This is a genomic window from Micromonospora sp. URMC 103 (assembly GCF_051386435.1).
Lineage (GTDB): Bacteria > Actinomycetota > Actinomycetes > Mycobacteriales > Micromonosporaceae > Micromonospora.
Window position 1 is genome coordinate 963,017 of sequence record NZ_JBPQTR010000006.1, and the last position, 56,446, is coordinate 1,019,462.

Below are 56,446 nucleotides of genomic sequence, written 5' to 3' on the forward strand. Positions count from 1 at the left end.
GGCGCTCCCGCTGCACGACGGGGTCGACCAGCTCGGAGTACGCGGTGGCCAGTTCGAAACCGAGCACGTAGAGGTCCCACTTCTCGGCCAGCCCCGGCTCGGTGCGGTGGGCGCGGGTCAGCGGGCTGGTCTCCTCCGGGTAGTCCCGGACGAAGGTGGGCTCGTCGAGACCCGGGACGACCAGTTCCTCGAACAGTTCCTCGGCCAGCTTGCCCGGACCCCACTTCGGGTCGACGGCCAATCCGACCTTGTCGGCGTACTCCACGAGGCGGGTGCGTTCGGTGCGGACCGTGACCTCCTCGCCGAGCGCCTCGGAAAGCACCCCGAACAGGGTCACCGATCGCCACTCGCCACCCAGGTCGAACTCCCGCCCATCGGCGTGGGTGACGACCGTCGAGCCGCTCACGGCCATCGCCGCCCGTTGCACGAGATTACGGGTCAGCTCGGCCATCGTGTCGTAGTCGCCGTACGCCTGGTAGGCCTCCAGCATCGCGAACTCGGGCGAGTGCGAAGAGTCGACACCCTCATTACGGAAGTTGCGGTTGATCTCGAAGACGCGGTCGACACCGCCGACCACGGCGCGCTTGAGAAACAGTTCCGGCGCGATTCGCAGATACAGATCCGTGCTCAACGCATTGCTGTGCGTCACGAATGGGCGGGCCGCCGCCCCGCCGTGCAGCAACTGGAGCATCGGGGTCTCGACCTCGATGAAACCCTGCTCGTGCAGCGAGTCACGGAGGCTGCGCACGGTCGTGGCCCGGGTGCGGACCATCTGCCGCGCCTGGGGGCGGACGATCAGGTCGACGTAGCGCTGCCGGACCCGCGCCTCCTCCGAGAGCGGCTTGTGCGCCACCGGGAGCGGACGCAGCGCCTTGGCGGTGACCGCCCACTCGTCGGCCAGCACCGACAGCTCACCCCGCCGGCTGGTGATGACCTCACCCGTGACACCGACGTGGTCACCGAGGTCCACGAGGCGCTTCCAGTCCTCCAGCCGCTGCGGGCCGACCCGGTCCAGCGAGAGCATCGCCTGGAGCTCGGTGCCGTCGCCGTCGCGCAGGGTCGCGAAGCAGAGCTTGCCCGTGTTCCGTACGAAGATCACCCGGCCGGTGACCGACACGCGGTCGCCGGTGGCGGTGTCGGTCGGCAGGTCGGCGTACCGCGCGCGCACCTCGGCGAGGGTGGCCGTCCGGGGGAAGCCGACCGGATAGGGCTCGATGCCGTCGGCGAGCATCCGGTCCCGCTTCTCCCGGCGGACCTTCATCTGCTCCGGAAGGTCGTCGGCGGGGTCCACTGGCAGGGTGTTCTGCTCGCTCACGGCATGCTTCCTCGTCACGGAGATACGGGGGTCAGGCCCGAGCGTACTCAAGCCCCCGCGTGACTGTTACGGGATAACCTGCCCGCCATGGTTGATCACACTCATGCGCTGTCCTTCGGTGCCGCGGCAGCCGATTACGACCGGTTTCGCCCCCGTTATCCGGAAGCTGCGCTCCGCTGGGCGCTCGACGGCCTGACCGCTCCCGCCCGGGTCGTCGACCTCGGCGCCGGCACCGGCAAGCTGACGCGCGGCGTGCTCGCCCTCGGGCACGACGTGGTGCCGGTGGAGCCGGACCCGGGCATGCGCGCCCAACTGGACGCCGCCACGCCGGGGACCACCGCCCTCGCCGGCAGCGCCGAGGGCCTGCCGCTGCCGGACGGCGACGCGGACGCGGTGCTGGTCGGTCAGGCGTACCACTGGTTCGACCGGGAGCGGGCGCACGCCGAGATCGCGCGGGTGCTGCGGCCCGGCGGCACCTTCGCCCCCGTCTGGAACACACGGGACGAGCGGGTCGACTGGGTGGCGGAGATGAGCCGGATCGCCCACCTCGGCGACAACGCCGGGAGCGTGGTCGACCGGTACGCCGACTTCGGCCCGGCCTTCGAACCGGTCGAGGTGGGCGAGTTCACGCACACCACCACGCTCACGCCGGACGACCTGCTGGGGCTCGTGCGCACCCGCTCGTACTGGCTCACGGCGTCGGCCGAGGACCGGGAGCGCGTCGACCGGGCCCTGCGGGACCTGCTCGCCACCCATCCGCAGCTTGCCGGCCGGGAGACGGTCGCGCTGCCGTACCAGACGGTCGTGCTGCGGTCCCGGCGGCGCTGAGCCGGCCGCGACCGGCCGGGGTCACACGTTGCGCTCGTAGACCATCCGCAGGCCGATCAGCGTGATCATGGGCTCGTGGGCGGTGATCGTCCGGCACTCGTTGATCACCAGCGAGGCGAGGCCCCCGGTGGCGATCACGGCCTTCACCTCGCCCAGCTCCTCGGTCATCCGCTCGACGATCCGGTCCACCTGCCCGGCGAAGCCGAAGTACAGGCCGGCCTGGAGGCACTCGACCGTGTTCTTGCCGATCACCGAGCGCGGCCGGGTCGCCTCGACCTTCCGCAGCTGGGCCGCGCGGGCGGCGAGCGCGTCGAAGGAGATCTCGATGCCCGGGGCGAACGCGCCGCCGAGGAACTCGCCCCGACCGCTGATCACGTCGAAGTTGGTGGTGGTGCCGAAGTCGACCACGATCGACGGCCCGCCGTAGAGCGTGTACGCGGCCAGCGTGTTGACCACCCGGTCGGCGCCGACCTCCTTCGGGTTGTCGATCGCCAGCTGCACACCCGTCCGCACCCCCGGCTCGACGATCACGCTGGGCAGCTCGCCGTAGTAGCGGGCCAGCATGGTGCGCAGTGAGCGCAGCGCCGCCGGAACGGTGGAACAGGCGGCCACTCCGGTGATCTCGACGGCGTCCCCGGCGAGCAGGCCACGGAACATCAGGCCCAGCTCGTCGGCGGTCGACCGGGCGTCGGTCTTGATCCGCCAGGAATGCACCAGCTTGTCGCCGTCGAAGGTCGCCAGCACGGTGTTGGTGTTTCCGATGTCGATGCAGAGCAGCACGCACGCAGCCTAGACAACGGCCGTGCGGGCGGGCGCGGACCGGCCGGACGCCCGTATCCTGGTTGCCATCGCGGCATGAACAGGGGTCGATCCAGCGGGCGGCCGGGCGGGGAGCGACATGTCGGGGATGTGGTGGGCGCGCGGGCGCAACACGCTGCGCCGGCGCCGGCGGCACGTGCTCGTGCTGGCCGTGCTGGCGGGCGGCGCGATCTGGATGACGGTGCAGGCGTGGCGGGAGTCCCGCCGGGCCACCGACAGCTTCTCCGGCGAGCTCTACCTGAACATCGGCGCCGCGCTGATCATGACGCTGCTGACGTACGTGGTGCTCAACCCGCTGTTCCGGGAACTCCAGACGGCGAGCATCATCGAGCACCCCCGCCTCGACCGTGACGCGCTCATCGACCGGGTGGCCCGGTCCCGCGAGCTGGTGGCCATCCTCGAGACCTGGACGAGCATGTTGGAGGGGCCGTACGCCCGCCGCTTCGTGGCCGCGCTGCGCTCCGCGCTGCTCAACGGCGCGACGGTCCGGGTGCTGCTGCTCGACCCGGATTCCCCCGCCGTGCGGCTGCGCGGCGAGGAGCTGCGCCGCCGGGACGCCTCGGTGGCGATCCTCGGCAACCTCTGGCACCTGGCCCGGCTCCGCGAGGAGCTGCCCGAGTCGTCCCGGGCCCGCCTCCAGGTACGGGTCTACAACGCCGCGCCCTCCGTGCAGATGTACCGCTGGGACAGCAAGGCGTTCATCTCGTTCTTCCCGGTGCGCGGCAGCACGTTCGACACCCAGCAGATCGAGGCGTACGTCTCGACGCCGCTCGGCGAGTTCGTCGACGACCGGTTCGACGAGCTGTGGGACACGGCGCCCACGCAGGACCTGGAGGCGTGCCTCAGCCTGCGGCTCTGCCTGCGCCAGGGCGGGCGCGAGCTGGAGAGCTGCGAGGCGCTCTACGTCCGCTCCGACGGCGACTGGTACATCGCGGGCGCCGACCTGGTCCGCAACGTGGCGCGGCACGGGCTCGCCGGCCTCACCGTGGTGCTCGACCGGCCGGAGGCGGCCGGCGAGGTCTTCGCCATCGGCGAGGCCGACGAGCTGGCCCCCGAGGTCTACAACCGGGTGCTCGAACTCTTCCGGGCCAAGTACGGCCTGGACAGCCGACAGGACACCGAGAACCGGGTGATCTTCAACCTGGCGAGCACCTCGCTCACCACGGTCTGACCGACGCCCGGCACATCCGCCGCCGGCCACGCCCCGCCGGCCCGGACCGGTCAGTCGGTCCGCAGGTCCAGCGCGATGTCGAGGATGGGCGAGGAGTGGGTCAACGCGCCCACCGAGAGGAAGTCGACGCCGGTCGCCGCGTACCGGGCCGCCACCGCGAGGGTCAACCCGCCCGTCGCCTCCAGCTCGGCGCGGTCGCCCACGGCGGCCACCACCTCGACCAGCTCCTCGGGGCTCATGTTGTCGCAGAGCAGGAAGTCGGCGCCCGCCTCCACGGCCTCCACCGCCTCGGCGACCGTCGTCACCTCCACCTGCACCGGCACGTCGGCGAACGCCTCCCGCACCCGGCGATACGCCGCCGTGATGCCGCCCGCCGCGAGCTTGTGGTTGTCCTTGATCATCGCGACGTCGTAGAGGCCCAGGCGCTTGTTGGTGCCGCCGCCGGCGCGCACCGCGTACTTCTCCAGGGCGCGCAGGCCGGGCGTGGTCTTCCGGGTGTCCAGCACCATGGCCTTCGTGCCGGTCAGCGCGTCGGCCCAGGCCCTCGTGTGGGTGGCCACCCCGGACATCCGGCAGAGCAGGTTGAGCGCCGTGCGCTCGGCGGTCAGCAGCAGCCGGGTGGGGCCGGTCACGGTGGCCAGCACGTCGCCGCGGGCCACCCGCTCGCCGTCGCGGGCCACCAGCGACACCGCGACCGTACGGTCCACACCGGTCAACGCCCCCACCGTCTCGAAGACGGCGGCGGCCACGGCCAGCCCGGCCACCACACCGTCGGCGCGCGCCACCAGGTCGGCGGTGTCGGTCTGCTCGGCCGGGATGGTGGCGACGCTCGTGATGTCCACGAAGTCCGGCCCCAGATCCTCGGCGAGGGCGTTGGTGACCACCCGCCCCACCTCCACGGGGTCCAGGCCACCGGCCCGCAGCTCCTGCTCCGTCGACTCCCTCATCGCGTCCCCTCCCAGTGCTGCGTCAACCGCCCCTGTCCGCCGACGGCCCCGACCAGGTGGCCGAGCCACCGCTCGTCGGCCGCCGGGTGGTCCTCCCGCCAGTGGCACCCACGGGTCTCCTGCCGGGCGTACGCGGCGGCGACCAGGGCCGACGCCACGGTGATCAGGTTCGTGGCCTCCCAGTCGGCCGTCCGGGGGCGGCCCCGCCCCGCGCCGAGGTCGGTGAGCACGCCGGCCGTCGCGGCGAGCGTCTCCGCCGAGCGGAGCACCCCGGCTCCCCGGGTCATCGCCCGCTGCAGAACGGGCGTGCCGTCCGCCGGCACCACCCAGCCCTCGCCGCCGACCCAGGCGCCGGTCTCCGCCGGTCGGGCCTGCTTCGGAAGGCCGGCCGCGATGTCCTCGGCGATCCGGCGGGAGAACACGAGCCCCTCCAGGAGCGAGTTGCTGGCCAGCCGGTTCGCGCCGTGCACGCCCGTGCAGGCGACCTCGCCGCAGGCGTACAGGCCGGGGATGGAGGTGCGGCCGCGCAGGTCGGTGCGGGCGCCGCCGGAGGCGTAGTGCGCGGCCGGCGCCACCGGGATCAGGTCGACGGCCGGGTCGACTCCGATGGCCAGGCAGGACGCCACGATGGTCGGGAAGCGCCGCGCCAGGAAGTCCCCGCCCAGGTGCCGGGCGTCGAGGAAGACGTGGTCGGCGCCGGTGGCGAGGAGCACCCGGTGGATGCCCTTGGCCACCACGTCGCGGGGGGCGAGTTCGGCCAGCTCGTGCTGGCCGACCATGAACCGCTTGCCGTCAGCGTCGACGAGGTGGGCGCCCTCGCCGCGCAGCGCCTCGGAGACGAGTGGCTGCTGGGCCCGGCTGGCGCCGGGCATCCGGGCGTGCTCCGGCACGATGAGCGCGGTCGGGTGGAACTGGACGAACTCGACGTCGGTCACGGCGGCTCCGGCGCGCATCGCGAGCGCCACCCCGTCGCCCGTCGAGACGGCCGGGTTGGTGGTTGCCGCGAAGATCTGGCCCATGCCGCCGGTGGCGAGCACCACCGCCCGGCCCAGGATGGCGCCCACACCCTCCTCGCTGCCCTCGCCGAGCACGTGCAGGGTGATCCCGCACGCCGGGCCGAGCCCGCCCGGGCCGTCACCGGGCGCCCGCAGGAGGTCCAGCACGAGAGCGTGCTCGACCAGGCGGATCCACGGGTCGCGGCGGACCGCCGCGTGCAGCGCGCGCTGCACCTCGGCGCCGGTGGCGTCCCCGCCCGCGTGCACGATCCGGTCCGCCCGGTGCCCGCCCTCCCGGGTGAGCATCAACGACCCGTCCGGGTTGCGGTCGAACTCGGCGCCGATCCGCATCAGCTCGCGCAGCCGGGTCGGCCCCTCCTCGACGAGGACCCGTACGGCCGCCGGGTCGCACAGCCCGACCCCCGCGATCTCGGTGTCCCTGGCGTGCGCGGCCGACGTGTCGGCGGGGTCGAGCACCGCGGCGATGCCGCCCTGCGCCCAGCGGGTCGAGCCCTCGTCCATGTCCACCTTCGTGACGACGGTGACGTGCAGGCCCGCCTCGCGCAGGTGCAGCGCCGCGGTGAGGCCGGCCACGCCCGACCCGACGACGATCACGTCGGTCGTCTCCACCCATCCGGGCGCGGGCGCGGCCAGCAGCCCGGGCAGGGCCGGCAGGTCGACGGTCGGAAGGTCCATGACCACAGTCAACCGCGAACGGCGCTCGCACGAGGCGGCGGGGGCGCGACGAGTGGTTTGGGCTACCTCGTCCGCGCGCCCGGGTCAGCTCGTGCGGACGGGCAGGCCGGCCGCGCCGGCGCCCTTCAACGAGCCGGTCACCGTGCGGTGGCTGAGCCAGAGGTAGCAGCGCACGCCGCGGTCGCCGGCCCCCCACCGGCCGGCGCCGGGTGGCCGCACCACCACCCCGCTGCGCAGGGGCAGGTCGGCCTCGTCCGGTACGCCGACGTACCGGCCGAGGATCGTGCGGCAGCCCGTGTAGAGGGCCCCGCCCCTTCCCCGCGATCTTGCACTTGCTGCCCCGGCAAGCGGGACAAATCACCTCAGAACGAAGGCCGAAAGCGCAAGATCGCGGAGGACGGCCGGGGCGGGCGGGCGGCGCAGCGCCGCGCGCCCGCGGCGGGTCAGACTGCCGCGTACGGGTTCGGGATCGGGTCGCCGGCCGTGCCGGAGGCCGGCTTCGCCGGGTCGGCGGTCAGGTCCACCACCCGGTTGTCGGCGTCGACGTGGACCACGCGGGGCTGGTACGCGCGCGCCTCGGCGTCGTCCATCTGACCGTACGAGATCAGGATGACCAGGTCACCGGGGTGCACGAGGTGGGCGGCCGCGCCGTTGATCCCGATCACGCCGCTGCCCCGCCGGCCCGGGATGACGTACGTCTCCAGCCGGGCACCGTTCGTGATGTCCACGATCGCCACCTGCTCGCCGGGGAGCAGGTCGGCGGCGTCGAGCAGGTCCTCGTCCACGGTGACCGAGCCGACGTAGTGCAGGTCGGCCTGGGTCACCGTGGCGCGGTGGATCTTCGACTTCAGCATGGTTCGCAGCATCGGGGTGGACCTTTCGCGCGCAGCGGGGGTGGTTCAGGAGCGGGGGGCGAGCAGGACCGGCACGTTGTCGATCAGGCGGGTGCTGCCGACCCAGGCCGCCACGAGCAGCCGGGCGGGCCCGCTGACCGGCCCCGGTTCGAGGTCCGCGTCGGTCAGCACCAGGTAGTCGAGCTGGGCGCCGGGCGTGCCGGCGCCGAACGCCCGGTGCGCGGCCGTCAGCACGGCGCCGGCGTCAAGCCCCTGCTCGGCGGCCTCGGCGCCGGCCCGCAGCGCGGCCGACAGGCTGAGCGCCGCGGCCCGCTCCGGCTCCGAGAGGTACCGGTTGCGGCTGGACAGGGCCAGCCCGTCCGGCTCGCGCACGGTGGGGACGCCGACCACCCGGACCGGCACGTCCAGGTCGCGCGCCATCCGCCGGACCAGGGTGAGCTGCTGGTAGTCCTTCTCGCCGAAGAAGGCCAGGTCGGCCCGGGTGAGCTGGAACAGCTTCAGCACCACGGTGAGCACACCGTGGAAGAAGCCCGGCCGGCTCTGCCCCTCCAGCTCCTCGCCGAGGCGGCCGGGGTTGACGCGTACGCGCGGCTCCCCGTCCGGGTACATCTCGGCCCGGTCCGGCGCGAACACCACGTCGGCTCCGGCCCGCCGGCAGACCTCCAGGTCGGCGGCGAGCGTACGGGGGTAGCGGTCGAAGTCCTCGTTCGGGCCGAACTGGAGCGGGTTCACGAAGATCGTCACGAGCACGTGGTCGGCCTGTTCCCGGGCCGCCCGCAGCAGCGTCTCGTGACCCTCGTGCAGCGCGCCCATGGTCATCACCACGCCGACGGTGCCAGTCAGCGCTGCCCGCGCCTTCGCCAGCTCCTCGCGCGTCGTCACCAGTTCCATCTCGGCGGCCCCCTCCCCGTCGCTCGTCAGCGCGTACCGGCCCGTGCCCATTCCCGGACCGGTCACGCCGCCACTTCCCGCTGGCTGTCGGCCAGGACGCCGAGCAGCGACGCCGCGTCGGCCGGGCGGAGCCGACCCGCCGCGATGGCCCGGTCCGCCGTACGCCGGGCCAACGCCAGGTACGGCGCCACGGACTCGGGCGCCGTGGCGGCGAGCCGGTCGAGGTGCCGTTCGACGGTGCCGGCGTCGCCGCGGGAAACCGGACCGGTCAGCGCGTCGTCGCCGAGACGCAGCGCGTTCTCCAGCGCGGCCCGCAGCAGCGGGGCGAGCACCTTCTCGGGCTGGGTCACCCCGGCGTCGCGGAGCCGGTCGGCCGCCTCGTTGACGAGGGTCACCAGGTGGTTGGCGCCGTGCGCCAGCGCCGCGTGGTAGAGCGGGCGGTCCGCCTCCCCGATCCACTCCGGCACGCCACCCAGGTCGGCCACCAGCCGGGCGGCCAGCGGCCGCAGGTCGGCGGGGGCGGTCACCCCGTACGAGATGCCGGCGAGCCGGCCGAGGTCGTCGGGCGTACCGGTGAAGGTCATGGCCGGGTGCAGGGCGAGCGGCCGGGCGCCGACCGCGACGGCCGGGTCGAGCACGGCCAGGCCGTGCGCCCCGGAGGTGTGCGCCACGAGCTGGCCGGGGCGCAGCGCGCCCGATTCGGCCAGGGCGGTGACGACGCCGGCGAGCGCGTCGTCCGGCACGGCGATCAGCAGCAGGTCGGTGGCGGCCCGGGCCACCGCCGTGGCGGAGCGGCGGGGCACGGCCGGCAGCAGCAGGGCCAAGCGGGCCCGGCTGGCGCCGGAGGCGCCGGCCGCGGCGACCACCCGGTGGCCCGCGGCGGCGAGCGCGGCGCCCAGCACGGCGCCGACGCGGCCCGCGCCGAGTACGCCGACGGTCAGGGTGCGCGGGGTGGTGGCAGCCGGAACGCCCGGACGGGCGGGACCCGCGGTGGCGGCGGCCCGTCGAGGGGCGGCCGGACGCGGGCGCGACGGTGCGCTCATGACAACGATCCAGTCCTCGAGAAGGGGTACCGGTCGATGGCAAGTATGCGCCCGGGCAACGGGATCGAAACCCGGATGTGAAAACCTTCACCGCCGTGGCCGCCCGGGGAAGAGGAAGGGGCCCGTCCGGTGCGGAAGGGCCCCTTACCGGGACGTCGAGCGCTCAGCGCTGGGGCGTCAGGAAGCCCGCGTCGAGGAACTTGAAGTTGGTGTCCGGCCGGGACTCGCCGTCGCCAGCGGGCGTCTCCGGGGTGTTCCGGCCGTCGTGGAGCACGAGCAGGCCGCCCGGGAAGCCGGGCAGCGCGGTGGAGACCACCGCCGCGCCGTCGCACTCCTGCGACCCGTCGACCCGACCGTCGACGACCGCGAACCGGCCGGTCGGCCGGTCCGTGCGCCGGTCGTACGTGTAGAAGGTGTCGTCGCCCTGGCTCGAGACGACCAGGGTGCCGGCGCCGCGGCCGGTCCGGTAGATGGTCAACCCCTCCACGTCCTGGGCGATCCGGCCGCCGAAGCCCGGGTCGGCCGCGTAGTCGGTCACGCAGTCCTCCTCCTCGGCGTCGTACGTCGCCGGAACGCCGAACTCGCGGACCCGCTCCACCGACCGGGGCGCGCCGTGGAAACGGCCACCCGCCAAGCGGACGCGCCACAGACCCACCTTCTCCTGGGCGAGGTGCACCACCCCGGTGTCCGGGTCGACCACCGTTCCCTCGACCTGCGGCCCGTCACCCGGATCGGTGCACGGCGACCAGCGCTCGCCGTTGGGCAGGGTGAACGTCGACGGCAGGACGAGCCGGTCCACCGGCCGGTAGGTGACCCGGCCAGCCCGCTCGACCAGCCGGAACAGCCCCACCTCGGGCGTGCTGCGCCGGCTGACCACCGCGTACACGGCGCCGTCGGGGGCCGTCCAGGTGCCCAGGCCGTACGCCGTGCGCTGCCCGTTCACCTCGGCCTGGTCCCGGCTGAACGCGAACGGCACGTCCGGGGCCGTCACGTCGGTGAGCCGCCGGGTGGCCGGGTCGATCCGGTAGAAGCGCAACTGGTCCCGGCCCCGGTCGGTCACCACGGCCAGGTCGGCCCGGTGACCGGCCAGCCGGAACCCGGAAACCAGGTCGACGTTGTTGAACCGGCCCGCCTCGTCGTCGGGACCGGGCGCGGGCGGGGTGGCGATGGCCTGTCGCTCGCGGGCCGCCAGGTCGTACACCCGGAGGCCGCCGTTCTTGGCGGTGGCGATCACCAGGCTGCCGGCCCGGTCGGTGGGGTGGATCCAGATGGCCGGGTCGTCGGCGTCGGCGTCGCCGCCCGCCGCGTCGTCGAAGAGCGAGGGCGTCTCGACCGCCGCGCGGACCGGCCGGGGCTCGTCGCCGGCCGGCGCGGCGCCCGCGGGGGCGGCGGCCAGCAGCAGCGGTACGACCGCCACGGCGGGGATGAGGAGTCGTCTCATACCGGCTGACCGTAGGGTCGGCACGGTGACGGGCCTTGAACGAAAGGTGAACTGATGTCGATCCGCTGGCGGGAGGCCATGGACCGGGCGCTCTACGGCCCGGGCGGCTTCTTCGTGGCGGGATCCGGGCCGGCCGGCCACTTCCGCACGAGTGTGCACGCCGCCCCGGCGTTCGCCACCGCGCTGCTCCGTCTCGTCGGCCAGGTCGACGCGGCTCTCGGTCACCCGGCCCGGCTCGACGTGGTCGACGTGGGCGCCGGCCGCGGGGAGCTGCTGCGGGCCCTCGCGTCCGTCGCCACCGGGGAACTCGCCGGTCGGCTGCGGCTCACCGCCGTCGAGCGGGCGCCCCGGCCACGTGACCTGCCTGCGGGCGTCGACTGGGTCGACGGGATCCCGACCGGGATCACCGGCCTGCTCGTCGCCACGGAATGGCTCGACAACGTGCCGCTCGACCTCGCCGTGCACGGCTCCGACGGGTGGCGCTACCTGCTGGTCGACCCGGCCACGGGCGCGGAGAGCGTGGGCGGTCCCGTCGACGACGAGGACGCCCGGTGGCTGGCCGCCTGGTGGCCGGCGCCCGGCGGCGCGGCCGGCGCGCGGGCCGAGATCGGCCGCAGCCGGGACGAGGCGTGGGCCGACGCCGTGGGCCACGTCGACCGGGGACTGGCGCTGGCCGTCGACTACGGGCACCGCGCGCCGGAACGGCCGGTCGACGGGACGCTGACCGGGTACCGGAGCGGGCGGCAGGTGCCCCCGGTGCCCGACGGGTCGTGCGACGTCACGGCCCACGTAGCCATGGACTCGGTCGCCTCCGCCGGGCAGCGGGTGGCCCGGTGCGCGTACGCCCTCGGGTCGCAGCGGGAGGCGCTGCGGGCGCTCGGTGCCGATGGTGGTCGACCGCCGCTGGCCCTGGCCGCCTCCGACCCGGCCGGGTACGTCCGCGCGCTCGCCGCGGCGTCCACGGTGGCCGAGCTGACCGACCCGGCCGGCCTGGGCGGGCACTGGTGGCTGCGGCAACCGGTCGGCGTCACGCTCGATGCGGTCGTGGCACGATGACGGGCATGACCACCGACGCCGGGGACCTCCGCGAGCTGACCGTCGGCACCGGCGCCGGCGGGGAGCAGCTCGGCGCCGACATGGTGCTCAACATCGGCCCCCAGCACCCCTCCACCCACGGCGTGCTGCGGCTGCGGCTGGTGCTCGACGGCGAGCGGGTGATCTCGGCGGAGCCGATCGTCGGCTACATGCACCGGGGCGCCGAGAAGCTCTTCGAGGTACGCGACTACCGGCAGATCATCGTGCTCGCCAACCGGCACGACTGGCTGTCGGCGTTCTCGAACGAGCTGGGCGTGGTGCTGGCCGTCGAACGGCTCATGGGTCTCGAGGTGCCGGAACGGGCGGTCTGGCTGCGGATGGCGCTCGCGGAGCTGAACCGGGTGCTCAACCACCTGATGTTCCTCGGCTCGTACCCGTTGGAGATTGGCGCGATCACGCCGATGTTCTACGCGTTCCGGGAACGGGAGACCCTCCAGGCCGTGATGGAGGAGGTCTCCGGCGGCCGGATCCACTACATGTTCAACCGGGTCGGCGGGCTCAAGGAGGAGGTGCCGTACGGCTGGACGGGCCGGGCCCGGACGGCCATCGGCGAGGTGCGCCGGCGCCTGCCCGACCTGGACAACCTGATCCGGCGCAACGAGATCTTCCTGGCCCGCACGGTCGGCGTGGGTGTGCTCTCCGCGGCCGACGCCGCCGCGTTCGGCGCGTCCGGCCCGGTCGCCCGGGCGTCCGGCCTCGACATGGACCTGCGCCGCGACGAGCCCTACCTGGCGTACGACGAGCTGGACGTGCCCGTGGTGACCCGCACGACCGGGGACTGCCACGCCCGGTTCGAGCTGCTGCTGGACCAGGTGTACGTGTCACTCGACCTCGCCGAGCAGTGCCTGGAGCGGGTCGACCGGCTCACCGGGCCGGTCAACACCCGGTTGCCGAAGGTGGTCAAGGCGCCCGAGGGGCACACCTACGCGTGGACCGAGAACCCGCTCGGGATCAACGGCTACTACCTCGTGTCCCGCGGTGAGAAGACGCCGTGGCGGCTCAAGCTGCGCACAGCGTCGTACGCCAACGTCCAGGCACTGGCCACCCTGCTCCCGGGCTGCCTGGTGCCGGACCTGATCGCGATCCTCGGCTCGATGTTCTTCGTGGTCGGCGACATCGACAAGTAGCGGGCGCCCGGCCTTGGGAGCAGGGGCTCGCGCTGGCCGGGTGTGCACTTCCGCTCCTGTCGAGCTGCCCCAGATATGGGGCAGCTCGTGGCGGCGGCACTTCCCCGTCGTCGGCGCTCGCGCGTTCGGCGTGCGAGTCGGCGCTCGCGCGTTCGGCGTACGTTTCGGCGCTCGCGCGTTCGGCGTGCGATTCGGCGTTTGCGCGTCCGCGTCCGCGTTTGCGCGTCGGCTTTCCGGGCGGTCTCAGATCTGGGGCAGCTCGACAGCGTCCGTCGGTCCCTCACTCCGGGGCGTCAGCGCCAGCGTCCGTCGACCCTCGCTCCCGGGCGTCAGCGCCAGCGGGTGCCGCCGGCGCGGGGGGCGTCGTCCTGCGGCGGGTAGCCGTAGCGCTCCTCCTCGACCCGCGCGCGCCGGCCCACGCGCTCCGGCTCGTCGGGCGCCGACTGGTAGCCCCGCTGCCGCGGCGGCCGCCACTCGTCCGGCACGGGTACCCCGCCGACCGGCAGCGCCGCACGCTCCTCCGGCTCGTCCCAGCCTCCCCGGCGTCCGGCGTCGCCGCCCCGGCCGTACGTCCGCGGGTCGTCCCTGGGCGGATCGTCCCGCCGGGGGTCGTCGCGGCGGACCGACGCCCAGCGGTCGGCGACCCGGTACTCGGTGCCGGTGGCGTCGGCGTGCACCTCGGCGCGGCGCTCGCCCATCCGCAGCTCCTGGCCCCGGTCGTCGTCCCGGACGGCCGCCCAGCGGTCACCCGCCCGCAGCTGGGCCCAGTACTGGCCGGTGTCGTCCGGCTGCGCGGGCCGATCGTCCGGCGGGTCGCCCCACCGCGACTCGCCCGCTCCCCCGCGCTGCTCCGGCCAGCCCCGCTCGTCCGGCGAGGCGGACCAGCCCCGCTCGTCCGACGGCGCGGACCAGCCCCGGTCATCGGCGGCGGACCAGTCCCGCTCGTCACGCCGGGCCCGGTCGTCGCGCGGGTCGTCCCAGCCGGGCTCGTCGCGGGGCTCGCCGTGCGCGCCCCACCGCCGGTCGTCGCCGGGCCGCGAGCGCTCCTCCGCGCCGCCGTACCCCGACCAGGGCCGCTCCTCCGGTTCCTTGCCGGCGCCCGCCCACCGGTCCTCGGCGGCGGCGCCCCACGGCCGCTCCTCGGCGGGCGGTGACCAGCCGCCCGCGTAGCCGCCGCCGTAACGCCCGCCGGCCGGCTCGGGCGAGCCGCCGTCCACGATCGTGTGCCGGGTGGTGACGTGCACCGTCTCGGTGTGCCGGACCATCCCCACGGGCCGGGACGCCGGCTCGGGCCGGCTGGTGTGCTCCGGCGGGCGCGGCGCGGCGCCGTAGACGCCGGCCTGCGGCGCCGAGGCCCGCCCCCCGCCGTGCCTCCCCCCGGAACCGGCACGCTCCCCGCCGTACACCCCGGCGTCCGGGCGTTCGCCCCCGTACACGCCGGCCGCTGCCGGACGGTCCCCGCCGTACTGCCCGGACGCCGGGCGGTCCGTGTCGTACCCGCCGGGTGGTGACCGGCGGGCCGGCTCGTCGTCGTGCGGCTCGGCCACGGGCACCCGGGCGCGACCCGCCGGCTCCTCGGCCCCGGACAGGGCGGCGCCGGTGGCCTCGAGGCGGCGGCGCACGGCCGCGACCGCCTCCTGGGCCCGCTGCGCCTGGTCGAGTGCCTGGTTGCCGCGCTGGGCGGCCGCCACGATCTCACCGCGCAGTTCCCGGCGGAGCTGGTCCATCTCGTCCAGCAGCTCTTCGACGCGGGCCTCCCCGCCGTCACCGTCGCGCCGCAGGGCGATCGACAGCCCGATGAGGACCACGGCGAGGATCGCGAGCACGGCGGCGAACCGCAGCGGGCCGTTGCCGTCCGCCACCAGCAGGATCAGTGCCGCCACCGGCGCCAGCCCCACGCCGCTCCAGAAGAGCACGGTCAACAAGGTGGGACTGCGCCTGATGTCCGGGGCGGGCATGGCTGTGCAGCCTACCGAGAGTTGCTGCCCGTGTGAACGGGCGAACGCGGCCTCCCGCACCGGTTTCCGGCCGTTCCCACGGAAGGCCGACGGCCGGCCGCCGGTGGCCACGTGCCACCGACGACCGGCCGTCGTGAGCGCGGGACGACCCGCCGGGGATGCCTCAGCTCGTGGCCAGGGCCCCGTCCGAGGAGAGGACCAGGCCCACGCTGGCACTGCCGGTCTTCAGCGCGTTCTTGGTCTGCGGGCCACCGGCGTCCAGCGAGCTGAACGAGCCGGCGTTGAAGTTGTAGACCTGCACGAGGCCCGCCTGGCACGTCACGCGCTGCGGGCACTCGGGCGGCCCGGCGAGCACCGTGGCCTTGCCGGAGCACTTGCTCGCCAGCTCCGAGAGCGTGCGGACGCCGTACTTGGCGGAGAACTCCTTGGTGACCGCGAAGGCGTTCTGGTCCTGTGCGGCGGAGGGGGCGCCGAAGGTGATCCCCACCTTGTCGCCCTCGGCCTTCAGCGCGGTGACCGTCTTGTTGATGTCCGGGGACGCCGCCGGCGGTGCGCCCTGCCCCTTGGCCTTGGTGTTGAGGAACTCGGTCATGCTGGCCGCGTACTCGGGGACGACCTGGATCTCGCCCTTCTCCAGGGCCGGCTCGTAGAGCTCCCGGTTGCCGATCTGCTGCACCCGCACCTGGTAACCGGCGGCGGTCAGCGCGATCCGGTAGAGCTCGGCGAGGGTCTCGCTCTCGCTGAAGTTGCCGGCGCCCACCACGATCTGGCCACCGGGGCCCTTCGCGATCCCGGCGGTCAGGTTGTTGGCCGAGGCGAACTCCTCGGCTGCCGCCTTCGGCGTCTTGTGGTCGAGGTCGACCACCTTGTTGAGCTGGATCAGCTTCGGCGTGTCCAGCGCGTGGGAGACCTTGTCGAGCGCGGCGATCAGCTGTGGGTTCGCCACGTCGGCGTTGATCGCCGGGATGATGTTGTCGCTGTTCTGGAGCTTCTTGTCGTCGTCGAGGACCATGAGCTGGTTACCGGCGACCGGCGCGCATCCGGCGCCACTCGCCGCCGCCGACGGCGCCTCGGTGCCGGAGGAGCCGGCGCCGCCGCAGCCGGTCAGCAGCCCGGCGGCGGTGAGGGCCGCCGCCATGCCGACGGCCAGCCGTGTACGTGCGTGCATATTGCCCGCCTTCCGTGTCCCGGCGCGACCCGTCCCGGGCCGGCCGCGTGTCCGACGGGCGATCCCTCTCAACGGCCGCCCGCGATCTACCAGCCAACATCTTCCACGCGGGTACGACAACCGGGGGCGAGGTTCGTCACCCGATCGTCACGTCCACGTCGGCGTCGTCCGTTTTCCGGACGGCATCCCGCCCGGGCTGTGACGAAGGTCGCTCAGCTTCCCGTCACCGCGTCCGCGGCCCGGCGGTTCGCGCCCCGGCGGGCGGCGCGCAGCGGGCGCGGTGTGACGACCCGCTCGACGAGCGCGAGCACCGCCTCGACCAGCACGGCGAGCCCGGCCACCAGCAGGCCGCCGGCCAGGATCTGCCCGCCACCGGCCGCGATGTCCAGCCCGAAGCCGGCACGGATGATCTGGCCGAGCCCCCCGCCGTTGACGAACGAGGCCAGCGCCGCGGTCGCCACCACCTGCACGGCGGCCGTCCGGAACCCGGCCGCCAGGTACGGCACGGCGAGCGGCAGCTCCACCCGGCGCAGCACCTGCCAGCCGGACAGGCCCATGCCGCGGGCCGCGTCCCGCGCCTCCGGGTCGGCCTGGCGCACCCCCGTGTACGCGTTGGCCAGCAACGGCGGCAGCGCGAAGACGGCAAGCGCCACGATCACCGACGGCTTGCCGAACCCGAGGAAGGTCAGCGGCAGGATGGTGAGGAGGGCGAGCGTGGGAACGGCGAGGGTGATGTTGGCCACCAGCACCACGAGGCCGCCGCCCCGGCCGGTGTGCCCGAGCCAGAGCCCCACGGGCCAGGCCACGAGACAGCCCAGCACCACGGCGGCCACGGACAGGAACATGTGCTCGCCGAGCCGGTCCAGCACACCGCCCGGGTTGGTCCAGTTCAACGGGTCGTTGAGCCAGCGGTACGCCTGCTCGATGATGCTCACGACGCCCTCCTCGCGAGCCAGGGCGTGAGCAGGCGGCCGATCCCGGCGAGGATCAGGTCGAGCACCAGGGCGAGCAGCACGCAGAGCAGTGTGCCCGTCATGATCTGCGCGCGGAAGAAGTTGTTCTGGAAGCCCGCGAAGATCAACTGACCGAGCCCGCCGCGGCCCACGACCACGCCGACGGTGACCAGCGCAACGGTCGACACGGTGGCCAGCCGCAGCCCGGTGAGGATGCCGGGCAGGGCGAGCGGGAGGTCGATCCGGAACAGCCGGCCCCAGCGCCCGTACCCCATGCCCTCGGCTGCCTCGCGCACCTCGGGTGGCACCTGGGTGAGCCCGGCCACCGTGTTGCGGACGATCACCAGCAGCGCGTAGAGCACCACCACGCTGAGCACGGTGACCGCGCCGATGCCCAGATAGGGCGCGAGGAACGCGAAGAGCGCCAGCGACGGGATGGTGTAGAACACCCCGGTGACAGCGAGGATCGGGCCGGCGAGGGGACGGAACCAGTACGCCGCCACGGCCAGCGGCACGGCGATCAGGGCGGCGATCACCACCGCCCGGGCGGTGAGTGAGGCGTGGTCACGCAGCGCCGCGAGGATCGTGTCAGAGTTGTCCCGCACGTACTGCCAGGAGAACCAGGGATTGCCCGGGTCGGCCCGGTAGCTCAGGCGGAAGGACATACGTGGACGTTACCCCGGACACCTCCGGCGTCGACGGGCGCGCGACGGCCGGTGGCCCGCACGCGGCGTCGATCACCCTCGAGGCGGTGCGCAAGCGCTACCCCGACGGCACCGAGGCCGTACGCGGGCTGAGCCTCGAGGTCAAGGCGGGCGAGCTGGTCGTGCTGATCGGCCCGTCGGGCTGCGGCAAGTCGACAGTGCTCCGGATGATCAACAGGTTGATCGAGCCCACCGACGGGCGCATCCTGCTCGGCGACGAGGACGTGACCCGGGCCGACCCGGTGCGGCTGCGGCGCCGGATCGGCTACGTCATCCAGAACGTCGGGCTGTTCCCGCACCAGACGGTCCGGGCCAACGTGGCGACCGTCCCCCGCCTGCTCGGCTGGCCGCGCCAGCGCACCCGGGAGCGGGTCGACGAGCTGCTGGAGCTCGTGGGCCTAGACCCGGGCACGTTCGGCGGCCGTTACCCGCACGAACTCTCCGGCGGCCAGCGACAGCGCGTCGGGGTGGCCCGGGCGCTCGCCGCCGACCCCGTGGTGCTGCTCATGGACGAGCCGTTCTCCGCTGTCGACCCCATCGTGCGGACCCGGCTGCAGGAGGAGTTCCTGCGGTTGCAGGCGGAGGTGCGCAAGACGATCGTGCTGGTCACCCACGACCTCGACGAGGCGGTACGGCTCGGCGACCGGATCGCGGTGCTCTCCCAGGGCGGTCACCTCGAGCAGTACGACACGCCGGGTGCCCTGCTCGGCGCGCCCGCGACCCCCTTCGTCCGCGAGTTCGTGGGCGCCGACCGGGGCATCCGCCGGCTCGTGGTCACACCGGTGGGTCGCGAGGTGCTGGAGCCGCTGCCGGCGGGCGGGACGCCGGAGGCGCCGACCGTGCCGTTGGGCGGCTCGGCGTACGACGCGCTCGCCGCGATGCTCACCTCGGCCGCCGACCGGGTGGTGGTCACCGACGAGGGGCAGCCGGTCGGCGTGCTCGACCGCCGCCGGCTGCTCGACCTCGGCGCGACGGAGTGAGCCGGGCGGGCCGGGCGAAGCGGGCCGCAGGGACGGAGTGGGCCGGGCGCGTCAGGCCCGGCCGCCGAGACTCGCCGTCCCGATGATCCAGCCGGTCAGGAAGCCGTAGCCCGCCCCCACGGTCGCGGCCTGCAACGCGGCGAGCATCGACGGCCCCGGCCCGAGGAAGACCGCGAGCAGGCCCGCTAGCCCGCTGGCCAGCACGTACGCCGCCCAGCCGGAGAAGAACTGGCTGAGCCCACCGGGGACCCGGGCCACCTGCGTGGCGGGCAGCAGGTAGAGCAGCGCCACCGCGAAGACGAGCAGCAGCACGGCCCGCGCGTCGGCGGCGAGCACCCCGCCGGCCTGGTCGCCCGCGTCGAACCGCCAGGCCGGCCAGGCCAGCAGCCGCAGGTACCAGCCGCCCGCCGCGTTCGGGTCGGTGTGCCGCCCCGCCCACCCGACGAACGCCGGGCTGCCGCAGACGGCGACGAGCACGAGCGCGGCGAGGGCCCCCGTGCCGGCCGCCGTGCCGTACCGGCTGATCGTCCGGGTCCGGTTGCTGAGCGCCATGATGTGGTCCGTTCCGGCCCGCCGCGGGCGGGCCGTCCTGCGTCCGCGCGAGCCGGTCAGTGCTTCATGAGGTAGTCGATGAAGGCGGCCCGCAGCAGCGGCCCCGACTCCTCGTAACCGTGGCCGGTCAGCTCCCGCAGGAGGGCGGCGGCCTCGTCGACGGTCGGGCCCACCGAGTTGGGGGCGCCGTCGAGCACGGTCGCCTCGTCGGCGTTCGGCAGGTGGCGCAGCACCGACCAGAAGAAGCCCACGTCGCGCCGCTCCCGGGCCAGGGCGAACGCCTGCTCCCTCAACTCCTCGGTGGACAACGCGTCCAGCTCCGCAAACGAGCGGCCGGTGGGAGTGGCAGGTTTCTCGGTCATGCCGCCGAGCCTAACCGCCGAGATCACGCCCGGCTCGCCGGACGTGGCCCCGCTCACCGGTCGTCGTCCCACCGCCTCGGCTCGGTCTCCCAGCGCGGCGTCCGCCAGGGATCCACCGGCGTCTCCGCCGAGGGCGTCGGCAGGGTCGGGGGCCAGTTGTCCACGGGTCGCGGCCGGGGCACCTCCCAGCCGGAGCCGGCCGTGACGTCCACGGCCGGTTCGGTCGGGTCGGCGCTCCGCGAGCCCGGGCGGCCGTACCGCTCGACCAGTCGGGTGACCACCAGCCCCACGCCGAGCGTCACCCCGCCGACCGCCCACCGGCTCACCGTCCAGCCGCGCGCCCGCGCGTACGCGAGGAACGCCGCCACGAGGCAGACCGCGAGCAGCGTGCCGAAGATGCCGCCGCGCCGGCCGTACGCGCTGGTGCCCGCGAGCAGCGCCACGCCGACGCCGACCAGCGTCCAGTCCAGCCCGGCGGTGGGCGCCAACGGGCCGGTGGCGTTCGCCGCGACGAGGACGCCGGCCAGCATGGCCAGCACCGTCGAGCAGACGAGCGCGCCGGCGGTCACGATCGCGGCGACCGTCCCGCGCCGCCGGGCCGGGTCGGCCACCGGACGGAACCGGCCGACGAGCCGGCGGATGGCCCGGATCGCCCCGAACAGGCCACCGAGGACGGCCACGGCGGCGAAGCCGGCGAAGAGGTAGAACGCGTGCCGGTGCGGGTCGTACTCGCCCTGCGCGAGCACCGGCGCCGCGCGCCGCTCGATGTAGACGACCACCCCCGCCGCGCCGGCCAGGCTCGCCGCCCAGCTCGGGACGTGCAGCACCACCACGGCCAGGGCCAGGAGCAGCCCGCCCACCGCGGCGACCGCGGCGGCCGGCGCCACGGCGGCCACCACGCCACGGTCGCCCTGCTCGGCGAAGTGCAGCCCGGCGGCGACGGCGACCGGCCCGATGGCCAGGTTCACGGCGGCGGTACGCAGGCTGAGCCCGGCGGCGAGGGCGAGCAGGCCCAGCGCCACGACGCCGACCAGGAAAGACCGCAGCCCGTCCCCGCGCAGGACGGCCGGATCCTCCCGCCAGAGCAGCCAGGCGACGGCGGCGAGCCCCAGCAGGAGCACGATCTCCCAGACCACGTGCACGCCGACCCGGTCGCGGCCGGGCTCACCGTGGTGCGGGTCGTCGAACGCGTTCTCGAGGACGGCGGCGGGCACCCCGGACGAGGGCTCGATCGGTCCGTTCGGGCCGGGTTCGTCGTACCCCATGTCGCCGCCTCCCCTGGCCGGTCGTCCGGGTCCGACGTGGGGGCGGACCGGCGCGGCCGTTGCTCTCCGGTCGGAGGCACCGTACCCGCGCCGAACGTCCGACGTAACCCCCCGGCCAGCGGCGGCCAACGGCGTGGCCACTCAGCGTTGGCCGGGGCGACTCTCCCGCTCGTCGGGCTCGCGCTCGTCCTCCGGGCGCTCCGGCACCCGGCACGACCGCTCCAGCCACAGCGCCGCCGCCACCAGGGCGAGCGAGGCGAGCAGGCCGCCGCCCGCGGGCGACCGGTCCTCCATGGCGGCGCGCGTGGACTCGACGAAGAGCCAGGCAGTCAGCCCCGCGTAGAAGCCGGCGAAGAGCGAACCGGCCAGCGAGGACGCCTTGGCCAGCACCACGAACCGGGCGACCATCAGCGCGTTCACGGGCGCCCGGCCGGGGCGCCGGTCGATCCGGCCGCGGGTGTTGATCGCCGCGTACCCCTCGAGGATGGCGAGGGCGCCCAGCGTGGCCACCGGCAGCCAGGGCAGCCGGGGGATGCCCCGGTAGTAGAGGGTGCTGATCAGCAACCAGGCCACCGCGGCGGCGGCCAGAGCGGCCACCACGAGGGTGGAGATCCGGGTGGGGCCCATCCGCGAGCGGTCCGGGCCCGCACCGCCGGGCCGTGGGGACTGCGCCTGCGTCATGCCGGCCGGCTCCGCTGGGTCATGCCGTCGACTCTATCGCCAGATCGGGGCGGGGGCGCAGTTCCCGCGCGTCGCTCGCCACCGGGTCGGCGGTGAGCAGGTCGGTGAGCCGGCCGTGTCCGGGCAGCCGGCCGTACGGCTGGATGTCGATCCACGGCCGCAGCACGAACGCCCGCAGGTGGGCGCGGGGGTGCGGCAGGGTCAGCTCGGGGTCGTCGCTGAGCACCGGCTCGTCGTCGTCGCCCCACACCGCGATGACGTCCACGTCGAGGGTGCGCGGCCCGAACCGCCGCCGCGGGTCACGGGTCCGGCCGGCGCCGCGCTCCGCGGCCCGGGCCCGCTCCAGCCAGTCGCGCGGGGTCGCGGTCGGATCCTGGGCGAGCAGCGCCGCGTTGAGGTACGCCGGCTGGTCCGGGTCCCCCCACGGTGGAGTCTCGTACACGCCGGAGACGACGAGCACGGCGTCGCCCAGCGAGGCTACCGCGGAGCGCAGGTGCGCGAGGCGGTCACCGAGGTTGCTGCCCAGGGAGAGAACGGCCCGGGTCACCGGGCACGCGTCCGGGTCATGGTGACGGCCACGTCGGTGAACGTGTGCGGCACCGGCGCCTCCGGCTTGTGCACGGTGACCGTCGCCGCCCCCACCCGGGGGTCGGCCAGGCAGACCGCGAGCAGCCGGTCGGCGAGCGTCTCGATGAGGTTGACGGGCTCGCCGGTCACCACCGCCACGAGGCGCTCGGCCAGCTCGCCGTAGTGGACGGTGTCCGTCACGTCGTCCGAGCGCGCCGCCGGGCCGAGGTCGAGTTCCAGCACCACGTCGACCACGAAGTCCTGCCCCTGGGCGCGTTCGAAGTCGTACACCCCGTGGCGGCCGTGGGCCCGCAGGCCGGTCAGCGTGATCCGGTCGCTCACCGTTCCCCCTTCCGCCCGGCGGCCACCGCCCGCGGCTCCGGCCCGTCACCGGCGGGCCCGACGACCAGGCGCGGACCGCCGGTGGCGCGCCAGACGGCGAGCGCGTCGACGGTGGCGCGGACGTCGTGGACCCGTACGCCCCAGGCGCCCGCCGCCACGGCGAGCACGCTGGTGGCCACCGTGGCCGCCTCCCGTTCGCCGGTCGGCCGCGGGGTGCCGTCCGACGCGGCCAGCAGCCGGCCGAGGTACGACTTGCGGCTGGCGCCGAAGAGCAGCGGGTAGCCGAGGTCGAGCAGCTCGGGCAGGCGGGCGCTGAGCTGCCAGTTGTGCGCGGCGGTCTTCGCGAACCCCAGCCCCGGGTCGACGACGATGCGGTCCGCGGGGACACCCGCGCGCAGCGCCGCGTCGACGCGCTGGCCCAACTCGGCGCGGACATCGGTGACCACATCCGTGTAGACGGCGAGGTCGCGCATGTCGCGGGAGTGCCCGCGCCAGTGCATGAGCACCCACGGGCAGCTCGCGTCCCGGACCACCCGGGCCATGTCCGGGTCGGCCAGGCCGCCGGAGACGTCGTTCACCACGGCCGCGCCGGCGGCCAGCGCCGCCTCGGCGACCCGGGCCCGGCTGGTGTCGATGCTGACCGCCACGCCGGCCGCGGCCAGCTCGCGGATGACCGGGAGGACCCGGGCGGCCTCGGTGTCGGCGTCCACCCGCTCGGCGCCCGGCCGGGTGGACTCGCCACCCACGTCGACCAGGTGCGCACCGTCGTCGCGCAGTCGGACGCCGTGTCCGACGGCGGCGTCGAGGTCGGCGTACCGTCCGCCGTCGGAGAAGGAGTCCGGCGTGACGTTGAGGACGCCCATCACCACCGGGGCCGGAGCCCGTACCAGATCGGTCACGACTAGACCGTACCGGTCGTCGGCGGGGCCCCGGCCGGCCCGGGTGGCGGCCCGTCACGGCACCCCTGACATGCATATTGGAACAGGTGTACGATCGGTCGCCGAGGTCGTAACGGGCAGTCTCTTCGCGGCTTGTCGCTTTCCGGGGCGGCCCGTACGCTGTGGAATTGCCCAGCATCGAGATGGCGAAGCTTGGAGGGAGGGCCGAAGCGGGATCAAATCGCCCAAACCTCGCCACTCTCCGTGGTGAGTAACGAGCGCAGGGTCAATTGCGCTGCGCCCGATCAGCACATTTCCCGCCAGGCTTGCCTACTGCACCGCCGCGGCGCCGCCGGCCGCGATTTGGGGAGGTTTCAGTGATCGCCATCGAGCTCATGGAGACGGCGTCCTCGGGCGTCGCCCACGCGCTCTCCACCCTGGCGTCGACTCCACTCGCCGAGCCGGCGCCGAAAGGCATCGACACCAACGGCGTCGTCACCTTCTTCGCCAGCAAGGTCGCACCGATTCTCCTCGCCGTCCTCGGCGTCATCTTCATCGGCCGGGCCAGTCGAGGAGAGATCTCCAAGGTGCTGACGAGTTCTGTCATCGCGATCGTCGGCCTCGCCTTCATCGCCGGGGCGGCCACGCTGTTCTTCGTCGGCGACTACCTGATCGACCTGATCTTCGAATAGGCGCGGGCACGACATGCGGCTGCGCACCGACGACGACATCTACCGGGCACGCCTGGTCTATCTCGGGCCGCCCGGCTACACCCTTCCCGTCCACCTGCCGTACGCCCAGTACGGGCTCTTCATGCTGCTCGTCCCCCTCTACATGTTCATCCACTGGCTGTTCACGCTGAAGGTCGAGCTCTTCCCCGCCTGGGAGATCGCGCTCGCCATCGTGACCACGTCATTCGTCTTCCGGTACGTCGACCCCGACCGGCCCGCGCGCATGGTGATCCGCACCGCGCTGACCGACTGGCGACGCACTCGGGAGCCGGCCGCCGAGCAGCGCGATCCGCGCCTGGTCGGCACCGGGATCAGGATCCGGGAGGAACTGGCATGACCGGGCGTACCCCGTTCGGACGGTCGCACGACGCGGGTGAGGCGATCGCATGAGCCGCTCTTCCACGCCGGGTTCCCCGGCCGGCCGCCCGGGCGCGCCGGGTGGTCACCGTGCGCGTTCATTTGACTACGGTGATGTCGAGGAGCTGGACGAGACCGCTCTCGACCCGGCACTGGCCGCCTCTCCCGGGCACGGCGGCGTGGGGGTCTTCCAGGCGCCTCGCCCGGTGCCGCGGCGGCCCGATCCGGCGCCGCGCCCGGCCCCGGCCGCCGGGGAGAGCCCGGACATCGACTCGCCCTTCCTCGACCTCTTCGGCGCCCCGCGCCCGGGGTCGGCCCGCCCGCTCTCGCCACCGGCACGCGACGCCGCACGCGAGCACCCGCCGATCCCGCAGCAGCCGGCCGCCATCGAGCCGGCGCCGGCCGGCACGGTCGCACCCGCCCCGCCGCGGCTTCCCGCCGCCGAGCCGGTCACCTCCGAGCCGGCGAGGGCCGCCGCCCAGCCGGCCGTCGAGGCGCCGGAACCGGCGCCACCGGCGCCCCGGTCCCGGGTTCCGCACCAGGCCGGCGACCGGCTGCCCGTGCCACGGCCGGCGGCCGACCCCCGACCGGTCGCCGACCCCACCGCCACGCCGCTGCCGTCCGGGTCGCCCGTGGCGCAGCCCGAGCCCGCGCTCCCGGCTCCGCCCGAGAGCCGGCCGGAGCGGTCGGTCCGACCGTCGACGGGCCGTGAGGTCGCGCCGCCGCGGCAGCGCTCGCCCGAGCGGCGGGACCGGCCGGTCAAGCCGGCCCGGGTGAAGGCGCCCAAGATCAAGTTCGGCGACCGGGACCCCTCCGTGGAACTGGCGATCACCGAGATCGCGGGCCACCTCACCTTCACGCCGAACACCGTGACCGCCTGGTATTGGCTGCCCGAGGTGCGCTGGGCGTTCCGACCGGACGCCGAACGCGAGACGCTGCTCTCCGCGATCGCCGAGCAGTACGCCGGGCTCGCCGGGTTCCGCCTGCACCTGCGCCGCACCACCCGGCCGTTCCCCGCCGACGAGTGGGCCCGCACCGTCGACGCGCACACCGTCGCCCCGCTGCCCGACGTGCCCGGCACGCCGAGCTGGGCCGACCATTTGGTCGCGGCGCAGCGGCACCTCATGTCGGTCAACCACGCCGAGGGGCAGACGTACCTCGGCGTCACCTTCGCCCGCCGCTCGCTCGGCGACTCGCTCAGCGAGCGGCTGCTGCGCGCCTTCGGGCGCGGCACGGCCGAGGGCGAGCGCCGCCGGCTGGGCCGCACGGTCGAACAGTTCGACGAGGTGCTCGGCGCGTTCGGCATGCGCGGCCGGCGGGTCACGGCACAGGAGCTGGAGTGGTTGCTCTACCGCTCGGTGGCGCTGTGCATGTCGCCGCCCGGCGCGCTCTCGCCGGTCACCAACGGCCGGTGGGAACGCGGTGACCTGCTCGCGCTCACCGAGCAGATCGAGCGCTACCGCACCCCGTACGGCTCCACGGTGAAGCTGGTCAACCGGATGACCGGCGAGGAGCGGCACGTCGCCGTGCTGGCGGTGGGCCGGATGGAGCCGCTGGAGATCCCCGAGCGGCACGAGCCCTGGCTGCACTTCCACGAGCGGCTGCCCTGGCCCATGGAGATCTCCACGCGGGTCGACATCCTCGGCTCGGGCGACTCGTTCCGCAATCTCGAGCACCGGCTGCGGATGATCCGGTCGCAGCAGCTCGACTACGCCGAGCACGGCATCGACGCCCCACCGGAGTTGGAGCGGTTGGCCAAGCGGGCCCTCGTCATCGGCGACGAGATGACCACGGGCCTGCCGGTCGACTCGGCGCGGGCGCACGGCTGGCACCGCCTTGCGGTGGGTGGCCGGACGCGCGAGGAGTGCCTGGAGCGCGCCCGCCGGCTCATCCAGCTCTACTCCCGTGAGCTGCGGATCTCGCTCCAACACCCGAAGAACCAGGACTGGCTGGCGCGGGAGTTCATCCCGGGAGAGCCGATCGCCAACACCGGTTACGTCCGCCGGATGCCGGTGTCCCTGCTGGCCGCCGCGCTGCCGCAGGCCGCGTCGACCGTCGGCGACCGCCGCGGTGACCTGATCGGCCGCACGGCCGGCACCTGCCGCCGGCCCGTCTTCCTCGACCTGCACTACCCCATGGAGGTCCGCGAGCGCTCCGGGCTCGCCGTCTTCGTAGCGGAGCCGGGCGGTGGCAAGTCGACCCTGCTCGGCGCGCTGGGCTACCTGGCCGCCCGGCGGGGCGTGCAGGTGACCCTCCTCGACCCGTCCGGCCCGCTGGCCCGCCTCTGCGCGATGCCGGAGCTGCGCCCGTACGCCCGGGTGCTCAACCTCACCGGCTCGGAGCACGGCACCCTCGCCCCGTACGCGCTGATCCCCACACCGCGGCGCACCGAGTTCGCCGCCGGTGCGGCCGGCGACCGGGAGTTCGAGATCGCGGTGTCCAACGCCCGGGCCGAGCGCCGCATGCTCGTGCAGGACATCTGCATGATGCTGGTGCCACCGCAGGTGGCCCGGGAGGCGTCCACCGCCACGCTGTTCCGGCACGCCGTCCGCCAGGTGCCGGCCGAGGAGACGTCCACCCTGGACGACGTGGTCACGACGCTGAGCCAGCTCGACGACCACACCGGCCGGGAACTCGCGAACCTGCTCCTCGACACCGCCGAGATGCCGCTCGCCATGCTCTTCTTCGGCCGGCCACCGGAGGGGATGCTCGGTCCCGACGCGGCCCTCACCGTGATCACCATGGCCGGCCTGCGTCTGCCCGACCTGAAGATCGAGCGCGAGTACTGGTCGGCCGAGGAGGCGCTCGCCCTGCCGATGCTGCACACCGCGCACCGGCTGGCCGTCCGGCGCTGTTACGGCGGGTCGATGTCGTCCCGGAAGCTGGTGGGCCTCGACGAGGCGCACTTCATGGAGGGCTGGCGCTCCGGCCGGTCGTTCCTCGTCCGGCTCGCCCGGGACTCCCGCAAGTGGAACCTCGCGGCGCTCGTCGCCTCGCAGAACCCGCGCGACATCCTCGGCCTCGACGTGCAGAACCTCGTCTCCACCGTCTTCGTCGGCCGGATCGCCGAGGACAGCGAGATCGCCTCCGAGGCGCTGCGGCTCCTGCGGGTGCCGGTCAACGACGGGTACGAGGCCACACTCGCCTCCCTCTCCACCGCCGACGCGACGTCCGCGACCCGCCTCGGCTTCCGCGAGTTCGTGATGCGGGACGTCGACGGGCGAGTGCAGAAGGTCCGCGTGGACGTCTCGTACGTCAACGGGCTGCTGGACCACCTCGACACCACGCCCGCCGCGGTCGCCGCCGCGGCCGGGGTGCTGCCGAGCGTCCCCCTGCCGGATCTGGAGGCGTGACATGGCGAGGGCCCGGGCACGGATCACGGCACTCCTGCTCGCCCTCGGCGTACTGGCCGGGGCCACCGTCTCCTGGCCGCTGCTCGGGGCGAGCCCGGCGTCCGCCGCCCCGGTGACCACGGCCCAGGCTCGGGCCGACCTCTGCAGCACCCAGGAGTGGCAGGCGGACTTCCGGGCCTGCGTGAAGGAGCTGCAGCAGGTCGCCGAGGCGCAGGCCAACTGCTGGAAGCCGCCCACTCCCACCGCTCCCGACTCGGGCCTGGCGGGCTGGTTCGCCTCACGACCGGAATCCTCGACAAAGCCCGGCCCCAAGGGCTTTTACAGCGACTACGGCTACGCGGGCTACGCCTACACGACCTACCGGGTCGAGGGCGGCTGCGCGTCCACTGTGATGCACCCCGACTACAAGTTCAGCAACACGGTCGCCAACGGCGAGTTCATGATCGCCACCGCGATCGTCGGGGCGTCGAACGCCCTGCGCGAGAAGGCCTGGGATCCGCAGTCGATGTGGAGCTGGGCCGACCCGCTGGTGGAGCAGGCGACGAAGGCCATCTACCAGAAGGTGTTCAGCGTCTTCGGCATCATGACGCTCTGCGTCGTCGGCCTCTACCTGCTCTGGCGTTCCCGTCAGTCGGACATGAGCAACGCCATGACCACGGCGGGCTGGGCCCTCTTCGTGATGGTGGCCGTGACCGCGTTGGCCGCCTGGCCCGTCAAGTCGGCCAACGTGGCCGACGGGACACTCGTCACCACCCTCGGCGTGGTCCACGACGCCCTCGGCCCGGCGTCGAAGGACACCCCGCCGAGCCAGTGCGACGACCCCAACCCCGAGGCCTGCAAGGACCACCGGCCCCCCGCGGTCCGTGCCAGCGACACGGCCACCGAGGCGATGCTCTACCGCAACTGGCTGCGTGGGGCGCTGGGATCGGCGGACAGCGAGACCGCCAAGAAGTACGGCCCTGCGCTCTACGACGCGAAGTCCCTCTCCTGGGAGGAGGCAGAGAAGCTCCGGGCCAATCCCCAGACCCGGGAGGCCACCGTCCGCGCCAAGCAGCAGCAGTGGATGACGGTCGCGGCGCAGGTCGAACGGGAAGACCCGGAGGCGTACGAGTACCTGCAGGGTGTCCGGGACATGGACCGGGTGGGCGCGGGCTTCATCGCGGTCCTCGCGTCGCTGCTCTTCGCGATGTTCGACCTGACCGCGTCGCTCCTGGTGCTGCTCGGCTTCCTGATCTTCCGATGGGCGGTGATCGCCGCGCCGATCCTCGGGACCATCGGTCTGCTGCGCCCGGCCAGCGCCGGGCTGCGCCGCCTCGGGAACGCCGTGGTCGCCGCGATCTTCAACATCGCCATCTTCGGCACGGGCGCGGCCGTGTACCTGTTCGCCGTCGATCTGATCATGAGCACGGCGACCCTGCCCGGCTGGCTCCAGGTGGTGCTGGTCTGGCTGTGCGGCGTGGTCGGCTGGCTGCTGCTCCGCCCCTACCGCCGGATCACCCAGCTCGGCGGCAAGGACAGCAGCGAGGCGGTCAGCTCGGCCGGGTCGTGGCACCGGCGGTTCTTCCGGGACATGCGCACCGCTGCCCGGCTGGACGTGGCCGAGCCCGGTGGAACGGCCGAGCCCGCCATGGGGCGCCGGAAGGCGGTCACCGCCGAGCCGACCCGCCTCCGGCCGGAGAGCCGGCACGAGGACCCGGCGCACACCGCGCCCCGCGACGCCGAGAGCCAGCGCCCGGAGAGCCAGCGGCCGGGCGGCCGCGAGCGGTCGGAGGGGGCACCGGCCGTGGAGGAGAGCCCCTCGGCCCGGCCCGTGGCACCCCGGCCACGACGCGGGCAGCCGGCTACCTGGGCCGAGCCGGACGTGCCGGAGGAGCGCCCCTCCTTCGTCGTCTACCGGCCCGGTTCGGTCGAGAGCACGCCGGACCGGCCGACGCCGCGGATCCGCTCCGAGGCCAGGTGAGTCGCATGCGGCGAGCGCTGGAGTTCTTGCTCACCCGGGTGCTGCGGTCGCGACTCGGGATCGCGCTCGCTCTCGCGGTGGTGGTCTTCGGAATCGTCGGCGCGGCTCGGCTCGTCGCCGGGCCCGGCGATCCGACGTTCGGGCTCAGCAACCGGCCGGACGAGCCGATCACCACGGTCGACCCCACCACGGGCGACGACGGAGTGATCGCCACCCCGTCGCCCCCAGCTCCGATCACCCGCCCCGGCGACCCGACTCCCGAGCAGGTCGCCGAGCGCTTCGTGACCGCATGGCTGGGCGACCCGGGCATGAGCGCCGAGCAGTGGCACGCCGGCCTGCGTCCGCTGTCCACTCCTGAGTTGACCGAGAAGTTGACCGGCGCGGAGCCGGCGGACGTGCCGGCCCGACGGGTGGTCGACGAGGCCACCGTCCGGCCGCGTGCCGAGACCTTCGTCGAGGTGCTCGTCCCGCTCGACACCGGCCAGCTCCGGTTGGAACTCGTGGCGCCGGACGGGCGGTGGCTGGTCGACGCGGTGGACTGGGAGCAGCGATGACCGACGAGAACCCTCCGCGGCGTCGGCAGATCCGGCGCGGCGCCGTGGCGGGCGCCACGGCTGCCGTGCTGGCGCTCCTGTGCTGCACCGGCGGCACCGCGGCGTTCTTCCTCACGGAACTGGGCGGTGAGTCGGCAGAGGTGATGACGCCGACGAGTCTCACCTGCGAGGAGGACCACACCGTCGACGTGCAGGGCGACATGCCCCGCCTCTCCTGGTACGGCGAGCGTCAGCTGCGCAACGCCGCCGTGATCATCAAAGTCGGCCAGGACATGAAGGTGCCACCGCGTGGCTGGGTGATCGCCGTCGCCACCGCCATGCAGGAATCCGGCCTGCGGAACCTCGCGAACAGCACGGTGCGGGGGTCCCAGACCCTGCCGAACGAGGGCGTCGGCGCCGACCACGACTCGTTGGGCCTGTTCCAGCAGCGGCCCTCCTGGGGCAGCGTCGCCCAGCGGATGAACCCGGCCTACGCGGCCGGCAAGTTCTACGAGAAGCTGCTCACGGTGGCCGGCTGGGAGGACATGCCGCTCACCGTCGCCGCGCAGAAGGTGCAGGTGAGCGCCCTTCCGGACGCGTACGCCAAGCACGAGAGCGTCGCCGGTCAGATCGTGGACGCGCTGGCCGGCGGCGCGGCCCGGACCGTGCGGATCGGAAACGACTCGGTCTGCGACGCCGCGACCGACGGAAAGATCGCCGCCTCCGGCTTCACGACGCCGATCGCGGGCGGCGTCGGTTCGGGCTTCCGGACCGAGAGCCGTCCGGGACACAACGGCGTGGACATCGCGGCGGAAAAGGGCACTCCCATCCGGGCGGCGGCCACCGGCCGGGTGCTGGTGGCCCGTTGTGATCCGGACAAGAGCGGTAACCGCAGCTGCAACGTCGACGGCTATCCGGGCAAGGGCGGCTGCGGGTGGTTCGTCGACATCCTGCACGCGGGCGGGATCATCACCCGCTACTGCCACATGGTGACCCGGCCCCGCGTCTCACCGGGCCAAATGGTGACCGCCGGCCAGGTCATCGGCAGGGTCGGCAGCAGTGGCAACTCCAGTGGGCCGCACCTGCACTTCGAGGTCCACCAGGACTCCGACCGGAGCAGCCGGGGTGCGATCGATCCGGTGCCCTTCATGGCGCAGCGTGGTGCCCCGCTGGGCCCCGGCACAAAGCCCCCGGCACGATGACCGGCCCGCTTCCCGACCCGTTCGCCGACCGACCGGACTGGGCGCCCCTGCCGCCACGCCCCATCGCCATCGTGCCCGCCACGGGGCGCGTCGACCTGCGGGGACGCCGGGTCCTCGTTGGTCTTCCCGGGCTCGGCTGGCGCGGCGACCTCCGGGCCGACGAGCGGGTGGTACAGGGCAGCCGCACCTACGTGCCGGTCATTCCGGAGCACGAGTGGTACCGGGCCGAGACCGACCAGGTGGAGGTCTTCGCACCCCTCGTCCCGGTCGAGCGGGTCTGGGTGGAGACGATCGGCCGGAGGCCCGCCGACGGGACGACGCCTCGCCAGTCACCTGTCCGGCTCGTCTCCCTGGACGGCCCGACCCACCGCGCGCCCACTCCCGTCATCGACGCCGACGCGGTCACCGGCCGTCGGGTGGTGCACACGGTGGACTCGACCGAGCACCGCGACCTGCGCGCGGTCACCGAGACCTACTCCGGTGCCGACGGCGACATTTGCGTCCGGGTCGCACCGGAGGCCGAGTGGTACCGCTGGGCCTGGCAAGGCAAGTCACCGACCACTTTGGAAGTGCCGGTGCACCTTTTGTGGGTCGAGTAAGTTTTCAACTCAGCTTTCGCCCGCCGCACACCCGCCAGCCTTGTTCGCTCTCAATGACGTTGAACATCCAGTCCTCGCGTCGGCTACTCCGCTGAACGCCGTCCGCGGAGCCGGAGATCGTCAGCGTTGTCGCGACTTCCTCGCCGTTGCCGGCCGGAGTCCTGGTCAACGCCCCCCAACTGACCCGCACAACTACACCGAAGTTGATCTCTCGCTGCTCAATTTCGTTACGCAGGCTCGCGATCGCGCCCAAGTCGGCGCTGTTCTCACAGGTGAACTGATCCGCGCGGACGTCGTTTCGGTCCACGAGGAACGCTCGAAGATAGTTGTCCACCACCACGTCTGGAGCGCTGCGGTCCGGGGTGGTGGCGCGGTCGTACAGCACGTAGCCGGTGATGGCACCGCCGACGCAGAGCAGTGCGAGGACCCCGGCGACGACCGTGAGGACGGTGCGCAGCCGGCGGCGGGGACGCTCCGGCGCCGGGGCGGCCGGGGCCGGTGGCAGCTGCTCGGAGGGGGGCCGCTGCGCCGGTACGCGGGAGACCTGGGAACCGGCGGGGGGCTGCACTGATTCCACCTCCTGAGGCTATCCGCCATCGGCTCCGTACCCAATGCCTCAGTTGCCGCGGATCGTGACGGACCGCTCTCCCGCGGTGAGATGACGGACGACACCCCGGCACCGCCGCCGTACCTCCCCGGGTAGCGGCCCCACCTGGGATACCGTCTCTGCTCGGGGAGGTTGCCAACCTCGGGCAGAGGGGGTGGACACGGTGGCCGGACCGAAGGCTCGCACGAACCGCGCCGCCGCTTCGCACCGCCGGGCCGCCGCCATCGCGGCGGCCGCCGCCGAGATCCTCGACGAGACCCGCCCGGCCCCCGCGGACCAGCGTCGTCAGTACGACCTGGCGGACCGGCTGCGTACGGCGGCCGCGCTGGTGGCCCCCGGGTGGTCCGGCGCTCCCCTCGAGACGCTCGCCCCCGACACGCCACCCGGCGAGGGGCCGCCGCCGTTCGTCCGGGTGGGCGCCGCCGCCCCGCTGGACGACGCCCGCTTCCCCGCTCTGGTGCCGCTGGTCGGCACCGGCCACCTCAGCATCGACACCGACGCCCGCGATCCCCGGGTGGCCGGTCTGCTCCGGGCCGTCCTGCTGCGGGCGTTGGGCGCCACGCCGGCCGGGGCGTTGCTGGTCCGTGCGGTGGACGCCGAGGGCACGACGCTGGCGCCGTTCGGCGCGCTGGCCGACGCCGGTCTCCTTCCACCACCCGCGAGGGACGTGGCGGGCCTGCGGGCCGTGCTGACCGAGGCCGAACAGTGGGTGACGCCGGCGGCCGGTGGGCGGCGGCGGCACGATCGGACGCTGCTGCTGGTGATCGCCGCCCTCCCGGAGTCGACGGGGCCGACGGACCTGTCGCGGATCGAGGCGCTGGCCGAGCAGGGCCCGCCGGCCGGGCTGCACCTCGTCGTGGCCGGATGGGCGGGTCCCGGCCCGTACGCGAACCGCCCGCCGCTCCCGCGGGCCACCACTCTGGCCCTGCGCAACGCGTACGCGCTGCTCGGTGACCCGCCGGGGAACTCGTTCACGAGTCCGGGCGCGGACACGCCGGGCGGGCTGAACTCACCGGTCTTCGTGGAGTCGGACCCGCCGGCCGACCTCGTGGACGCGGTGTGCCGCCGGCTCGCGGCGCAGGTCGAGGCCGGCTCCCGGCTCGCGCTGGCCGATCTGCTTCCGCCGACGGGGGACGACCTCTGGGCGGCCGACTCGGCGGACGGGCTGACCACCACGGTGGGCGACGCCGGTGGCCGACCGGTGCCGCTCGGGTTCACCGAGCTGACCCCGCACTGGCTGGTGAGCGGCCGCTCGGACGTCGGGCGGTCGGCTTTCCTCACCACCGCGCTGCTGGGCCTCGCGGCCCGGTACGGCCCGGACGAACTGACCCTGTACCTGGTGGACCTGGGCGACGGCGAGTCCTTCGTGGAGTTCCTGCAGACCGAGCGGGACCGGTCGTGGGTGCCGCAGGTGCGGGCTGCCGCGATGGCGGCCGACCGGGAGTACGTGCGGGACCTCTTCGAGCAGTTGACCGCCGAGGTGCGCCGCCGCGAGGAGGCGGGCCGCCGGGCCGGCGGTCAGCGGTTCGCCGAGCTGCGGCAGCACACGCCGCTGCCGCGCGTCGTCTGTGTGGTCGACAATCTGCCGCTGCTCTTCGCCGAGCGGGACCGGCTCGCCGCCGACGCCGCGGCCCGACTCGACGCGCTGGCGCGGGCCGGCCGCACGTACGGCGTACACCTGGTGCTGGCCGGCGCGGGCGAGCTGGGCCTGGCCGGCCGGTCGGACGGCGGGCACCGGGACTCGCTGCTCGGCCAGTTCCCGGTCCGGGTGGCGCTGCCGGGCGGCGGCGCGGTGCTGGAACCGACCAACGACTCGGCGGCCGGCCTGCCGGTGGGCAGCGCGGTCGTCAACACGGCGGGCGGGCTCGGTGGCCCGCGGAACGCGGTGCGCGGGCACGAGCGGCTGATCCGCTACCCGGACCCGCAGGACGAGCCGGGAGTCGTGGAGCGGCTGCGGCACGAGCTGTGGACGGCCCGTCCGGAGGGCAGCGTCCCGCCGGTGGTGTTCGCCGGCTACGCCCGGCCGCTGCTGCGCAACGACCCGCGGTTCCGGGCCGCGGCCGCCGGGCAGGCCCATTCGCCCGCGGCCCTGCTGGGTCGGGCGGTGGACGTCGCCCGGTCGACGGTGGCCGTTCCGCTCGGGCCGGCGGCCGGGCGCAACCTGGCGGTCCTGGGTCCCGGCCCGGAGGCGGCGCGGCTGCTGGCCACCGCGGTGCGGAGCGCCGCCGCGCACCACGCGCCCGGCGGCGCCCGCTTCGTGGTGGCCGCACCCGATCCGGGCAGCCGGCCGCTGGCCGAAGCCCTGACCGCCGAGCTGGCCGGCCGGCACGTGGCCCGGATGGTCGACGTCGGGGAGCTGCTCGACGCGGCAACCGAGTCGGACCTGCCGCCGCTGGCCCACGGCACCGACCCGGAGGGCGGCGCCGGCTCGGGCGAACCGGCGTGCGCGCCGACGTACCTCGTGGTCTTCGGGGCGGACCGGGCCGGCGCCGAGGAGTTGCCCGCCGACCGCCTGCGCACGTTGCTCCGGGAGGGCCCACCGACGGGGCGGCACCTGCTCGGCTGGTGGCGGGTGGTGCCGCCGTTCGCCGCCGTGCTGGGCCCGGAGGACCCGGTGGACAAGGTCGCCGCCGTCGCCGCCGTGGACGTGCCCGGCGCGCAGCTCACCTCGGTGTTCCACCGTCCGGTGGAGTGGCGGCCGCGCCCGGGGCGCGTCGTGCTCTGGGACGGCCCCCACGAGCGGGGCGTCGTGCTGGTGCCGTTCGTCGACGAGGGGACCACGTCGTGAGCGGTGAGGGGACGGGTCGTGGGCGCTGAGGGATGGCGTACGGCCCGCGCGGGCGAGGCGGCCACCGCGACGCGCGCGGCTGGGCCGGGCCGGCAGCGTGCGGGCGGGGGGCCGGCGGCGCCGCCCGGGGGGACGACCGGCACGGCCGCGGACGCCTGGCAGGAGTACCTGGTCGCGGCCCGGCAACTGGACGGCGTCCGTCGTGCCGCCGCGGCCGCCGCCGGTGAGCAGGCCCGGTCGGTGCAGGCGGCCCGCGAGGAGTTGACCGAGGTACGCACCCGGCTCGCGGCGCAGCAGACCCGGCTGCGCGAGCGGGGCGTACCGCCGATCTCGCTGGTGCCGTCGCCGCCCGAGGTGAGCGAGGCGGCCCGGGCGATGGCCGGTGGGCCGGCCACGGTCCTGGCCGGGCTGCGTGCCGCCCGGGAGCGGGTCGACGCCGCGGACGCGGCGCTGGTGGCCCGGCACCCGCTCCGGCCGGCGAGCTGGTCCGCCCGCGCACGCAACCTGCTGGTGTACGGCCCGCTGGCGCTGGTGGTGCCGCTCATCCAGGTCGTGGTGTACGCGTCGACCGGTGTCGGGCCGGCGACCGTCGCCGCGCTCATCTGCGGCCTGCCGATGCCGGCGGTGGCGTTCGTGGGCGGCTGGCTCGGCGTGGGGCGGGTCTTCCGTCCGCGGCCGGGTGACCGACTGGACCGTACGTCCCGGTTCGGCGCGCTGGTCTGCCTGGTGCCGGCGGTGCTGGCCACCGTGATGCTGCTGCTCGCCATGCTGGCCGGCTGACGAGCCGGCGGACCGGCCCGCGCGCGGCCGACCGGCCCGGAGACGACGCGGCCGGCCGGACCTGGATCGCCAGGTCGGCCGGCCGGTGACGTACGCCGGGTCAGCGCGGCAGGATGAGGGCCATGGCCTCGGCCCGCGATTTCGCGTCGTTCTGGAGCGTGCCGCGCACGGCCGAGGTGATGGTCTGCGCGCCCGACTTCTGGATGCCGCGCATCGCCATGCACATGTGCTCGCACTCGAGCACCACGATCACACCGCGCGGCGCGAGCTTGTTCATCAGGAGGTCCGCGATCTGCGAGGTGAGCCGCTCCTGCACCTGCGGCCGGCGGGCGTAGACCTCGACGATGCGGGCCAGCTTGGACAGCCCGGTGATGCGCCCGTCGGGGCCCGGGATGTAGCCGATGTGGGCGCTGCCGCGGAACGGGAGCAGATGGTGCTCACAGAGGCTCATCACGTCGATGTCCCGGACGAGCACCAGCTCCTGGTGGTTGGCCTCGAAGGTGGTGCTGAGCACCTGGGCCGGGTCGACCCGGAGGCCGGCGAAGAGTTCGGCGTACGCCCGCGCCACCCGGGCCGGCGTCTGCTGGAGCCCCTCGCGGTCGGGGTTCTCCCCGACCGCGATCAGGATCTCGCGCACGGCCTTCTCGATGCGGGCCAGGTCGACGGTCTCCTCGACGGGGCCGCCGGTGAGCTTGCCGTTGATGAGGCGGGCGGCGATGTAGTCCAGAGCGTCGTCGCCGTCGGGCTCGGTCGCGGAGGCGGCCAGCCCCCTGTGGGAGCTGGCCGCCGGGTCCGTGCTGTTCAGTGGGTACCGTCCGAGTTGTTCGAGGAGGTGCCGCCGACACCCGCCTGCGCGCCGTCGGCCTGGGCCTGCGCCTTGAGCGCCTCCTTCTCGGCCGGCGTGAGCACCGGCGGCTCGGTGGAGGGCTGGCGCTTGCCGAAGCCGTTGTACGGCGCCATCGGCGGGCGCTTGACCACCCGGGCGCAGATCCGGGCCATGTCGGCCGTGGAGAGGGTCTCCTTCTCCATCAGCTCGAGCACGATGTTGTCCAGGACGTCCCGGTATTCCACCAGGATCTCCCAGGCCTCGTCGTGGGCCAGCTCGATGAGCGCCCGCATCTCGCCGTCGATCTCGGCGGCCACCGCGTCCGAGTAGTCCCGCTCGTGGCCCATGTTGCGGCCGAGGAACGGCTCGTCCCCGCTGGTGCCGTACTTGATCGCGCCGAGCTTGGAGCTCATGCCGTACTGCGTGATCATCGCCCGGGCCAGCTGGGTGGCCTTCTCGATGTCGTTGCCGGCACCGGTGGTGGGCTCGTGGAAGACCAGCTCTTCCGCTGCCCGGCCACCCAGCGCGTACGCCAGGGTGTCGACCATCTCCGCGCGGGTCTGGGTGTACTTGTCCTCGGTCGGCAGGACCAGGGTGTGGCCCAGCGACCGACCGCGGGACAGGATCGTCACCTTGTGCACCGGCGCGGCGTGCGGGAGCGCCCACGCGACCAGCGCGTGCCCACCCTCGTGGTACGCGGTGATCTTCTTCTCCTGGTCGCTCATCACCCGGGTCCGGCGCTGCGGACCGGCGATCACCCGGTCGATCGACTCCTCGAGGGAGTCGTTGGTGATCGCCCGCTGGTCCTTGCGGGCGGTGAGCAGGGCGGACTCGTTGATCACGTTGGCCAGGTCGGCACCGCTGAAGCCCGGGGTCCGCCGCGCCACCGAGTCGAGGTCGACGTCGGGGGTGAACGGCTTGCCCTTGGCGTGCACCCGCAGGATGGCCTTGCGGCCCTCCATGTCGGGCGCGTCCACCGGGATCTGCCGGTCGAACCGGCCCGGGCGCAGCAGCGCCGGGTCGAGGATGTCCGGCCGGTTGGTGGCGGCGATCAGGATGACCCCGCCCTTGGTGTCGAAGCCGTCCATCTCGACGAGCAGCTGGTTGAGGGTCTGCTCGCGCTCGTCGTGGCCGCCGCCCATGCCGGCGCCACGGTGCCGGCCGACGGCGTCGATCTCGTCGACGAAGACGATCGCCGGGGCGTTCGCCTTGGCCTGCTCGAAGAGGTCGCGGACCCGGCTGGCGCCGACACCCACGAACATCTCGACGAAGTCGGAGCCGGAGATGGAGTAGAAGGGCACCCCGGCCTCGCCGGCGACCGCGCGGGCCAGCAGGGTCTTACCGGTGCCGGGAGGGCCGAAGAGCAGGACGCCCTTCGGGATCTTCGCGCCCAGAGCCTGGTACTTGGCCGGGTTCTGGAGGAAGTCCTTGATCTCGTGGAGCTCCTCCACCGCCTCGTCGGCGCCCGCGACGTCCGCGAAGGTGGTCTTCGGCGTGTCCTTGGTGATCATCTTCGCCTTGGACTTGCCGAAGTTGAGCACCCGCGAGCCGCCGCCCTGCATCTGCGACATGAAGAACAGCAGCAGAAGCACGAGCAGCACGATGGGAAGCAGGTTGACCAGCAGGCTCACCCAGATGCTGTCCGACGACACCTTCGTGTCGGCGGGGCCGGTGACCCGGTTGGCCGCCTTGGCGTCCAGGACCTCCTGCCAGACCTGGTCGCCCACCTCGGCGGGGAACTGGGCCTGGATCCGGTCCGTGGTCGTGTCGTCGAACTTGGCCTTCTGTGCCAGGTCGATCTGGAGCGTCTGCTCCTTGTCCTGGAAGACGACCTTATTGATCTTCGCAGTGTGCAACTGGTCGAGCGCAACGGAAGTGTCCACCCGGTGGTAACTGGGACCCGAGGTGAACAACTGACTGAGCACAACGGCGCCGAGGATGACCAGGATGATCCAGACCACCGGTCGGCGGAAGAAACGCGTACGTTCCATGCTGTTGTCGAGCGCCGAGACGCCCGCATCCTCCTGATCGACGTCCTGACCGTCTGATGATGTCGCCGCCTGCGGCGGCGGCCGGAGCCGCCGTGCGGGCCGGCCTCGACCCCCGAGGCACGACATTCTGCCGCGCCGCGGTCATTCGACGGTACACCGTGTGCGCACGGAGTGAGCTTGCGAGCCCCGCACTCGGCGCACATCGGGCATCGACCATGCGCTCCGCGGAAGCGGGGGCCGCCAGCCCGCGCCGAGACGTACGGCGGACCGGGCGGAGACCGGCGTGGCGAGGAATCCGGACCCGGCCACCTGCGATCACCCGGTCACGCGGTCGAGGGGCCGGGCGCGGAGGTGCCTCCGCGCCACCGACGTCCACGGTAGTCCGGAAGACTGAGAGTCCGCTGAACGTCGGCTAGACGGAAGCCGATACCGGCAGGTCAGGAGCGCGCGTAGACCTCGGGCTTGAGCACGCCCACGTAGGGCAGCTCCCGGTAACGCTCGCCGAAGTCGAGCCCGTAGCCCACCACGAACTCGGTCGGGATGTCGAAGCCGACGTACTTCACGGGGACCTGGACCTTGATCGCGTCCGGCTTGCGGAAGAGCGCGACCACCTCGACGCTCGCCGCCGAGCGGGACTCCAGGTAACGCAGCAGCCAGGAGAGGGTGAGACCGGAGTCGACGATGTCCTCGACGACCACGACGTGGCGGCCGGCGATGTCCCGGTCGAGGTCCTTCAGGATCCGGACCACGCCGGAGGAGGTGGTGCCCTGGCCGTACGAGGAGACGGCCATGAACTCCAGCTCGGCGGACGGCCCGTGCCGGCCGAGCGCCCGGGCGAAGTCGGCCATGAACATCACGGCGCCCTTGAGCACGCAGACCAGCAGCAGCCCGTCGTCGACGTGCGCGTAGTCGGCGGAGACCTGCTTGGCCAGTTCCGCCGTCTTCTCGCGGATCTGCGCCTCGGAGATGATCACGTGGTCGATGTCGGCGTCGTACCAGGAGCCGTCTGCCATGGCTCCTAGCCTGCCGTACGGCGACCGGCCGCCGTCGGCGGGGCCGCCCCTTTTGGCGCGGTCCCGCCCGGGATTTTCCTCACGAAATCGGACCAATCACATCAGCTGGTACGGGACCGGGGACGGCGGCCGGCGTCGGTCGGCTTCCAGTCGGCCGAGTCGCGACTGTCGACGGTCAGGCCGGCCGCCGAGGCAACGGCGAGGAGGACGAGGAACAGGAGGAAGAGCAGGAACTCCATGGCGGCGCTCGCTTTCGCATGGTTGCTGTCGGTTTCGCCGCCGGTGCGCACCGGACTTGACCCCAGTCTGCGCCGCCCCGATCCGGCCCGACAGTGGCAGGAATGCCACTGACCATCGATTTCCTGCCACCTTCCGGGTTACCCTCGTCACATGCTGCGCTCCGTCGCCGTCCTCGCCCTCGACCGGGTGGCCCCGTTCGAACTCGGCGTGATCGCCGAGGTCTTCGGCACCGACCGCACAGCCGACGGGTTTCCCGGCTACCGCTTCCACGTGTGCAGTCCCGACGGCGCCCCGGTGCGTACCTCGTCCGGGTTCCAGGTGGTCCCGGACGCCGACCTCGGCCCGCTCGAGGAGGCCGACCTGGTCGCGGTGCCCGCCCACGAGGGCTGCCGCACGGTCCCCGAGTCGGTGCTCGAGGCGCTGCGCCGGGCCGACGCGCGCGGCGCGCACCTGCTCAGCGTCTGCTCGGGGGCCTTCCTCCTGGGCGCGGCCGGGCTGCTCGACGGGCGCGAGTGCACCACCCACTGGCGCTACGTGGACGAGCTGCAACGGCTGCACCCGCAGGCCCGGGTGCGCTGCAACAACCTCTACGTGGTCGACGGGCGGTTGCTCACGAGCGCCGGCACGGCCGCCGGCATCGACGCCTGCCTGCACCTCGTACGCCAGGAGCACGGCTCGGCCACCGCCACGCGGCTCGCCCGCCGGATGGTGGTGCCCCCGCACCGCGACGGCGGGCAGTCGCAGTACGTCGAGGCGCCGATCCCCAAGGCGCCCGAGGCGCCGACCCTGGAGCCCGTGCTGGAGTGGCTCATGGGGCACCTGGACCACGCCGTGACGGTGGAGGACCTCGCCGCCCGCGCCGGGATGGCCCCCCGCACCTTCGCCCGGCGGTTCCGCGCCGAGACCGGCACCACACCCCACGACTGGATGACCAACCAGCGGGTGCTGCTGGCCCGGCGCCTGCTCGAGGAGACCGGGCTGAGCGTCGAGACGGTCGCGGACCGGGCCGGCTTCGGCGACGCCGCCACGCTGCGCCACCACTTCACCCGCCGGGTCGGCGCCACCCCGCACAGCTACCGCACCACGTTCCGGGACCGCGCGCAGGTCGGCTCCTAGACGAGCAGGCGGCCGGCGTGCCGACGCACCCGCAGGCCGCCCGGCAGGTACGCGGCGCCCTGGCCGCGCCACGCGGTGACCAGCGCGTCCAGCGCGGCAACGTGCCGGTGCGAGAGCGCGCTGGGCGGGGCGCCCAGCTCGCGCGCCCAGGCGTGCAGGACGCGAGCGCGTACCGCGGGAGCGAGGGCGGCCAGCGCCGGCACGGCGAGCCCGCCCTCCGGGTGCCGGGCCGCCGCCAGCGCGGCGCCGGCCAGATCGTCGAGGGCCGCGTTGTCCTCGGCCACCAGCCGGGCCGTGCGGGCCAGCCCGTCCAGCACGCCCGGCCCCAGCGCGCGGACCAGCGCGGGCAGCGCCTCGGCACGCACCCGGGAGCGGGCGTACGCGGGGTCGCTGTTGTGCGGGTCGACCCACGGCTTCAGGCCGGCGGCGGCACAGGCCGCCCGGGTCTGCTCACGGGTGATGGCGAGCAGCGGCCGCAGCAGCGGCACCCCGGCCAGATCCCGCTGGGCGGGCATCCCGGCCAGGCCGCGCGGGCCGGCGCCCCGGGCCAGCGCGAGCAGCACGGTCTCGGCCTGGTCGTCGCGGGTGTGACCGGTGAGCAGCGCGCTCGCACCGTGCCGCCGGGCGGCCGCCACCAGCGCCTCGTACCGTGCCTCGCGGGCGGCCGCCTCCGGGCCGCCGGGCCGCCCGGCCACCTCCACCCGGACCGCCTCCACCGGCGCGAGCCCCTGCTCCCGGGCCCAGGCGGCGACCGCGGCGGCGCGGTCGGCCGAGCCCGGCTGGAGCGCGTGGTCCACGGTCACGAGGCCGGCGCGCCGGCCGAGGCGGGGGGCGACGAACGCGGTGGCGGCGGCCAGCGCGAGCGAGTCGGCGCCTCCCGAGCAGGCGACCAGCACCGGACCGTCGCCGGGAAGGCCGGTCAGCGCGTCGCGCACCGCCACCCGGATCGCGGCCACCGGCGGGGCGAGGACGGCCACCGGCGTGCGGTCAGCCGGCCGCCGGCAGCGGCCCGGCCGGCCCGTGCACCCGGGCCACCCACGCGTCGGGGTCGCCCAGCTCGTCCAGCCGCGGCAGGGTCAGCGGCGAGCCGAAGACCCTGTTGAAGCCCTCCATGCCGACCCGGTCCACCACGCCGTGCACGAACTTGCGCCCCTCGGCGTACTGGCGCATCTTGACGTCGATGCCGAGCAGCCGGCGGATCGCCTTCTCCAGCGGGTTGCCGGCCTCGCGGCGGCGGTTGAACGCCGCCCGGATCCGGTCGACGCTGGGGATGACCTGGGGGCCGACGCCGTCCATCACGAACTCGGCGTGCCCCTCGAGCAGCGTCATGAGCGCGGTCAGCCGGTCCAGGACGGCCCGCTGGGCGGGGCTCTGGACGAGGTCCAGCACGCTCGTGCGGCTCTCCGGGTCGCGGATCGCGTCGGAGAGCGTGGCCACGCCGCGGCGCATCCGCTCCAGCAGGTGCTCCCCGCCGGACGAGGCGTCCACGAACGCCTGGACCTCGCCGAGGAAGTAGGCGCGCATCCACGGGACGGCGGTGAACTGTGTGCGGTGGGTCACCTCGTGCAGGCAGACCCAGAGCCGGAAGTCGCGCGGGTCGGCGCCGAGCTTCCGCTCCACCTCGACGATGTTCGGCGCCACGAGCAGCAGTTGCCCCGGGTCGCCGGAGAAGACCTCGTACTGGCCGAGGACCCGGCCGGAGAGATAGGCGAGCACGGTGCCGGCCTGCACCCCGGTCAGGCGGGAGCCGATCGCCTCGGTGAGCGCTCCCGGCTGCTTGTCGCCGGCGAGGCGGTTGACCAGCGGGCTGATCACCTCACGCAGGCCGGCGATGTTCGCGCCGGCCCAGTCCCGCCGGTCGACCACCCGCACGGGCGGGTGGGTCACCTGGGGGCGCAGACCGGTGTAGTCGGCCACGTGCCCGGCCGCCTCCTCGGTCAGCCGCCGGAGGTCGCCGACCACATCGGTGGCCTCGGCGTACGACACCCGGGGCCCCGACTTGCCGAGCGCCCCCGCGGTGGCGGCGGCCAGATCCCAGTCCACGAACTGCGCCATGCACCCACCGTACCCGCGTGGGAACACCCCGGCCCGGGCTCGCGCCGGAGGCATCGACGCGGGCCACGGGACGCGCGCCGCCGCGTCGGCGGGCGTACGCTCCCGCGCCCGGTCAGCGGCAGCCGCAACCGGCGAGGGTCGAGGCGATCCGGTCCAGCGCCACGCGCGCCGAGTCCAGCCCGTCCGCGGGCACCCGGTCGGTGAGCACGGCGAAGGTGAGCAGCCGCCCGTCGGCCGTGGTCACCAGCCCGGCGATGGCGTGCACCCCGGTCAGGGTCCCGGTCTTGGCCCGGACCACCCCGGCGCCCGCCTTCGTGCCGGCCGTGCCGTAGCGGTCGCCCAACGTTCCGGACCAGCCGCCGACCGGCAGCCCGCCGAAGATGGCGGCGAGGTCCGGGTGGCTGCCGTTGCCGGCGAGCGTGACGAGGTCGGTGAGCAGGGACGGGCTGATCCGGTCGGTGCGGGACAGGCCGCTGCCGTCGGCGAGGGCCAACTCGTCGGCCGGCAGGCCCAGTTCACCGGCCACCTCGTCCATGGCGGCGGCCGCGCCGCTGAAGGAGGCCGGCTTGCCCCGCGCCAACGCGACCTGTCGGGCCATCGCCTCGGCGATCACGTTGTCGCTGTCGGTGATCATGATGTCGACCAGTCGGACGAGCGGCGGGGACTCGACCTTGCCCAGCTCGCTGCCGGGCGCGCCGGCCGTGGCGCCGGTGCCCGCGGCGGGCGCCCGGCCCTTGCTCACGGCGGTGCTCGGCACGCCGAGCAGCCGGGCGAACGCGCGGCCGGCGGTCAGGTCCGGCTGCGGGACCCGCTCGGCCCCGTGGTCACCCGCCTCGTGGTCCTTCTTCGCCCGCGGCACGTCCGCGCGGGCGCCGTCGGTCATGAGCGCCGTCATCGCCGCGCCGTAGCCGCCGGTGGGGATGTCGTCGTCCCAGCCCGGCTCGTAGACCGGACCGGAGTAGAGCGAGGAGTCGACGATCACCTTCGTCGGCGCCGTCCCCCCGAGCGCCTGCTTCACCTGAGCGGCCAGGTCGTCGAGGCGGGCGGCGCCCGGGTAGAAGCCGCCCTTGTCGACGGCCAGCGTGGGGTCGCCGCCACCCACGATGACCACCTCACCCGGGTTCGCCCCGGCCACGGCCCGGGTGGGGATCCGGTACGCCGGCCCTCTCGCGGCGAGCACCGTCACCCCGGTCACGAGCTTCGTGACCGAGGCGGGCACCGTCCCGTCGTCCGCGCCTTTCGCGAAGAGGGACTCCCCGGTGGCCACGTCCGCCACCGACACGTTCACCCGGTCGCCGAGGGCCGCCGCCGTCACGAGCGGGTCGAGTGCCGTCCGCACCCCGTCGGCGGTGGGCAGCGGCGCGTTCGGATCCGACCCGGCCAGCACGGCCGAGGGGGCCGGATCCGGCGGGAGGCCCCCCGCCTCGGTGTCGTCGACGCCGCCGCCCAGCCACCCGGCGACCGGGCCGGGGCGTACGACCGCCACGCCGGCTCCGGCCAGCACGAGCAGCAGCACCACGGCCAGCAGCACCGGCAGCCGCCGGCGGCGGGGAGTCGGGGCGGCCGGGGGCGGTGTGGTCGGTGGGACGCTCACCGGGCCGGCGGCGGACGGGCCGGTGACCGGGCCGGCCCCGGGTGGGTCGACACGCGCCGGGCCGGCTGTCGGCGCCGCGCCCGCGCCGGCGGGCGCGTACCCGTGGTCCCGGCGGGGGCCGGCCGGCGCCGGGCTGGTCGGGATACCGGAGGTGGGGGTGGCCTCACCTCCGGGGAAGGTGGGCGGTGTCATGGGCCGGTCGGGGCCGAGTGGGGGGAAGCGGCCCGGCCCGCCCGCGCGGGGATCGGCCGGCGGCCAGACCGGCGGAGCCGGATCGGGGGCCGGACCGGAGGGGCGGGGAGGCTGCGCGCCGGGCACCGGTACGCGACCGCTGGCGCCGCCCGAACCAGATCGTCCGGTACCGCGTCCAGATCCCGGCTCCGGGCGGTAATGTGAATCTTCCCTCCCCACGGCCCCCTCCTCCCCTGCGGAAATTGGCTTGGGTGACACTACTTCGGTCCGAACACTATGCGGCGGCCGAGGCGGGCGGGTGGCTTTCGCCTGTCCCGAGGTGGCGTGCCGGTGGTTCCGTTGCCAGCGTGGGCAAACGAGGGAGCGTGCACATGGATTTCGACGTCACGGTTGAGATCCCCAAGGGTCACCGCAACAAGTACGAGGTCGACCACAAGACCGGCCGCATCAGGCTGGACCGCACCCTGTTCACGTCCACGCAGTACCCGGCGGACTACGGGTTCATCGAGGGCACCCTGGGCGAGGACGGCGACCCCCTGGACGCCCTGGTGCTGGTGCCCGAGCCGACCTTCCCCGGCTGCCTCATCCGCTGCCGCACCATCGGCATGTTCCGGATGACGGACGAGAAGGGCGGCGACGACAAGGTGCTCTGCGTCCCCTACGAGGACCCGCGCCAGGAGCACCTGCGCGACATCCACCACCTCGGCGAGTTCGACCGGCTGGAGATCCAGCACTTCTTCGAGGTCTACAAGGACCTGGAGCCGGGCAAGTCGGTCGAGGGCGCCACCTGGGTGGGCCGGACCGAGGCCGAGGCCGAGATCCGGGCCTCCTACCAGCGCGCCAAGGAGGCGGAGGAGCGCGGCGAGACCGCGCACTGACGGCGCCGCGACGACTTCCGTGACGGGCCCGCGGCCGCTCAGCCGAGCAGCCCGCGGGCCCGTTCGTACAGGTCGAGCACCGCGCAGGCGACCGGCACCACGGCCACCACGAGCGCCGTGTCGGCCAGGTCGGCGACCCGACCGAGGTACGGCGAGACCGGCCGCCGGGCGTACGTGGCGCCGGCCGCCACGGCGAGCAGAGCCAGCACGGCACCCACGGCGGCCAGCCCGAGCCGCCCGGGCCCGCCCGCGTCACCGGTGAGCGCCGCACCGAGCACGGCGTACCCGGCCAGGCCCGCGAGCACCGGAGGCACCCGGTGCCGGACCGCCACGAACACGCGGGCGCGCAGCAGCAGCACCGCGGCGGTGACCGCCACCAGCGCCCGGGCGGCGACCCCGCCGGCCGCGACGAGCACCCCCGCCGCGACGACGGCCAGCAGGGCGTGGCCGAGCAGCATCCCGGTGAGCATCTCCTCGGTACGCGCCACCGCGGCGTACACCCGGCCCCGGTCGGGCAGGTCACGCGCCGGTGACCCGTCGTCGGACGCGGCCGGCAGCGTGATCGGCGGCAGCGGCAGCTTGCCGAGCCGGATGGCCAGCAACGGGATCGCCCCGACCGCGAAGACCAGGACGCTGAGCAGCACGGCCGCCGTGCCCGCGGCGCCGAGCAGCAGCCCGCCGAGGGCGGTCGGCACCCCCACCAGCCCGACCGTGGCCCCGGCCACGAACACCCGCAGTCGCGTGGCGACGCCGAGCAGGCCCAGCACCGAGGCCAGGAGCAGGGCCACCGTGGCGGCCAGCAGCTCGGCGGCGCCCACCCAGCGCAGCGGCCCGACCGGCCCGACCGGGTCGCCGGAGCCGACCGCCAGGGCGCCGGCCGCCGCGGCGTACGGCAGGGCGTAGCCGCCGAGCGTCGTGGCGGTCACGCCGTCGCCGTACGCCCGGGAGGCCGCCGTGCCGGCGAGCGTGAGCAGCAGCGCCACGGCGGCGGCCGCCCAGCCCTCGCGGTGCTGCGGCCCCCCGCCGAGCAGGGCGAGCAGCCCCACGCCGAGCGGCACGCCCGCCCCGACCAGAACGGCGACCCGGGTGGCGGACGCCGACCAGGCGCCACCCCGGCGGCGGGCGCCGTCCGCGATCGCCTCGACCACGTCGTCGTACTCCAGCTCCGGCCAGTGCGCACGGGCCGGAACGAGGTGCAGCACCTCGCCGTCGCGTACCCCCTGCGCCAGCAGGGCCTGAGCCGTCGACAGCACCGCGCCGTCGGTGCGTCGCAGCACCCAGCCGCCGTGCCGCTCGCCGTCGTCGGCCAGCCCCTCGCCGGCGTGCCGCAGCACGTCGGGCAGCAGCTCGGCGAGGGGCACCTGCTCCGGCAGGGCGACGTCGAGCCGGCGCTGCGGGGCGCTGATCGTGACACGGGCGAGCCCGATCGCCATCGATTCGCCTCCATATCGAACGGGGTCGGTGGCTGCGCGGACGACAGGACTTTACCTACGATGAGCCAGCCTCGGGTTACCGAGAGTTCTGGGGAGGCTCCGTGTCCACCGTCGTCGTCAAGCGCCCGCCCCGCCGGCCGGCGCCGGAGATCCCGGTCGGTGAGCTGGCCGTCGAGCCCCCGCCGGAGATCCCCGCGGTGACCGGCGGCCGCTGGCAGCAGCTGCTCATGGTGCTGCCCATGCTGGGTGGCACCGTGGCGATGGCCATGATGTTCGGCCGGGGCGGAGGCGCCTACGCGTACGTGGTGGGCGGGATGTTCGGCCTCTCCTCCCTCGCGATGCTGGTCACCTCCTGGGGCAGCGCGTCGGGCACCCCGCGGAAGTCGGAGATGATGGCCGCCCGGCGGGAGTACCTGCGGCACCTCACCGCCCTGCGACAGCGCGTGCGGCACACCGCCGACCGGCAACGGGCCGGGCTCCACTACCGGCATCCCGACCCGGGCCGGCTGTGGTCGACGGTGGCGAGCCACCGGGTCTGGGAGCGCCGGCCGGGTGACCCCGACTTCGCGGTGGTCCGGGTCGGTCTCGGGCCGCAGACGCTGGCCACGCCTCTGGTTCCGCCCGCCACCCGGCCGCTGGAGGAGCTGGAGCCGATGACGGCCGGCGCGCTCCGCCGGTTCCTGGACGCCTACTCGGTGGTGCCCGACCTGCCGGTGGCGCTGTCGCTGCGCAGCTTCGCCCGGGTGTTCGTACGCGACACCGCCGGGCCGCCGCGGGCGAGCGGGCACGACACCGCGCCGGCCGACGACGGTGGTCCGGCGAGCGGGGCCGCCGCCCGCGGGCTGGTCCGCGCCGTGCTCACCCAGCTCGCCGTCTTCCACGCCCCGGAGGAGCTGCTGATCGCGGTCTGCGCCGGCCCCGAACGGCGGGCCGCGTGGGAGTGGGTCAAGTGGCTGCCCCACGCCCGCCATCCGAGCCGCGCCGACGCGCTCGGCCCCCTCCGGCTGGTCACCAGCTCCGCCGCCGACCTGGAACGGCTGCTCGACGAGGTGCTGGGCAGCCGCTCCCGGTTCAGCCCGGCGGGCCCCGCGACCGACGGTCCCCACGTGGTGGTGGTGCTCGACGGGGGCGACCTCACCGGTGCCGCCGACCTCACCGGTGACGGCGGGATCGACGCCGTGACCGTCCTCGACCTGGACACGCCGCCACCCCGGCTGCTCGACCGGTACGCTCCTGCTCGACCTGCGGGACGGGCGGCTGCACTCGTACGCGGTCGACGGCCACGCCGAGGTCGGCACGGCGGACCGGCTCGACGTGGCCGACGCCGAAGCCGTGGCCCGGCGGCTGGCCCCGCTGCGCCTCGCGGGCGCCGCCCGCGGCCCGGACGCCGCGCCGCACGTCGAGCCGGGCCTGCCCGACCTGCTCGGGCTCGGCGACCCGCGCGGGTTCACCGTCGAGCAGGGCTGGGCGCCCCGCCCGGCGCGGGAACGGCTGCGGGTGCCCATCGGGGTGGGCAGCGACGGCGGCGCCGTCGAGCTGGACCTCAAGGAGTCCGCGCAGGACGGCATGGGTCCGCACGGGCTGCTCATCGGGGCCACCGGCTCCGGCAAGTCCGAGCTGCTGCGCACCCTGGTCCTCGGGCTGGCCGCCACCCACAGCTCCGAGCAGCTCAACTTCGTGCTGATCGACTTCAAGGGCGGGGCCACCTTCGCCTCCTTCGACCGGCTGCCCCACACGGCCGCCGTCATCACGAACCTCGCGGACGCGCTGCCGCTCGTAGACCGGATGGTGGACGCCATCAACGGGGAGCTGGTCCGCCGGCAGGAACTGCTGCGGCGGGCCGGCGCCTTCGCGAGCCTGCGGGAGTACGAACGCGCCCGGGCCGCGGGCAGCCCGCTCGCCCCGCTGCCGTCACTGCTGCTCGTCTGCGACGAGTTCTCCGAACTACTCTCCGCCAAGCCCGACTTCGTCGACCTCTTCGTCCAGATCGGCCGGTTGGGGCGCTCGCTCGGCGTCCACCTGCTGCTCGCCTCCCAACGGCTCGACGAGGGGCGGCTGCGCGGGCTGGACACCCACCTGTCGTACCGGATCGGGCTGCGCACCTTCTCGGCCCTGGAGTCGCGCACCGTGCTCGGGGTTCCGGACGCGCACGAGCTGCCGCGCACCCCCGGCCACGGCTACCTGCGCTTCGGCACGGAACCGCTCGTCCGGTTCAAGGCCGCGTACGTCTCCGGCGCGCTTCCGCGGCGCGGCCCCGCGGACGGTCCCGGCGCGAGCGGCTCCCCGCGGCTGCTCACCTTCACGACGCACGTCGTTCCGGTGACCGAGCCGGCCAGCCCGGCCCGGCCGCCGAGGGAGGAGGAGGGCCGGGAGAGCGTGCTGGACCTCCTGGTCGGCCGGCTGGCGGGGCAGGGTCCGCCCGCGCACCAGGTCTGGCTGCCCCCGCTCGACCAGCCGCCGGCCCTGGACGACCTGCTCGGCCCGGTCGCCCCCGACCCGGCGCGCGGCCTCAGCACCGGCAACCCGGAGCTGCACGGCGCGCTCGGCGTGCCCGTCGGCGTGGTGGACAAGCCGTTCGAGCAGCGGCGCGACCTGCTCTGGCTGACGCTGGACGGCGCGGCCGGGCACGTCGCGGTGGTGGGTGCGCCGCAGAGCGGCAAGTCGACCGCGCTGCGGACGCTGATGTGCGCGCTCGCGCTCACCCACACCCCGGCCGAGGTGCAGGTCTACTGCCTCGACTTCGGCGGCGGCGGCCTGTCCGCGCTGCGCGACCTGCCGCACGTCGGCGGGGTCGCCGGCCGCGTCGACCCCACGGCCGTCCGGCGGACGGTCGGCGAGGTCGCCACGCTGCTCGCCGAGCGGGAACGCCGCTTCGCGGAGCTGGGCGTCGAGTCGATGGCGGCGTACCGGCAGCGCCGGGCCGCCCTCGCCGGCGCCGGCCAGCCGGGCGTCGACCCCTTCGGCGACGTGTTCCTCGTGGTGGACGGGTGGACGACGCTGCGCGCCGAGTACGACGACCTGGAGCCCCTCATCACCGACCTGGCGACCCGGGGCCTCTCCTACGGGGTGCACGTCGTGACGACGGCGCTGCGCTGGCTGGACTTCCGCCCGGCGATCCGTGACCTCTTCGGGTCCCGGCTGGAGCTGCGCCTGGGCGACCCGGCGGACTCGCTGGTGGCCCGGCGCGCCGCCGTCAACGTGCCCGAGCGGAGCCCGGGCCGGGGCGTCACCGCCGGCGGCCTGCACTTCCTCACCGGCCTGCCGCAGCTCACCGGCGCGGACACCGCCGACCTGGTCAAGCGGGCCGCCGACGCCTGGTCCGGCACACCCGCTCCCCGGGTGCGGCTGCTGCCGCCCGTGCTCCCGTACGCCGACCTGGACCTCGGCGCCACGGCCGGGCTGCGGCTGCCGGTGGGGATCGCCGAGGCCGACCTGCGGCCCGTCGTGCTGGACTTCGCCGCCGAGCCGCACTTCGTGGTCTTCGGCGACGCCGAGTGCGGCAAGTCCTCGTTCCTGCGCGCGCTGGCCGCCACGATCGTCACCCGGTTCACGCCGGAGCAGGCCCGGGTGATCCTCGTCGACTACCGCCGCAGCCTGCTCGGGGCCATCGGAACAGACCACCTGATCGGCTACGGCACGGCCGCCGCGCACACCGCCGACCTCGTCGAGTCGGCCGCCGGTTACCTGGCCCGCCGGATCGCCGGCCCCGAGGTGACGCCACAGCAGTTGCGGGAGCGGTCCTGGTGGTCCGGGCCGGACCTGTTCGTGCTGGTCGACGACTACGACCTCGTGGCGGCCGGGCCGGCCAACCCGCTGCGCGCCCTGGAGGAGTACCTGCCCCAGGCCCGGGACGTCGGCCTGCACCTCGTGCTGGCCCGCCGCTCCGGCGGCGCGGGCCGGGCCCAGTACGAGCCGATCGTCCAGCGCCTGAGGGAGCTGTCCACGGCCGGGCTCGTGATGGCCGGCAGTCCGGAGGAGGGGGCGCTCGTCGGGCCGGTCCGTCCCGGCCCGCTGCCGCCGGGCCGTGGCCGGCTGGTGACCCGACGCGAGGGCGTACGCCTCGTCCAGCTGGCCCACCTGCCCGCGCCGTGACCGGTGTCCACGGATCGCCCCAGAATCCGGGCGAGACCCGGTAATCTCCGATCGTCGTGGTTCTGGTGCGACGAATGGTTGAGGATGTGACTGGGGTTCGGCACAGCTGCCCGTCAGCGGCCCGACGGGTCGCCGGCCGGGCGCTGCTCGGTGCCCTGGCGACGGCCGTCGTGGTCGGCGGACCCGCCGTGCCCGCCGGAGCCGCCGAGGTCACCGCGCGCACGGTCGCCGGCTCGCCCGTGGCGTACGCGCCGAGCGACGCCGACCGGCCCGACCAGGTGCGGGACGAGCAGTGGCAACTCGACGAGCTGAACGCGACGGAGGCCTGGCGCACGTCGACCGGGCGGGGGGTCACCGTCGCCGTCGTCGACTCCGGCGTGGACGCCACCCACCCCGACCTCGTGGGGCAGGTGCTGCCCGGGACGGACCTGGTGACGCCCGGCGGCGCCCCGGTGGCCGATCCGGTGGGCCACGGCACCACGGTGGCCGGCCTCATCGCCGGCCGGCGTGACGACAAGCAGGGCGTCGTCGGCCTCGCGCCGGACGCCCGGATCCTTCCGGTCCGTGTCCTCGACGACAAGAACCGCTACGACGACGCGATGATCGTGGCCCGCGGTGTCCGGTGGGCCGTCGACAACGGCGCCCGGGTCATCAACCTGTCGCTCGGCGGCAGCGGCGACAGCCCGGCGCTGGCCGCCGCCCTCGACTACGCGTTCGCCCGCGACGTCGTCGTGGTGGCCTGCACCGGCAACCTGGCCAGCTCGACCACCACCAAGGTCTGGTACCCGGCACGGGAACCGGGCGTGATCGCCGTGGCCGGCCTGGAACGCAGCAGCGAGAACCTGTGGTCCGGCTCGATCACCGGCCGGGACACGGTGCTCACGGCGCCCGCCACGGGGCTGGTCGGGGCCCGCCCGGGCGGCTACTGGCGGGTGCAGGGCACCAGCTTCTCGGCGCCGCTGGTGGCCGCCAGCGCCGCCCTCGTCCGCTCCCGCTACCCGCAGATGTCGGCGGGCGAGGTGGTGAACCGGCTGGTGGCCACCGCCCGCGACATCGGCCCGACCGGCCGCGACGACCGGTTCGGCTACGGCCTGGTGGATCCCGTGGCCGCGTTGACCGCCGACGTGCCGCCGGTGACCGGCAACCCGCTCGACGACAACGCCTCCCCCGGGGTGGTGGGCTTCGGGTCGGCTCCGGGCCTCGGGCCGGACGAGCCGGTGGCGGGCGCGGGCGGCGACCCGCTCGGGCTGGGCGCCCCGCGGCAGCACACCCGGTGGAACGCTCGACCGGCCGGCGTGCAGGACGAGTCGGCACCCGAACGGTTCTGGACGGGCGCGGCGCTCTTCGTGGCACTGCTCACCGGCGCGGCGTTCATGGTCCGCCGGTTGCGGCGGCAGACCCGCTGACGCCGGCCGGTCTGGTTGCCCGTCCGCCAGGGTAGAAACGACGGCATGAGTACGCCCGGCCGCACCGTGCCCCCCGCCGACTCGGTGTCCTGGCGGCGCCGCCGCCTCGACCCGGGTCACGCGCTGGGTCTGCGGCTGACCGTCGCCGCGGTGGCCGCGTTCCTGGTGCTCGTGCCGTTCGCGCTGCTCGCGCTCCTGGTGCTCGACGCCTGGCCGCCGCTGCACCGCATGGACGCCGCGGCGACCGACGCGCTGCACGGCTACGCGCTCGACCACCCGGGGTGGGTGCGGCTGATGAGTGTCTGGACGGACGTGTTCGGGCCCATGCCGCTGCGCGCCGCCGCGCTGGTCCTCGTGATCTGGCTGGTGAGCCGGGGCGCCCGCCGCGCGGCGGCATGGGTCACGGTCACCATGCTGGCGGGCGGGCTGCTCGGTCCGCTGCTGAAACTCCTCGTCGGGCGGGACCGGCCGGAGCTGCTCGACCCGGTCGCCCGCGCCGCCGGGTACTCCTTCCCGTCCGGGCACGCGCTCAACGCCACCCTCGCGGCCGGGGTGCTGCTGGTGGTCTTCCTGCCGTCGGCCCGACGCGGGGCACAGCGCTGGGCGCTCTGGGCCGCGGCCCTGGTGCTCGTCGTGGTGACCGGGGTGAGCCGGGTCGCGCTCGGCGTGCACTGGACCAGCGACGTGATCGGCGGCTGGCTGCTCGGCACGGCCGTGGTGGCCGCCACCGTGGCCGCGCTCCCCACCTGGCACCGCCCGCCGACCGAGCCCGCCGGCAAGCCGGCCGCCACCGACCGTTGACGGCCGGGCGGCCCGACGCGCGGCCGCCGACCGGCTGGGCCGTCACCGTCCGGCTCCCGGGTGGCCGCCCCGCTGCCGTGGGTCAGGAGCGTTCGGGTCAGGGCGCGAGCGATTCGCGGCGACGGGTGGCGCGGTCGTCGTGCCGGTGCGGCGCGGCCGGCAGCTTGGCCCGACCCCAGCGCACCGTCCGGTCCAGGATCGAGCGGGCCATGATCGCCACGCAGGTGCCGCCGTTGAGGAAGGACGCCACCACATCGCTCGGGTGGTGCATGCCTCGGTACATCCGGGTCACCGCGACGCCCACCGGCACCAGCAGGAGCAGGGCCCACCAGCCGACCTTGGCGGCGGTGCTCCGCGCCCGCAGCGCCAGGAGCACCGCGATGCCCACGTAGAGCGCCACCGCCGCCGAGGTGTGCCCGGACGGGAAGCTGGACGTCGGCGGGGAGACGTCCATGTGTTCCACCGCCGGTCGTCGACGGTCGATGGCCATCGTGGTCAGCAGGAACACCAGAGCCTGCGCGCCCACCGCCGCGCAGAGGAAGAGCGGCTCCCGCCAGCGGCGCAGCCAGAGCCGGAGCACGAGCGCGACCACCGCCGTGACCAGGACGATCATCTGGGTGCTCGCCAGGGTGCTGAACACCAGCGACAGGCCGTTCCAGCCGGCCGTCCGGTCGGCGGCGAGCTCGCGGTTGAGGGCGTCCTCGACGGTGAACGGCCAGGACCGGGCGAACACGCGCGTGATCAGCAGGCCCAGCAGGACCATGACGGAGAGCAGGAGCGCCACTGGCAGCAGCATCCGCCGGACGATCTGGACCAGGGTGTCGGGCATGTGCCGCCCATTACCCGTCACGCACGCCGACTACGCGTCGGTGACGTTCGTCCCGCCCCCGATCGTCGAAGGCGGGGCGCCCCTACGCGCCGGTCGCCGGCCCGCCGCGCCGTCACCGTTCGGCGCCCGGGTCGCGCCACTGTCTCGGGTCAGGTGCACTCGCCGGTGCCGGTGGCCCGGGTGCGCTCGGCACCCGCCAGGGCCACGGGCCGGGCCTCGGCCGCCGTCACCGCGAAACCGGTGTTCGGGTCGTCGGCCGCCGCCGCGAAGATCACCCCGAGCACGAGCCCGTTCGACGAGACCAGCGGCCCGCCGGAGTTGCCGCTGCGGACCAGCGCCCGGATCGTGTAGATCTCGCGGGTGACGTCGCCCGAGGAGTAGATGTCCGGCCCGGTGATCCGATCCACGTCGCGGATCCGGGCCGACTGGGCGTTGTACGGCCCGTCGAGCGGGAAGCCGAGCACGATGGCGTCCGCCCCGGAGCCCGCCTTGCCGGCCGCGAACCGCATCGACGGCCCCGGCAGCCCCGGCACGTACAGCACGGCGAGGTCCCGGTCCGGGTCGTAGACGACCACCTCGCCGTCGTACCGGTCGTCGCCCAGCTCCACCGCCACCGAGCGGGTGCCGGCCACCACGTGGGCGTTGGTCATCACCCGGTCGTCGGCGTACACGAAGCCGGAGCCCTCGATCCGGCGGGAGCAGCTCGGGGCGGAGCCGAGCACCTTGACGACCGAACGCTGCCCGTTGACCACCACCTGGGAGCCGGCGAGCGCCGGGTCGGGCGGCTCGACCTGCCGGGCCCGGGTGGGCGCGAGGTCGCCGAAGACGTCCGGGAAGCCGTTGGTGTCGACCGTGTCGCGCAGCGCGGTGGAGAACCGTTGCGCCTGGTCGGGCAGGACCCGGTCCACGACGGTGAGCAGGGCGCTGTTGCGGACGGAGGCGGCCAGCCAGGGCAGCGAGGACGAGCCGAGCGGGACGGCGACCAGCCAGGCCACCAGGAGCACGGCGAAGAGCGAGACGAACGCCCCACCCACATCGTCGATCTTGCGAAAGACCTGGCCCCGGATTGCCGCCCGGAGGCTGGAACCGAGCCAGCCGGCGAGCGCCTGACCGGCCACCGCGAGCCCGAACACCGCCACCAGTGAGATCAGTATCCGCGTGCCGCTGTCGACGAACTGGCGGGCGAGCATCGGCCCGAGCTGGAGACCGATCAGCGCGCCCAGGAAGAAGCCGGTGAACGACAGGACTCCGATGACGAAGCCCTGACGGTATCCGCTGATCGCGAACACGAGCATGAGCAGCAGCAGGACGAGATCCACGGCGGACACGCGTCCAGCGTACGGGCAGCGGGCCCGTCGGATGACCTTCGCTTGCGGAAGGTGACCGCCCGGTCAGCGTACGGGCGTCTCGTCGACCTCGTCCGTGCCCGCCGAGGGCG

At 74.5% G+C, this 56,446-nt stretch carries 49 protein-coding genes and 2 pseudogenes (2 of these 51 cut by a window edge); 19 read left to right on the forward strand and 32 right to left on the reverse strand.

What is annotated here, in order from left to right:
- Positions 1–1,315, reverse strand: the 5' portion of a protein-coding gene (lysS, locus tag ACSNOA_RS30825; protein ID WP_436663272.1) for a lysine--tRNA ligase. Its footprint begins 194 nt before the window's first position; 1,315 of the gene's 1,509 nt are visible here — the first part of the coding sequence; it begins with the start codon at positions 1,313–1,315; its stop codon lies off the left edge, out of view.
- A gap of 87 nt (positions 1,316–1,402) precedes the next feature.
- Between lysS and ACSNOA_RS30830 the strand changes: the two genes are divergently transcribed.
- On the forward strand, positions 1,403–2,143 hold the full coding sequence (locus tag ACSNOA_RS30830) for a class I SAM-dependent methyltransferase (RefSeq protein WP_436663273.1): 741 nt from the start codon (positions 1,403–1,405) through the stop codon (positions 2,141–2,143).
- Positions 2,144–2,164: 21 nt separating this feature from the next.
- Here ACSNOA_RS30830 and ACSNOA_RS30835 read toward each other — a convergent pair whose 3' ends face one another.
- On the reverse strand, positions 2,165–2,923 hold the full coding sequence (locus ACSNOA_RS30835) for a type III pantothenate kinase (RefSeq protein WP_436663274.1): 759 nt from the start codon (positions 2,921–2,923) through the stop codon (positions 2,165–2,167).
- Positions 2,924–3,041: 118 nt separating this feature from the next.
- On the opposite strand from ACSNOA_RS30835, the gene ACSNOA_RS30840 reads away from it, so the two are divergent.
- Entirely contained in the window at positions 3,042–4,133 is a 1,092-nt protein-coding gene (locus ACSNOA_RS30840) for a DUF5919 domain-containing protein (RefSeq protein WP_436663275.1), read from the forward strand.
- A 50-nt stretch (positions 4,134–4,183) separates the two neighbouring features.
- Here ACSNOA_RS30840 and nadC read toward each other — a convergent pair whose 3' ends face one another.
- From nadC to ACSNOA_RS30875, 7 genes and pseudogenes are all read right to left on the reverse strand, one after another.
- The gene (nadC, locus tag ACSNOA_RS30845; RefSeq protein ID WP_436663276.1) at positions 4,184–5,080 is read right to left on the reverse strand and encodes a carboxylating nicotinate-nucleotide diphosphorylase; all 897 of its coding nucleotides are present in this window, start codon (positions 5,078–5,080) and stop codon (positions 4,184–4,186) included.
- Positions 5,077–6,771, reverse strand: a complete 1,695-nt coding sequence (locus ACSNOA_RS30850; protein WP_436663277.1) for an L-aspartate oxidase — start codon at positions 6,769–6,771, stop codon at positions 5,077–5,079. The genes nadC and ACSNOA_RS30850 overlap by 4 nt, the downstream gene beginning before the upstream one ends.
- An 84-nt stretch (positions 6,772–6,855) precedes the next feature.
- Positions 6,856–7,074: pseudogene (locus ACSNOA_RS30855) on the reverse strand (septum formation family protein); the annotation flags it as partial.
- A 140-nt stretch (positions 7,075–7,214) separates the two neighbouring features.
- Positions 7,215–7,637, reverse strand: coding sequence for an aspartate 1-decarboxylase (gene panD, locus ACSNOA_RS30860; protein ID WP_436663278.1), 423 nt, complete (start codon positions 7,635–7,637; stop codon positions 7,215–7,217).
- 33 nt (positions 7,638–7,670) lie between these two features.
- Complete coding sequence (gene panC, locus ACSNOA_RS30865) at positions 7,671–8,516, reverse strand: pantoate--beta-alanine ligase (protein WP_436663429.1); 846 nt, start codon at positions 8,514–8,516, stop codon at positions 7,671–7,673.
- A 62-nt stretch (positions 8,517–8,578) separates the two neighbouring features.
- Positions 8,579–9,559 carry a Rossmann-like and DUF2520 domain-containing protein gene (locus ACSNOA_RS30870; RefSeq protein ID WP_436663279.1) on the reverse strand — a complete coding sequence of 327 codons (981 nt, stop codon included), beginning with the start codon at positions 9,557–9,559 and terminating at the stop codon, positions 8,579–8,581.
- A gap of 163 nt (positions 9,560–9,722) precedes the next feature.
- On the reverse strand, positions 9,723–11,000 hold the full coding sequence (locus tag ACSNOA_RS30875; protein ID WP_436663280.1) for a phytase: 1,278 nt from the start codon (positions 10,998–11,000) through the stop codon (positions 9,723–9,725).
- Positions 11,001–11,054: 54 nt separating this feature from the next.
- On the opposite strand from ACSNOA_RS30875, the gene ACSNOA_RS30880 reads away from it, so the two are divergent.
- Both ACSNOA_RS30880 and ACSNOA_RS30885 read left to right on the forward strand, forming a co-directional pair.
- Complete coding sequence (locus ACSNOA_RS30880) at positions 11,055–12,056, forward strand: SAM-dependent methyltransferase (RefSeq protein ID WP_436663281.1); 1,002 nt, start codon at positions 11,055–11,057, stop codon at positions 12,054–12,056.
- Positions 12,053–13,222, forward strand: coding sequence for an NADH-quinone oxidoreductase subunit D (locus tag ACSNOA_RS30885; RefSeq protein ID WP_436663282.1), 1,170 nt, complete (start codon positions 12,053–12,055; stop codon positions 13,220–13,222). Before ACSNOA_RS30880 ends, ACSNOA_RS30885 begins: the two co-directional genes overlap by 4 nt.
- Positions 13,223–13,551: 329 nt before the next feature.
- Here ACSNOA_RS30885 and ACSNOA_RS30890 read toward each other — a convergent pair whose 3' ends face one another.
- From ACSNOA_RS30890 to ACSNOA_RS30905, 4 genes are all read right to left on the reverse strand, one after another.
- Positions 13,552–15,180: a hypothetical protein gene (locus tag ACSNOA_RS30890; RefSeq protein ID WP_436663283.1), complete on the reverse strand. Its 1,629-nt coding sequence runs from the start codon at positions 15,178–15,180 to the stop codon at positions 13,552–13,554.
- A 163-nt stretch (positions 15,181–15,343) separates the two neighbouring features.
- On the reverse strand, positions 15,344–16,348 hold the full coding sequence (locus ACSNOA_RS30895; RefSeq protein WP_436663284.1) for a glycine betaine ABC transporter substrate-binding protein: 1,005 nt from the start codon (positions 16,346–16,348) through the stop codon (positions 15,344–15,346).
- A gap of 212 nt (positions 16,349–16,560) precedes the next feature.
- Positions 16,561–17,283 (reverse strand): ABC transporter permease, encoded by a 723-nt coding sequence (locus tag ACSNOA_RS30900; RefSeq protein WP_436663285.1) that lies wholly within the window; start codon positions 17,281–17,283, stop codon positions 16,561–16,563.
- Positions 17,280–17,966 (reverse strand): ABC transporter permease, encoded by a 687-nt coding sequence (locus ACSNOA_RS30905; protein ID WP_436663286.1) that lies wholly within the window; start codon positions 17,964–17,966, stop codon positions 17,280–17,282. Before ACSNOA_RS30905 ends, ACSNOA_RS30900 begins: the two co-directional genes overlap by 4 nt.
- 2 nt (positions 17,967–17,968) lie before the next feature.
- On the opposite strand from ACSNOA_RS30905, the gene ACSNOA_RS30910 reads away from it, so the two are divergent.
- Positions 17,969–18,985, forward strand: a complete 1,017-nt coding sequence (locus ACSNOA_RS30910) for an ABC transporter ATP-binding protein (RefSeq protein WP_436663287.1) — start codon at positions 17,969–17,971, stop codon at positions 18,983–18,985.
- Positions 18,986–19,036: 51 nt separating this feature from the next.
- On the opposite strand, the gene ACSNOA_RS30915 is transcribed toward ACSNOA_RS30910, so the two are convergent.
- The 7 genes from ACSNOA_RS30915 to folP all read right to left on the reverse strand — a co-directional run bounded on the left by ACSNOA_RS30915 (position 19,037) and on the right by folP (position 23,653).
- The gene (locus ACSNOA_RS30915) at positions 19,037–19,537 is read right to left on the reverse strand and encodes a hypothetical protein (protein WP_436663288.1); all 501 of its coding nucleotides are present in this window, start codon (positions 19,535–19,537) and stop codon (positions 19,037–19,039) included.
- Between the two features lie 56 nt (positions 19,538–19,593).
- Positions 19,594–19,899: a hypothetical protein gene (locus ACSNOA_RS30920; protein WP_436663289.1), complete on the reverse strand. Its 306-nt coding sequence runs from the start codon at positions 19,897–19,899 to the stop codon at positions 19,594–19,596.
- Between the two features lie 53 nt (positions 19,900–19,952).
- On the reverse strand, positions 19,953–21,164 hold the full coding sequence (locus ACSNOA_RS30925) for an ABC transporter permease (RefSeq protein ID WP_436663290.1): 1,212 nt from the start codon (positions 21,162–21,164) through the stop codon (positions 19,953–19,955).
- A gap of 141 nt (positions 21,165–21,305) precedes the next feature.
- Positions 21,306–21,845: a DUF3180 domain-containing protein gene (locus ACSNOA_RS30930; protein WP_436663291.1), complete on the reverse strand. Its 540-nt coding sequence runs from the start codon at positions 21,843–21,845 to the stop codon at positions 21,306–21,308.
- Between the two features lie 19 nt (positions 21,846–21,864).
- Positions 21,865–22,392 (reverse strand): 2-amino-4-hydroxy-6-hydroxymethyldihydropteridine diphosphokinase, encoded by a 528-nt coding sequence (gene folK / locus ACSNOA_RS30935; RefSeq protein ID WP_436663292.1) that lies wholly within the window; start codon positions 22,390–22,392, stop codon positions 21,865–21,867.
- On the reverse strand, positions 22,389–22,754 hold the full coding sequence (folB, locus tag ACSNOA_RS30940) for a dihydroneopterin aldolase (protein WP_436663293.1): 366 nt from the start codon (positions 22,752–22,754) through the stop codon (positions 22,389–22,391). Before folB ends, folK begins: the two co-directional genes overlap by 4 nt.
- Complete coding sequence (gene folP / locus ACSNOA_RS30945; protein WP_436663294.1) at positions 22,751–23,653, reverse strand: dihydropteroate synthase; 903 nt, start codon at positions 23,651–23,653, stop codon at positions 22,751–22,753. The genes folB and folP overlap by 4 nt, the downstream gene beginning before the upstream one ends.
- A gap of 356 nt (positions 23,654–24,009) precedes the next feature.
- Here folP and ACSNOA_RS30950 point away from each other — a divergent pair, with 356 nt between their 5' ends.
- The 7 genes from ACSNOA_RS30950 to ACSNOA_RS30980 are packed head-to-tail and all read left to right on the forward strand — an operon-like array spanning position 24,010 to position 32,367.
- Positions 24,010–24,324 carry a hypothetical protein gene (locus tag ACSNOA_RS30950; protein WP_436663295.1) on the forward strand — a complete coding sequence of 105 codons (315 nt, stop codon included), beginning with the start codon at positions 24,010–24,012 and terminating at the stop codon, positions 24,322–24,324.
- A gap of 13 nt (positions 24,325–24,337) precedes the next feature.
- Positions 24,338–24,700: a hypothetical protein gene (locus tag ACSNOA_RS30955; protein WP_436663296.1), complete on the forward strand. Its 363-nt coding sequence runs from the start codon at positions 24,338–24,340 to the stop codon at positions 24,698–24,700.
- 49 nt (positions 24,701–24,749) lie between these two features.
- Complete coding sequence (locus tag ACSNOA_RS30960) at positions 24,750–28,073, forward strand: ATP-binding protein (protein WP_436663297.1); 3,324 nt, start codon at positions 24,750–24,752, stop codon at positions 28,071–28,073.
- A 1-nt stretch (position 28,074) separates the two neighbouring features.
- Positions 28,075–30,033, forward strand: coding sequence for an MFS transporter (locus ACSNOA_RS30965; protein WP_436663298.1), 1,959 nt, complete (start codon positions 28,075–28,077; stop codon positions 30,031–30,033).
- A gap of 5 nt (positions 30,034–30,038) precedes the next feature.
- Positions 30,039–30,587, forward strand: a complete 549-nt coding sequence (locus ACSNOA_RS30970) for a hypothetical protein (protein ID WP_436663299.1) — start codon at positions 30,039–30,041, stop codon at positions 30,585–30,587.
- Positions 30,584–31,768 (forward strand): M23 family metallopeptidase, encoded by a 1,185-nt coding sequence (locus tag ACSNOA_RS30975; RefSeq protein ID WP_436663300.1) that lies wholly within the window; start codon positions 30,584–30,586, stop codon positions 31,766–31,768. The genes ACSNOA_RS30970 and ACSNOA_RS30975 overlap by 4 nt, the downstream gene beginning before the upstream one ends.
- Complete coding sequence (locus ACSNOA_RS30980; protein WP_436663301.1) at positions 31,765–32,367, forward strand: hypothetical protein; 603 nt, start codon at positions 31,765–31,767, stop codon at positions 32,365–32,367. The genes ACSNOA_RS30975 and ACSNOA_RS30980 overlap by 4 nt, the downstream gene beginning before the upstream one ends.
- A gap of 4 nt (positions 32,368–32,371) precedes the next feature.
- Here the strand turns inward: ACSNOA_RS30980 and ACSNOA_RS30985 are convergent, their stop codons facing one another.
- Positions 32,372–32,935 (reverse strand): hypothetical protein, encoded by a 564-nt coding sequence (locus ACSNOA_RS30985; protein WP_436663430.1) that lies wholly within the window; start codon positions 32,933–32,935, stop codon positions 32,372–32,374.
- A gap of 193 nt (positions 32,936–33,128) precedes the next feature.
- Between ACSNOA_RS30985 and ACSNOA_RS30990 the strand changes: the two genes are divergently transcribed.
- Together ACSNOA_RS30990 and ACSNOA_RS30995 are read left to right on the forward strand one after the other, a co-directional pair.
- Positions 33,129–35,762, forward strand: a complete 2,634-nt coding sequence (locus ACSNOA_RS30990; protein ID WP_436663302.1) for an FtsK/SpoIIIE domain-containing protein — start codon at positions 33,129–33,131, stop codon at positions 35,760–35,762.
- Between the two features lie 168 nt (positions 35,763–35,930).
- Entirely contained in the window at positions 35,931–36,542 is a 612-nt protein-coding gene (locus tag ACSNOA_RS30995; protein ID WP_436663431.1) for a hypothetical protein, read from the forward strand.
- Between the two features lie 100 nt (positions 36,543–36,642).
- Here ACSNOA_RS30995 and folE read toward each other — a convergent pair whose 3' ends face one another.
- From folE to ACSNOA_RS31015, 4 genes are all read right to left on the reverse strand, one after another.
- On the reverse strand, positions 36,643–37,308 hold the full coding sequence (folE, locus tag ACSNOA_RS31000) for a GTP cyclohydrolase I FolE (protein ID WP_436663432.1): 666 nt from the start codon (positions 37,306–37,308) through the stop codon (positions 36,643–36,645).
- Between the two features lie 35 nt (positions 37,309–37,343).
- Positions 37,344–39,359, reverse strand: a complete 2,016-nt coding sequence (gene ftsH, locus ACSNOA_RS31005; protein ID WP_436663303.1) for an ATP-dependent zinc metalloprotease FtsH — start codon at positions 39,357–39,359, stop codon at positions 37,344–37,346.
- Positions 39,360–39,796: 437 nt separating this feature from the next.
- Complete coding sequence (gene hpt / locus ACSNOA_RS31010; protein WP_436663304.1) at positions 39,797–40,372, reverse strand: hypoxanthine phosphoribosyltransferase; 576 nt, start codon at positions 40,370–40,372, stop codon at positions 39,797–39,799.
- Between the two features lie 101 nt (positions 40,373–40,473).
- Positions 40,474–40,611: a hypothetical protein gene (locus ACSNOA_RS31015; protein ID WP_436663305.1), complete on the reverse strand. Its 138-nt coding sequence runs from the start codon at positions 40,609–40,611 to the stop codon at positions 40,474–40,476.
- Between the two features lie 151 nt (positions 40,612–40,762).
- Here ACSNOA_RS31015 and ACSNOA_RS31020 point away from each other — a divergent pair, with 151 nt between their 5' ends.
- The gene (locus ACSNOA_RS31020; RefSeq protein ID WP_436663306.1) at positions 40,763–41,728 is read left to right on the forward strand and encodes a GlxA family transcriptional regulator; all 966 of its coding nucleotides are present in this window, start codon (positions 40,763–40,765) and stop codon (positions 41,726–41,728) included.
- Here ACSNOA_RS31020 and tilS read toward each other — a convergent pair.
- The 3 genes from tilS to dacB form a co-directional block, all read right to left on the reverse strand.
- A complete protein-coding gene (gene tilS / locus ACSNOA_RS31025; RefSeq protein WP_436663307.1) occupies positions 41,725–42,705 on the reverse strand; it encodes a tRNA lysidine(34) synthetase TilS in 981 nt (326 codons plus the stop codon). The genes ACSNOA_RS31020 and tilS overlap by 4 nt on opposite strands.
- Before the next feature lie 10 nt (positions 42,706–42,715).
- Positions 42,716–43,783, reverse strand: a complete 1,068-nt coding sequence (locus tag ACSNOA_RS31030) for a zinc-dependent metalloprotease (protein ID WP_436663308.1) — start codon at positions 43,781–43,783, stop codon at positions 42,716–42,718.
- 112 nt (positions 43,784–43,895) lie between these two features.
- Entirely contained in the window at positions 43,896–45,569 is a 1,674-nt protein-coding gene (gene dacB / locus ACSNOA_RS31035; RefSeq protein ID WP_436663309.1) for a D-alanyl-D-alanine carboxypeptidase/D-alanyl-D-alanine endopeptidase, read from the reverse strand.
- 371 nt (positions 45,570–45,940) lie between these two features.
- Between dacB and ACSNOA_RS31040 the strand changes: the two genes are divergently transcribed.
- On the forward strand, positions 45,941–46,447 hold the full coding sequence (locus tag ACSNOA_RS31040) for an inorganic diphosphatase (protein WP_436663310.1): 507 nt from the start codon (positions 45,941–45,943) through the stop codon (positions 46,445–46,447).
- A 38-nt stretch (positions 46,448–46,485) separates the two neighbouring features.
- Here ACSNOA_RS31040 and eccD read toward each other — a convergent pair whose 3' ends face one another.
- Positions 46,486–47,880: a type VII secretion integral membrane protein EccD gene (gene eccD, locus ACSNOA_RS31045; RefSeq protein WP_436663311.1), complete on the reverse strand. Its 1,395-nt coding sequence runs from the start codon at positions 47,878–47,880 to the stop codon at positions 46,486–46,488.
- 101 nt (positions 47,881–47,981) lie between these two features.
- On the opposite strand from eccD, the pseudogene eccCa reads away from it, so the two are divergent.
- From eccCa to ACSNOA_RS31060, 3 genes and pseudogenes are all read left to right on the forward strand, one after another.
- A pseudogene (gene eccCa, locus ACSNOA_RS31050) lies at positions 47,982–51,972 on the forward strand (type VII secretion protein EccCa).
- Positions 51,973–52,046: 74 nt separating this feature from the next.
- On the forward strand, positions 52,047–53,378 hold the full coding sequence (gene mycP / locus ACSNOA_RS31055; RefSeq protein ID WP_436663312.1) for a type VII secretion-associated serine protease mycosin: 1,332 nt from the start codon (positions 52,047–52,049) through the stop codon (positions 53,376–53,378).
- A gap of 45 nt (positions 53,379–53,423) precedes the next feature.
- Positions 53,424–54,179: a phosphatase PAP2 family protein gene (locus ACSNOA_RS31060; protein WP_436663313.1), complete on the forward strand. Its 756-nt coding sequence runs from the start codon at positions 53,424–53,426 to the stop codon at positions 54,177–54,179.
- Between the two features lie 97 nt (positions 54,180–54,276).
- Here ACSNOA_RS31060 and ACSNOA_RS31065 read toward each other — a convergent pair whose 3' ends face one another.
- The 3 genes from ACSNOA_RS31065 to ACSNOA_RS31075 form a co-directional block, all read right to left on the reverse strand.
- Complete coding sequence (locus ACSNOA_RS31065) at positions 54,277–55,008, reverse strand: phosphatase PAP2 family protein (protein ID WP_436663314.1); 732 nt, start codon at positions 55,006–55,008, stop codon at positions 54,277–54,279.
- Between the two features lie 149 nt (positions 55,009–55,157).
- Positions 55,158–56,336: a MarP family serine protease gene (locus tag ACSNOA_RS31070; RefSeq protein ID WP_436663315.1), complete on the reverse strand. Its 1,179-nt coding sequence runs from the start codon at positions 56,334–56,336 to the stop codon at positions 55,158–55,160.
- A 63-nt stretch (positions 56,337–56,399) separates the two neighbouring features.
- Positions 56,400–56,446, reverse strand: the 3' portion of a protein-coding gene (locus tag ACSNOA_RS31075) for an NUDIX hydrolase (protein WP_436663433.1). 640 nt of this gene lie beyond the right edge of the window; 47 of the gene's 687 nt are visible here — the last part of the coding sequence; its start codon lies off the right edge, out of view — the gene reads right to left on this strand; it ends in the stop codon at positions 56,400–56,402.

Coding starts and splice junctions, on each gene's coding strand:
- ACSNOA_RS30920 (WP_436663289.1), bottom strand. CDS start 19,899: ATGACCGAGAAACCTGCCACTCCCACCGGCCGCTCGTTTGCGGAGCTG.
- ACSNOA_RS30965 (WP_436663298.1), top strand. CDS start 28,075: ATGGCGAGGGCCCGGGCACGGATCACGGCACTCCTGCTCGCCCTCGGC.
- ACSNOA_RS30930 (WP_436663291.1), bottom strand. CDS start 21,845: ATGACGCAGGCGCAGTCCCCACGGCCCGGCGGTGCGGGCCCGGACCGC.
- ACSNOA_RS30885 (WP_436663282.1), top strand. CDS start 12,053: ATGACGGGCATGACCACCGACGCCGGGGACCTCCGCGAGCTGACCGTC.
- ACSNOA_RS31040 (WP_436663310.1), top strand. CDS start 45,941: ATGGATTTCGACGTCACGGTTGAGATCCCCAAGGGTCACCGCAACAAG.
- ACSNOA_RS30875 (WP_436663280.1), bottom strand. CDS start 11,000: ATGAGACGACTCCTCATCCCCGCCGTGGCGGTCGTACCGCTGCTGCTG.
- ACSNOA_RS30970 (WP_436663299.1), top strand. CDS start 30,039: ATGCGGCGAGCGCTGGAGTTCTTGCTCACCCGGGTGCTGCGGTCGCGA.
- ACSNOA_RS30980 (WP_436663301.1), top strand. CDS start 31,765: ATGACCGGCCCGCTTCCCGACCCGTTCGCCGACCGACCGGACTGGGCG.
- ACSNOA_RS30890 (WP_436663283.1), bottom strand. CDS start 15,180: ATGCCCGCCCCGGACATCAGGCGCAGTCCCACCTTGTTGACCGTGCTC.
- ACSNOA_RS30955 (WP_436663296.1), top strand. CDS start 24,338: ATGCGGCTGCGCACCGACGACGACATCTACCGGGCACGCCTGGTCTAT.
- ACSNOA_RS31030 (WP_436663308.1), bottom strand. CDS start 43,783: ATGGCGCAGTTCGTGGACTGGGATCTGGCCGCCGCCACCGCGGGGGCG.
- dacB (WP_436663309.1), bottom strand. CDS start 45,569: ATGACACCGCCCACCTTCCCCGGAGGTGAGGCCACCCCCACCTCCGGT.
- panC (WP_436663429.1), bottom strand. CDS start 8,516: ATGGAACTGGTGACGACGCGCGAGGAGCTGGCGAAGGCGCGGGCAGCG.
- ACSNOA_RS30925 (WP_436663290.1), bottom strand. CDS start 21,164: ATGGGGTACGACGAACCCGGCCCGAACGGACCGATCGAGCCCTCGTCC.
- hpt (WP_436663304.1), bottom strand. CDS start 40,372: ATGGCAGACGGCTCCTGGTACGACGCCGACATCGACCACGTGATCATC.
- ACSNOA_RS31060 (WP_436663313.1), top strand. CDS start 53,424: ATGAGTACGCCCGGCCGCACCGTGCCCCCCGCCGACTCGGTGTCCTGG.
- eccD (WP_436663311.1), bottom strand. CDS start 47,880: ATGGCGATCGGGCTCGCCCGTGTCACGATCAGCGCCCCGCAGCGCCGG.
- ACSNOA_RS31065 (WP_436663314.1), bottom strand. CDS start 55,008: ATGCCCGACACCCTGGTCCAGATCGTCCGGCGGATGCTGCTGCCAGTG.
- ACSNOA_RS30975 (WP_436663300.1), top strand. CDS start 30,584: ATGACCGACGAGAACCCTCCGCGGCGTCGGCAGATCCGGCGCGGCGCC.
- ACSNOA_RS30850 (WP_436663277.1), bottom strand. CDS start 6,771: ATGGACCTTCCGACCGTCGACCTGCCGGCCCTGCCCGGGCTGCTGGCC.
- ACSNOA_RS30830 (WP_436663273.1), top strand. CDS start 1,403: ATGGTTGATCACACTCATGCGCTGTCCTTCGGTGCCGCGGCAGCCGAT.
- ACSNOA_RS30905 (WP_436663286.1), bottom strand. CDS start 17,966: ATGTCCTTCCGCCTGAGCTACCGGGCCGACCCGGGCAATCCCTGGTTC.
- panD (WP_436663278.1), bottom strand. CDS start 7,637: ATGCTGCGAACCATGCTGAAGTCGAAGATCCACCGCGCCACGGTGACC.
- mycP (WP_436663312.1), top strand. CDS start 52,047: ATGGTTGAGGATGTGACTGGGGTTCGGCACAGCTGCCCGTCAGCGGCC.
- ACSNOA_RS30840 (WP_436663275.1), top strand. CDS start 3,042: ATGTCGGGGATGTGGTGGGCGCGCGGGCGCAACACGCTGCGCCGGCGC.
- ACSNOA_RS30880 (WP_436663281.1), top strand. CDS start 11,055: ATGTCGATCCGCTGGCGGGAGGCCATGGACCGGGCGCTCTACGGCCCG.
- ftsH (WP_436663303.1), bottom strand. CDS start 39,359: ATGGAACGTACGCGTTTCTTCCGCCGACCGGTGGTCTGGATCATCCTG.
- ACSNOA_RS30870 (WP_436663279.1), bottom strand. CDS start 9,559: ATGAGCGCACCGTCGCGCCCGCGTCCGGCCGCCCCTCGACGGGCCGCC.
- ACSNOA_RS31020 (WP_436663306.1), top strand. CDS start 40,763: ATGCTGCGCTCCGTCGCCGTCCTCGCCCTCGACCGGGTGGCCCCGTTC.
- ACSNOA_RS30960 (WP_436663297.1), top strand. CDS start 24,750: ATGAGCCGCTCTTCCACGCCGGGTTCCCCGGCCGGCCGCCCGGGCGCG.
- ACSNOA_RS31015 (WP_436663305.1), bottom strand. CDS start 40,611: ATGGAGTTCCTGCTCTTCCTCCTGTTCCTCGTCCTCCTCGCCGTTGCC.
- nadC (WP_436663276.1), bottom strand. CDS start 5,080: ATGAGGGAGTCGACGGAGCAGGAGCTGCGGGCCGGTGGCCTGGACCCC.
- ACSNOA_RS30915 (WP_436663288.1), bottom strand. CDS start 19,537: ATGGCGCTCAGCAACCGGACCCGGACGATCAGCCGGTACGGCACGGCG.
- ACSNOA_RS30895 (WP_436663284.1), bottom strand. CDS start 16,348: ATGCACGCACGTACACGGCTGGCCGTCGGCATGGCGGCGGCCCTCACC.